The 57,671-nt window shown below is 69.7% G+C and carries 46 protein-coding genes, 2 tRNA genes and 1 pseudogene (2 of these 49 cut by a window edge); 4 read left to right on the forward strand and 45 right to left on the reverse strand.

Annotation, left to right across the window (positions count from 1 at the left end; all coding sequences use genetic code 11):
• From bshA to IPP98_08820, 12 genes are all read right to left on the reverse strand, one after another.
• On the reverse strand, nucleotides 1-885 hold the 5' portion of the coding sequence (bshA, locus tag IPP98_08765; protein MBL0179200.1) for an N-acetyl-alpha-D-glucosaminyl L-malate synthase BshA. The gene continues 246 nt to the left of window position 1, outside the view; the window shows 885 of its 1,131 coding nt (coding positions 1-885); it begins with the start codon at nucleotides 883-885; the stop codon falls past the left edge of the window.
• Nucleotides 882-1,808 (reverse strand): tRNA (adenosine(37)-N6)-dimethylallyltransferase MiaA, encoded by a 927-nt coding sequence (gene miaA, locus IPP98_08770; protein ID MBL0179201.1) that lies wholly within the window; start codon nucleotides 1,806-1,808, stop codon nucleotides 882-884. The genes bshA and miaA overlap by 4 nt, the downstream gene beginning before the upstream one ends.
• Entirely contained in the window at nucleotides 1,795-3,528 is a 1,734-nt protein-coding gene (gene mutL / locus IPP98_08775) for a DNA mismatch repair endonuclease MutL (GenBank protein ID MBL0179202.1), read from the reverse strand. The genes miaA and mutL overlap by 14 nt, the downstream gene beginning before the upstream one ends.
• A gap of 4 nt (nucleotides 3,529-3,532) precedes the next feature.
• Nucleotides 3,533-5,485 (reverse strand): BatD family protein, encoded by a 1,953-nt coding sequence (locus tag IPP98_08780; protein MBL0179203.1) that lies wholly within the window; start codon nucleotides 5,483-5,485, stop codon nucleotides 3,533-3,535.
• Nucleotides 5,482-7,089 (reverse strand): VWA domain-containing protein, encoded by a 1,608-nt coding sequence (locus IPP98_08785; protein ID MBL0179204.1) that lies wholly within the window; start codon nucleotides 7,087-7,089, stop codon nucleotides 5,482-5,484. Before IPP98_08785 ends, IPP98_08780 begins: the two co-directional genes overlap by 4 nt.
• Nucleotides 7,086-8,243, reverse strand: coding sequence for a VWA domain-containing protein (locus IPP98_08790; protein ID MBL0179205.1), 1,158 nt, complete (start codon nucleotides 8,241-8,243; stop codon nucleotides 7,086-7,088). The genes IPP98_08785 and IPP98_08790 overlap by 4 nt, the downstream gene beginning before the upstream one ends.
• A 508-nt stretch (nucleotides 8,244-8,751) precedes the next feature.
• Complete coding sequence (locus IPP98_08795; GenBank protein ID MBL0179206.1) at nucleotides 8,752-9,633, reverse strand: DUF58 domain-containing protein; 882 nt, start codon at nucleotides 9,631-9,633, stop codon at nucleotides 8,752-8,754.
• Between the two features lies 1 nt (nucleotide 9,634).
• Nucleotides 9,635-10,519 carry a MoxR family ATPase gene (locus tag IPP98_08800; protein ID MBL0179207.1) on the reverse strand — a complete coding sequence of 295 codons (885 nt, stop codon included), beginning with the start codon at nucleotides 10,517-10,519 and terminating at the stop codon, nucleotides 9,635-9,637.
• Between the two features lie 63 nt (nucleotides 10,520-10,582).
• Nucleotides 10,583-11,320 (reverse strand): rRNA pseudouridine synthase, encoded by a 738-nt coding sequence (locus tag IPP98_08805; GenBank protein ID MBL0179208.1) that lies wholly within the window; start codon nucleotides 11,318-11,320, stop codon nucleotides 10,583-10,585.
• Nucleotides 11,317-11,661, reverse strand: a complete 345-nt coding sequence (locus IPP98_08810; GenBank protein ID MBL0179209.1) for an SMC-Scp complex subunit ScpB — start codon at nucleotides 11,659-11,661, stop codon at nucleotides 11,317-11,319. Before IPP98_08810 ends, IPP98_08805 begins: the two co-directional genes overlap by 4 nt.
• A gap of 212 nt (nucleotides 11,662-11,873) precedes the next feature.
• Nucleotides 11,874-12,635 carry a segregation/condensation protein A gene (locus tag IPP98_08815; protein MBL0179210.1) on the reverse strand — a complete coding sequence of 254 codons (762 nt, stop codon included), beginning with the start codon at nucleotides 12,633-12,635 and terminating at the stop codon, nucleotides 11,874-11,876.
• Nucleotides 12,632-13,297, reverse strand: coding sequence for a site-2 protease family protein (locus IPP98_08820; GenBank protein ID MBL0179211.1), 666 nt, complete (start codon nucleotides 13,295-13,297; stop codon nucleotides 12,632-12,634). The genes IPP98_08815 and IPP98_08820 overlap by 4 nt, the downstream gene beginning before the upstream one ends.
• Before the next feature lie 205 nt (nucleotides 13,298-13,502).
• Here IPP98_08820 and rpsT point away from each other — a divergent pair, with 205 nt between their 5' ends.
• The gene (rpsT, locus tag IPP98_08825) at nucleotides 13,503-13,763 is read left to right on the forward strand and encodes a 30S ribosomal protein S20 (protein ID MBL0179212.1); all 261 of its coding nucleotides are present in this window, start codon (nucleotides 13,503-13,505) and stop codon (nucleotides 13,761-13,763) included.
• A 68-nt stretch (nucleotides 13,764-13,831) separates the two neighbouring features.
• Here rpsT and IPP98_08830 read toward each other — a convergent pair whose 3' ends face one another.
• The 15 genes from IPP98_08830 to IPP98_08900 form a co-directional block, all read right to left on the reverse strand.
• Nucleotides 13,832-14,896, reverse strand: a complete 1,065-nt coding sequence (locus tag IPP98_08830) for a carboxypeptidase regulatory-like domain-containing protein (protein MBL0179213.1) — start codon at nucleotides 14,894-14,896, stop codon at nucleotides 13,832-13,834.
• Between the two features lie 103 nt (nucleotides 14,897-14,999).
• Nucleotides 15,000-15,899 (reverse strand): hypothetical protein, encoded by a 900-nt coding sequence (locus tag IPP98_08835; protein ID MBL0179214.1) that lies wholly within the window; start codon nucleotides 15,897-15,899, stop codon nucleotides 15,000-15,002.
• Nucleotides 15,900-16,029: 130 nt separating this feature from the next.
• Nucleotides 16,030-17,316, reverse strand: coding sequence for a dihydroorotase (locus IPP98_08840; GenBank protein ID MBL0179215.1), 1,287 nt, complete (start codon nucleotides 17,314-17,316; stop codon nucleotides 16,030-16,032).
• On the reverse strand, nucleotides 17,313-18,272 hold the full coding sequence (locus IPP98_08845; protein MBL0179216.1) for an aspartate carbamoyltransferase catalytic subunit: 960 nt from the start codon (nucleotides 18,270-18,272) through the stop codon (nucleotides 17,313-17,315). The genes IPP98_08840 and IPP98_08845 overlap by 4 nt, the downstream gene beginning before the upstream one ends.
• Nucleotides 18,269-18,814, reverse strand: a complete 546-nt coding sequence (gene pyrR, locus IPP98_08850; protein ID MBL0179217.1) for a bifunctional pyr operon transcriptional regulator/uracil phosphoribosyltransferase PyrR — start codon at nucleotides 18,812-18,814, stop codon at nucleotides 18,269-18,271. The genes IPP98_08845 and pyrR overlap by 4 nt, the downstream gene beginning before the upstream one ends.
• Before the next feature lie 41 nt (nucleotides 18,815-18,855).
• Complete coding sequence (locus IPP98_08855) at nucleotides 18,856-20,229, reverse strand: beta-glucosidase (GenBank protein MBL0179218.1); 1,374 nt, start codon at nucleotides 20,227-20,229, stop codon at nucleotides 18,856-18,858.
• Nucleotides 20,230-20,264: 35 nt separating this feature from the next.
• Nucleotides 20,265-20,864 (reverse strand): class I SAM-dependent methyltransferase, encoded by a 600-nt coding sequence (locus tag IPP98_08860; protein MBL0179219.1) that lies wholly within the window; start codon nucleotides 20,862-20,864, stop codon nucleotides 20,265-20,267.
• Between the two features lie 2 nt (nucleotides 20,865-20,866).
• On the reverse strand, nucleotides 20,867-24,121 hold the full coding sequence (locus IPP98_08865) for a hypothetical protein (GenBank protein MBL0179220.1): 3,255 nt from the start codon (nucleotides 24,119-24,121) through the stop codon (nucleotides 20,867-20,869).
• A 134-nt stretch (nucleotides 24,122-24,255) separates the two neighbouring features.
• Nucleotides 24,256-25,563 carry an exo-alpha-sialidase gene (locus tag IPP98_08870; protein MBL0179221.1) on the reverse strand — a complete coding sequence of 436 codons (1,308 nt, stop codon included), beginning with the start codon at nucleotides 25,561-25,563 and terminating at the stop codon, nucleotides 24,256-24,258.
• Nucleotides 25,553-27,784 (reverse strand): TonB-dependent receptor, encoded by a 2,232-nt coding sequence (locus IPP98_08875; GenBank protein MBL0179222.1) that lies wholly within the window; start codon nucleotides 27,782-27,784, stop codon nucleotides 25,553-25,555. Before IPP98_08875 ends, IPP98_08870 begins: the two co-directional genes overlap by 11 nt.
• A gap of 209 nt (nucleotides 27,785-27,993) precedes the next feature.
• A complete protein-coding gene (locus IPP98_08880) occupies nucleotides 27,994-28,341 on the reverse strand; it encodes a hypothetical protein (protein ID MBL0179223.1) in 348 nt (115 codons plus the stop codon).
• Nucleotides 28,342-28,411: 70 nt separating this feature from the next.
• Nucleotides 28,412-29,086 carry a sulfoxide reductase heme-binding subunit YedZ gene (locus tag IPP98_08885; protein MBL0179224.1) on the reverse strand — a complete coding sequence of 225 codons (675 nt, stop codon included), beginning with the start codon at nucleotides 29,084-29,086 and terminating at the stop codon, nucleotides 28,412-28,414.
• Nucleotides 29,055-29,969 (reverse strand): protein-methionine-sulfoxide reductase catalytic subunit MsrP, encoded by a 915-nt coding sequence (gene msrP, locus IPP98_08890; GenBank protein ID MBL0179225.1) that lies wholly within the window; start codon nucleotides 29,967-29,969, stop codon nucleotides 29,055-29,057. Before msrP ends, IPP98_08885 begins: the two co-directional genes overlap by 32 nt.
• 64 nt (nucleotides 29,970-30,033) lie before the next feature.
• A tRNA-Ser gene (locus IPP98_08895) sits at nucleotides 30,034-30,122 on the reverse strand.
• 83 nt (nucleotides 30,123-30,205) lie between these two features.
• On the reverse strand, nucleotides 30,206-31,237 hold the full coding sequence (locus IPP98_08900; GenBank protein ID MBL0179226.1) for a multicopper oxidase domain-containing protein: 1,032 nt from the start codon (nucleotides 31,235-31,237) through the stop codon (nucleotides 30,206-30,208).
• A 126-nt stretch (nucleotides 31,238-31,363) separates the two neighbouring features.
• On the opposite strand from IPP98_08900, the gene IPP98_08905 reads away from it, so the two are divergent.
• From IPP98_08905 to IPP98_08915, 3 genes are all read left to right on the forward strand, one after another.
• The gene (locus tag IPP98_08905) at nucleotides 31,364-32,380 is read left to right on the forward strand and encodes a M28 family peptidase (protein MBL0179227.1); all 1,017 of its coding nucleotides are present in this window, start codon (nucleotides 31,364-31,366) and stop codon (nucleotides 32,378-32,380) included.
• A 64-nt stretch (nucleotides 32,381-32,444) separates the two neighbouring features.
• Nucleotides 32,445-33,767, forward strand: coding sequence for a hypothetical protein (locus IPP98_08910; GenBank protein ID MBL0179228.1), 1,323 nt, complete (start codon nucleotides 32,445-32,447; stop codon nucleotides 33,765-33,767).
• 132 nt (nucleotides 33,768-33,899) lie between these two features.
• Nucleotides 33,900-36,239, forward strand: a complete 2,340-nt coding sequence (locus IPP98_08915) for a DPP IV N-terminal domain-containing protein (GenBank protein ID MBL0179229.1) — start codon at nucleotides 33,900-33,902, stop codon at nucleotides 36,237-36,239.
• An 84-nt stretch (nucleotides 36,240-36,323) separates the two neighbouring features.
• On the opposite strand, the gene IPP98_08920 is transcribed toward IPP98_08915, so the two are convergent.
• The 18 genes and pseudogenes from IPP98_08920 to IPP98_09005 all read right to left on the reverse strand — a co-directional run.
• A complete protein-coding gene (locus tag IPP98_08920) occupies nucleotides 36,324-38,066 on the reverse strand; it encodes a peptidase M14 (protein MBL0179230.1) in 1,743 nt (580 codons plus the stop codon).
• 8 nt (nucleotides 38,067-38,074) lie between these two features.
• The gene (locus IPP98_08925) at nucleotides 38,075-39,760 is read right to left on the reverse strand and encodes a hypothetical protein (protein ID MBL0179231.1); all 1,686 of its coding nucleotides are present in this window, start codon (nucleotides 39,758-39,760) and stop codon (nucleotides 38,075-38,077) included.
• Between the two features lie 70 nt (nucleotides 39,761-39,830).
• Nucleotides 39,831-42,224 carry a transmembrane domain-containing protein gene (locus IPP98_08930; GenBank protein MBL0179232.1) on the reverse strand — a complete coding sequence of 798 codons (2,394 nt, stop codon included), beginning with the start codon at nucleotides 42,222-42,224 and terminating at the stop codon, nucleotides 39,831-39,833.
• Nucleotides 42,225-42,286: 62 nt separating this feature from the next.
• The gene (locus tag IPP98_08935) at nucleotides 42,287-43,093 is read right to left on the reverse strand and encodes an ABC transporter permease (protein ID MBL0179233.1); all 807 of its coding nucleotides are present in this window, start codon (nucleotides 43,091-43,093) and stop codon (nucleotides 42,287-42,289) included.
• Entirely contained in the window at nucleotides 43,086-44,024 is a 939-nt protein-coding gene (locus IPP98_08940; protein MBL0179234.1) for an ABC transporter ATP-binding protein, read from the reverse strand. Before IPP98_08940 ends, IPP98_08935 begins: the two co-directional genes overlap by 8 nt.
• Complete coding sequence (locus IPP98_08945; GenBank protein ID MBL0179235.1) at nucleotides 44,021-44,194, reverse strand: hypothetical protein; 174 nt, start codon at nucleotides 44,192-44,194, stop codon at nucleotides 44,021-44,023. Before IPP98_08945 ends, IPP98_08940 begins: the two co-directional genes overlap by 4 nt.
• A gap of 73 nt (nucleotides 44,195-44,267) precedes the next feature.
• Nucleotides 44,268-44,354, reverse strand: a tRNA-Ser gene (locus tag IPP98_08950).
• A gap of 83 nt (nucleotides 44,355-44,437) precedes the next feature.
• Nucleotides 44,438-44,896 (reverse strand): copper chaperone PCu(A)C, encoded by a 459-nt coding sequence (locus IPP98_08955; protein ID MBL0179236.1) that lies wholly within the window; start codon nucleotides 44,894-44,896, stop codon nucleotides 44,438-44,440.
• Nucleotides 44,893-46,521, reverse strand: a complete 1,629-nt coding sequence (locus IPP98_08960; protein ID MBL0179237.1) for a hypothetical protein — start codon at nucleotides 46,519-46,521, stop codon at nucleotides 44,893-44,895. The genes IPP98_08955 and IPP98_08960 overlap by 4 nt, the downstream gene beginning before the upstream one ends.
• On the reverse strand, nucleotides 46,518-47,744 hold the full coding sequence (locus tag IPP98_08965) for a response regulator (protein MBL0179238.1): 1,227 nt from the start codon (nucleotides 47,742-47,744) through the stop codon (nucleotides 46,518-46,520). The genes IPP98_08960 and IPP98_08965 overlap by 4 nt, the downstream gene beginning before the upstream one ends.
• A gap of 1,100 nt (nucleotides 47,745-48,844) precedes the next feature.
• Nucleotides 48,845-49,273: a nucleoside deaminase gene (locus IPP98_08970; GenBank protein ID MBL0179239.1), complete on the reverse strand. Its 429-nt coding sequence runs from the start codon at nucleotides 49,271-49,273 to the stop codon at nucleotides 48,845-48,847.
• Between the two features lie 31 nt (nucleotides 49,274-49,304).
• Nucleotides 49,305-51,916, reverse strand: a pseudogene (gene clpB / locus IPP98_08975) (ATP-dependent chaperone ClpB).
• 133 nt (nucleotides 51,917-52,049) lie between these two features.
• Complete coding sequence (locus IPP98_08980) at nucleotides 52,050-52,475, reverse strand: hypothetical protein (protein MBL0179240.1); 426 nt, start codon at nucleotides 52,473-52,475, stop codon at nucleotides 52,050-52,052.
• A 108-nt stretch (nucleotides 52,476-52,583) separates the two neighbouring features.
• Entirely contained in the window at nucleotides 52,584-53,333 is a 750-nt protein-coding gene (gene recO / locus IPP98_08985) for a DNA repair protein RecO (protein ID MBL0179241.1), read from the reverse strand.
• Between the two features lie 4 nt (nucleotides 53,334-53,337).
• On the reverse strand, nucleotides 53,338-54,411 hold the full coding sequence (locus IPP98_08990) for a hypothetical protein (GenBank protein MBL0179242.1): 1,074 nt from the start codon (nucleotides 54,409-54,411) through the stop codon (nucleotides 53,338-53,340).
• Between the two features lie 19 nt (nucleotides 54,412-54,430).
• Nucleotides 54,431-56,401 carry a TonB-dependent receptor gene (locus tag IPP98_08995; GenBank protein MBL0179243.1) on the reverse strand — a complete coding sequence of 657 codons (1,971 nt, stop codon included), beginning with the start codon at nucleotides 56,399-56,401 and terminating at the stop codon, nucleotides 54,431-54,433.
• The gene (locus IPP98_09000) at nucleotides 56,398-57,231 is read right to left on the reverse strand and encodes an ABC transporter ATP-binding protein (protein MBL0179244.1); all 834 of its coding nucleotides are present in this window, start codon (nucleotides 57,229-57,231) and stop codon (nucleotides 56,398-56,400) included. The genes IPP98_08995 and IPP98_09000 overlap by 4 nt, the downstream gene beginning before the upstream one ends.
• Nucleotides 57,228-57,671, reverse strand: the 3' portion of a protein-coding gene (locus IPP98_09005; GenBank protein ID MBL0179245.1) for an iron ABC transporter permease. 552 nt of this gene lie beyond the right edge of the window; 444 of the gene's 996 nt are visible here — the last part of the coding sequence; the start codon falls outside the window, past its right edge — the gene reads right to left on this strand; it ends in the stop codon at nucleotides 57,228-57,230. Before IPP98_09005 ends, IPP98_09000 begins: the two co-directional genes overlap by 4 nt.

Here is a 57,671-nt window from a genome sequence, read left to right on the forward strand (position 1 = left end):
GCAGGCCATCGCCTCGAGCGCGGCGAGGCCGAAGGACTCGGTCTGCGACGGCAGGAGAAAGAGGTCGGCGGCGGCCAGCAGCGGCGCGACGGTGTCGAGTCGACCGAGGAAGCGGACGTCGGCGGCGATGCCGAGTTCCCGCGCCTCGTGCTCGGCGTCGGCACGATCGGGACCATCACCCACCATGAGCAGCGTCGCCGGCATCGCCTTGCGCACCCGCGCGAAGATCCGGACGACGTCCTTGACCCGCTTCACTTCGCGGAAGTTGGAAACATGCAGCAGCAACCGTTCATCGCCCGGTGCCAGCGACTCGCGCGAGGCCGCGGCCTCGGGGCGGTACTCCAGCAGGTTGATGAAATTCGGGATGACATCGAGGTCGCACGAGACGCAGCCGAACGCGCGGTAGGTCTCGTCGCGCAGGAACTCCGAGACGGCGGTGACGCGATCGGAGCGCTCGATCGAGAACTTGGTGATGGCGTAAAAGGACGCCTCCTGCCCCACCAGCGTGATGTCGGTCCCGTGGAGCGTGGTGATCACCTTGAGGTCGCGTTCGCCGCGCAGCATCTCGCGGGCGAGAAAGGCGGTCGTGGCATGCGGGATCGCGTAGTGCACATGCAACAGGTCCAGGTTCTCCTGCAGGGCCACTTCATACTGGCGCGACGCGAGCGCCAGCGTGTAGGGGTAGTGCTCGAAGAGCGGATAGCGGCTCATCGCCGTATCGACTTCGTGGAAATAGGCGCGCTCGACGTACCCACGCAGCCGGAACGGCGAATCGTAGGTGATGAAGTGCACTTCGTGGCCGCGACGGGCCAGGTCGAGGCCGAGTTCGGTCGCCACGGCGCCGGAACCGCCGTAGGTCGGATAGCAGGTGATGCCGATCTTCATGCGGACTGCTGCTCCCACGCTGCCGCGATGGTGGCGGCGAGCTGCTCGGGGGGACGGGTGGCGTCCAGCACCAGGACGTCGCCGCGAAGTTGATGACGGAACCACGTTTCCTGCCGCTTGGCGTACTGGCGTGTCGCGGTGGCGATCGACGAAATCAGGAGGTCGCGTGGCAGGCGACCCTGCAGGACGGCCACGGCCTCCCGCACGCCGATGCCATCCATCCCGGGGCCCTCGATCGGCGCGCCATCGGCCAACGCCGCCGCGACCTCCTCGAGCAGACCCCGCTCCAGCATCGCCGTCGTGCGCGCCAGGATGCGCTGGTGGAGGAGATGGCGCGGGGCGGTGAGCCGCACCGTCCACGGCGTCACGACGCCCTGCGCCTTCGCCGCGGCCTGCCACCACGACAGCGGTTGCCCGGTGAGGAGGGCGATCTCGATCGCCCGGGCCGCGCGATGCCGCCCCCCTTCCCCACGATAGCCGCGATCGAGCCGCCCGGCCCAGCGCACCAGGGTGGCGTTGTCCATCCGATCGATCGCATGCGCGAGTGCCTCGCGGGCGCGCGGATCGATCGACGGTTCGGCGAAGAGCCCATCCACCAGCGCACGCACGTAGAGCCCGGTGCCGCCAACGACCACCGGGAGTTTGCCATGCTCCCGGACCGTCTCGATCGCCGTCGCCGCCTCGAGCGCAAAGCGTCCGGCACTGTACCGTTCACCGGGACGCACCACGTCGACCAGGTGGTGCGGGACGCGATCGCGTTCCTTGCGCGTGGCCTTCGCCGTGGCGATGTCGAGACCCCGATAGATCTGGCGCGAGTCGGCGGAGATGACCTCGAGCGGCCAGTGGGCGGCGAGCGCGAGGGCGATGGCCGTCTTGCCGACGCCCGTCGGCCCCACGAGAATCGGCGTCCTAGCGTCGACCAAAGCGTCGCTCCAATTCTTCGCGCGGCAGTTGCACGATCGTCGAGCGGCCGTGCACGTCGTGCGGCGGCAACTCGCAGGCGAAGAGGCGGATGAGCAGCTCGCGCATCGAGCGGTCGTCCAGCCGCTGCCCGGCCTTCACCGCGGCGCGGCAGGCGTAGGTGGCGGCAAAGCGCTCGAGGCGGTTGGCCCAGCCGCCGAAGCGACCGCGGGCCAGGTCGGCCACCATCTCCCGAAAGCAGGCCACCGCATCGAAGCGCGGGTGCGGGTTGGGCACGCCGTGCACGGCCACCGCGCGCCCACCGAAGGGCTCCACCTCGAAACCGATCCGGCGGAGCACGTCGTCGTGACTGGCGACCACGTCGAGTTCCTCATCCGTCAGTTCGATGGTGATCGGGAGCAGCAGTCGCTGCGAGGGCATCCCCGTCCCCTGCAACTGCTCCAGCACCTCTTCGTACAGGACCCGCTCGTGCGCCGAGTGCTGATCGACGATGACCAATCCCTCGGGTGACTCGTAGCAGAGGTAGGTATCGGCCAGTTGCAGCAACGGTGCGTGCCACCCGATCGTCTCGGCGTGTCGTGGCGAAGCCTCCACCGTGACATCATCGCCGGTGAGCGGCGCGAAGAGATCCGCCGGCGACGCGTCGAACGTCGGCACCCCCATGGGACGCGGTGCCGGGAGGGCACCAGGGAGGGGTGCCTCGCCGAGCTGCGCGGACGCTCCCAACGCCTGCAAGGCGTCGCGCACCGCCTCCTCGACCGCGCGTTCGACGCCGATCCGGTCGCGAAAGCGAACCTCCAGCTTGGCCGGATGGACGTTCACGTCCACTTCGGCGGGATCGACGCCGATGTCGAGGAAGAGCGAGGGCCGGTCGCCCGGATGAATCGCGGAGCGATAGCCGGCTTCTGCGGCGCGGACGAGGAAATGGTCGCGGAACGGTCGGCCGTTGACGAAAAGCTGGGTGCGTCTGCCGGTGGGCTGCGCATCGGCAGGCCGCTGCGTGAACCCCTCCACGCGCACACCACCAACGGCATAGCTGACCGGCAGCAGCGTCCGGGCCAGCTCCGCCCCCCACACCGCCGCCAGTCGCTCCTCGCGCGCCTGCGCCGCGGGGACGATCAACCGCGGCCGACCATCGAGCATCAATTCGAAGCCGACGTCGGGATGGGCCAGGGCCAGCGTCGCCACCGTATCCCAGACCGCCCGCGATTCACTCGCCGCGGAGCGGAGAAATTTCCGGCGCGCCGGGGTGTTGTAGAAGATCGTGCGGGCGGTCACGGTGGTGCCGCGCTGCCGGGGCTGCTCGCGGAGTTGGTCCACCCGACCACCGTTCACCGTGACCTCGACGCCATCACCATCCGCGGTCGCCGTGTGCAACGCAAATCGGCTGACGGACGCAATCGCGGGAATCGCCTCCCCGCGGAAGCCGAAGGTGGCAATGCCGACCAGATCCTCGGGGGAGCGAATCTTCGACGTGGCGTGGCGATCGAGGGCCAGGAGCGCATCGTCGCGCGACATGCCGGTGCCGTCGTCGGCCACTTCGATCACGGTCTTCCCGCCATTCTCGACCGCGACGCGAATGTGCCGCGCCTCGGCGTCGAGGGCGTTCTCGACCAGTTCCTTCACCACCGACGCGGGACGCTCCACCACCTCGCCGGCCGCGATCTGATTCGCGACGGCGTCGGGGAGGAGGGCGATGCGTCGCGTCGTGCCGATGCTCATCCCCTCAATCTAGCGTCGCCAGTGGCGCGATCGCCTCTTCGGGGAGCCACCCACGCCCTCCCTCCGGGGTCGCCACCAGCAGCCATTTCCCGTCACGCCGCTCCACCTCCACCAACGCCCAGGCCGAGGCCTGCGCGAGTACCGGGGCCGCCGGATGCGGGGAGACTCGCAGGGCGATCGCCTCGCGCACCAGCGCCACCGGTGCCACTTCCCGACGCCAGCGGAAAAGGCCCAGTGCGCCGCAGCCGAGGGCCATGAGCAGCACCACTCGGGCGGCCTGACGCCGGTGGCCGAACCGATGGAGGAGCCACGCCGTCCCCAGCCCAAGCACGGCGAGGAGCACGCACTCGTCTCGCGAAATCGGAATCGTGGGCACCAGCCTTTGCATGCTGGCGGGGAGCGTACTCGCGTCGCGCCACGCCTGTCGTGCCAGCCGATCGCGTGGGGCGAGCGAGAGGGCCCGCCACCAGGCGGCCACCGCGCCGACGTCATCGCCCGCCTGCCACCGCGCCGAGCCCAGGTCACGCCAGCTCCCGGCGGCGCGGGGATCGGCAATCGTTTGCGCCTCAAAGAGGCGTGCGGCACCGCGGAAGTCCCCTGCCCGGTACCGGCTGACTGGATCGGTGGCCTGCCCCGCGAGCGGGGCGGTGACGACGCAGCACAGCACCAACAGGGTGGTGGCGCGCCGAAGCCTGCTGAGCACCGCCGAGACGGCTGCCGGCGGCTCTGGCGTCGATCCCCCAACGGGCCCGTAGCGTCGCCGGCCCGTGGCCGCGAGCCAGCGACGCACCTGCTCGGCCTCGGGGCGCGGGACACCCCGATGGCGGAGCGCGGCGACGACGCGGTCCGAGCTCGCCTCGATCGGTGTCCCGAGCAGGCGATACAACTCGCGCTCCGGATCGCCGACCGGCTGCACGATGGCGATGGCGCGCCGCGGACGCCGTCGCCGCCACCAGAGGGCCAGGAGCACGCCCGGCGTGAGCAGCGCGACCCACATCGCAGTCGTGGTGCGCACGAGCCGCGTCGCCAGCGGGATCTCCTCCTGGCCCGTGACGGCGAGCGGCGTTCGGTCGCCAGTTCGGCCGGGGCTCGTGAAGACCGGCAGTGCAAATGCCGACGCCGCAACGACCCGAGCACTGACGGTGCTGGGGTCGAACGTCGGGTACCGCACCGCCGGCAGCGTGACGACCCCTTCACTGTCAGCGACGATCGTGAATCGGAATCGTTTCTCGCCGCCGCGATCACCGGCGATGATCGTGGTGGTCTCTTCGGTTCGCTCAGGATAGACGCGCAGGCCGCTGGGCCAGGCGATGCTCGGCGTCGGCCAGAGGGTGACGTTGCCGGTCCCGTTCGCGACGAGCTCCACCAGCGCCGGCGTGCCGGCATGCAGTCCCTCGGGCGGGCCGCGCCAGACCAGGCGCAGGTTCCGTGTCGTCGGCCCGCCGGCGACCATGGTGGCCACGGCCGCCGGAATCGGCCGCACCTGCAGCGTGGCAGTACGCGAGGTGAGGCTCTTGCGTTCTTCCGGCGCGAAATAGGACGCCGAGGCCGGTACGGCGTAGGAGAGCAAGGCCGGTGGCGAGACGATGCGCCCCGGGCCGAGCGGGAAAATCGTCTGGTGCATCACGAAGAGATCGTAGACTTCGCCGCGGGCGCGACGCGTCTCGACGAGGATCGGCAGGGACTGCGACTGCACGCTCCAGAGCCCACTGAGCGACGGACCGCGCAGCGTCGGCGGCCGGCGCAACCGATCACGCAGCTCGCGCGGGAACCACGCTGCCGTCACCAGCTCCACCTGCTCGCCCACCCACGCGGTGTCCTTCGAGAAGCGGACGGCGATCGACACGCCACCCGCGGCCGCCGGCAGCGGAAAGCGGCCAAGCATGTCGCGCGCACGCGGCGAGAGCGCCGTGGTATCCTGCGCGACGAGTGCGGCCAGGAGCGCGAGCGCGATCACCAGTCGGGTCCCAGCGGCGGTTGGCCGCGCCGTTGCCGCTTCGCCTGGGCCATGCGCGTCTCCCGCTCGGCGCGCTCCATCGCGGAGAGCACCTGCTCGGCGTCGGCCTTGCTCATGCCGCCAGGCGTGGGCGGCGCTTGTTGCGGTTGCTGGGGCTTCGGCGGTGGCTTCTTGGAGTCGCCCCCACCGCCGCTCTGGGGCGGTGGCGGCGGCGGCATCAAGCGCCGCGCCAGCTCGTAGTTGAACTTTGCATCGGCGTCACCGGGCGCGAGCTGCAAGGCGGACTGCAACTGCCGGCTCGCGGCGACGAGCAGTGAATCACGGCCCTTGGTCTCGCGGCGGGCACGCGTCAGGTACGCCGTTCCGAGGTTGTAGAGCGCCCGCCGTCGAAGATCGGGATCGAGCGAGAGCGAGGCTCGCTGCAACGCGTCTTGCGCCGCGACCATGTCGCCCGCCACGAGCGCCGCCGTGCCGGCATTGAACCACGCCGAGTCGGTCCCGAGTCGCTTTGCCTCGGCGGTGAATGCTTCGCGCGCCTTCGCCGTATCGCCACGCTGCAACAATCGACCACCTGCCGACGGGCGCTGGGCGCTTGCGCTGCCGACGGCCACGGCGAGCAGCACTCCGACGAGCGCCGCACTGCGCCGGGTCAACGTGTGCGCCAGGAGTCCCACCGCGGCGACCAGGGCGAAGAGCCACGCGCGCGGAATGAGGTCGTCGGCGCTGCGGTCCTCGGCGGGCGCGCGGGCGAGTCGATCGAGGACCCGACGCACCTCGCCCGACGGATCCGGGGCATCCGCCGGGACGACGATGCCGCGCGCGCCTGCCGCGGCCGCTTTCAACAGGTCATCGCGGCGCACCGTGATCACTTCCTGGCCGTCGGCATCCTTGTGCCAGGTCCCATCCGGATCGGGGATGCGTGCACCGGTCGAGCCTCCCACCGGCACCAGGACGAGCGTGATGCCGGCGCGTTGCAGCGATTCACCCACCGAGGTCAGTGCCTCGGCGCCCTCGAACGACTCGCCGTCGCTGAAGACCACCACCGCCTTGTCGCCTCCCTGGGTCGCGGCCTTCAAGACGTCGGCGGCCTGACTGATGGCGGCGCCGAGCCCCGAGCCCCCTTCGCTGGCAACTTCCGGATCGAGGGCATCCAGCTGGAGCGCGAGCGCACTCTGGTCGAGTGTCAGCGGCGACAGCAAATAGCCGCGCGCCGCAAAGGCGACCAGCGCGAGTCGGTCGCCTTCGAGGTCCTGGACCAATCGCCGAGCGATGCCCACCGCGCGCGTCAGCCGGTCGGGTTTGACGTCCTGCGCCAGCATCGAGCGCGAGATGTCCATCACGACCACCACGTTGAGTGCGCGCGATTCCGTGGCCTGCGAGGCCCGGCCCCATCGCGGCCCCGCGAGCCCGACGGCCGCCACCAAGGCGATCAATCCCAGCAGGAGCATCGAGTGGCGGCCCATCGCGGCGGCCTGACGGCCGAGTTGTGCCGACCATCCCGCCGCGGCGCGAAGCCGACGCCGTCGGGCCTGCCAAGCGGCCGCCGCCACCAGCAGCACGGCGAACGGCACCACCAACAACCACCTCGGCAGTTCGAATCTCACGGGACACGCACCGCGATGGTACCGCTCAACAGCAATTCGATCGCGAGGAAGGCAAGTCCGAGCGCCAGGAACGGTCGCGTGCGCTCGTCACGCCGGGTGTAGCGGACCACGTCGACGGGCGTCCGCTCGAGCTGGTCGATCTGCTTGAAGATGCGGCCCAGCGACGCGGCGTCCTTGGCGCGGAAGTACTGCCCACCGGTTTCCTTGGCGATCTCGGTGAGCAGCGCTTCGTCGATCTTGACCGGCAGCACTTCGTAGCGGAAACCGTTCAGGCCGCGCCCGGTGGGAATGCGGGCCTCGCCCTCGGTCCCGACGCCGACCGTGTAGACCTTGATGCCGAACGCCTGCGCGGTCTTCGCGGCGGTGCGGGGATCGATGATGCCACGATTGTTTTCGCCGTCGGTGAGGAGGAGGATCACCTTCTCCTTGCCGGGCAACTTGCGGAGTCGCGCCACCGCCGTCGCCAGGCCGGAGCCGATGGCGGTGCCATCCTCGAGCAGTCCGACCTCGAGGTTGCCGATCGCCTGCTCGAGTGTGGCGTAGTCGACCGTGACCGGCACCTGGGTGAGCGCCTCACCCGCGAAGGTCACCAGGCCGATGCGATCGGCGGAGCGCCCGCGCACGAATGCCGTCGCCTGACGCTTGGCCACTTCCAGTCGGTTCGCCGGCGCAAAATCCTCCGCGAGCATCGAACTGGAGACGTCGATCGCCAGCACGATGGCGAGCCCTTCCGCGTTGATGACGGTGCGATCGCCGCGGCGGTAGGGACCGGCCGCCGCGATCACCAGCGCAAGGCAGGCCAGGCTGCGGAAGAGTGGCGGCAGCCAGAGCCGCCACTTGCCGCGCGCCGGCACCAGGAACGGGGCCAGATCGGAGACGAGGGCGGCGGCAGGCCGCAGCCGAGTCCGTCGCCACCACCACCACGGCAGGGCAAGCAGCAGCAGGAGCACGAGCGGTCGGGTCACGCCGATCACGGGGCCTGCCCGATGAGCAGCGTCATCCCTGACGCGGCCAAGGCGTGCAGATCGCCATCCGCTTCGGGAGCGTAGCGCAGCGTCGCCACCGCAGCACACCACTCGGCCGCCTCGGGGCGATCGCGCAATGCCGCTTCGAGATGCAGCACGGCGAGTCGACTCTCCCCGGCAGCGATCCATCCGGCAAGCCGCGCCGCGTCGACGGGAGGCACGGTGGGCGCGGCCATCACCGGGGCCTTGGGGCCTCGACGACGACGGTGCCACCACGCCAGCAGTCCGACCACCAGCAGCAGTGGGATGGCAATGGCCCAGGGGAGGAAGGTGCGGTCGGCGCGGGCGACCCATGGGCGCGCCTGCTTGGGCGCCACCTGCGCCGCCGGTCGGCCCGTCGGCAGCACCGACGCGATGTTGAGTGGCACGCGCGCATCGGGCAGCGTGTCGATCCGGCCATCGAGCCGCACCACGATGGCGCCCGGGATGGTGAGGGTGTTCTGCCCGGGAGCCCACACTGTCACCCGATAGGCGATGCGCACCGAATCGCCTTCGCGCGTGACGCTGGCCGGACCGAGCAGCGTCGCCAGGGTCGTGTCCGTCGGCGCCTGCGGCTGGACGAGCGCGCCCGCGGGGACCGCGACCCGCTGCACGATGGTCGTGGTATCACCAACCGTGAGGCGACGTGGCTCCTGCCTCATCGCCGCCGTCCCTGCCGGCCGAAGGCGGCGCGCAGCACGGGCAGGTATTCGCCATCGGTCCGGATCACGACTTCGCGCACGCCGGCCGCCGAGAGGGCCGCACTGCGGCGCATCCGCTGCCGCTGCGCCATCGCCTCCGCCCGCTTCCGGGTGGTGGCGTCGCCGCTGTCGAAGAGGACCGTGCCGCCACGCTCGGCGCCGACGAGCTGCACCCAGCCCCCGGTCGGCAGCGCCGTCTCGCGAGCATCGTCGAGTGCGATCGCGGTGACCTCGTGGCGTGCCGAGAGTCCCTTGAGTGGCGCCTCCCAACCCGGCGCCAGGAAGTCGGACACAATCACGACCATGGCCCGGCGACGGAGCAGCGCGCCGGCAGCGCGGATGGCCCCGGCCAGATCCGTCTCGCCAGACTGGGTCTCGAGCGCGAAGAGTCGCTTCACAATTGCATACGCGTGTCGCCGACCACGCCCCGGCGGGATGACTGGCCCCACCGTGTCGCCGAAGGCGAGGAGGCCGACGCGATCCTGCTGCTGCGCCGCCACCAGCGCGAGCATCGCCGCGACTTCGACGGCCCGCGCCGACTTCGGCTCGGGGTCGCCGACCGCGGTCGATGCCGACCGGTCGACGACCAGCAGCAGCGTGAGTTCGCGCGTCTCGGTGTACAGCTTGACGTAGGGAAGCCCGGTTCGGGCGAGGAGGTTCCAATCGAGATGCCGGACGTCGTCGCCTTCGGCGTACGGACGCACATCGGTGAACTCCATCCCGGTCCCGCGGAACACGGAACGCACCTCCCCGCCGAGGAGGGCTTCCGTCGCACGCCGGCCCCGGAGGGCGAGCGTGCGGACCTGCTTCAGCAGCGCGGGCGGGAGGAATCCGGCCACGTCACGGCACCGGCACCGCGGCGAGGACCTGTCGGATCACCGCGTCGGTATCCACGCCCTCGGCCTCGGCATCAAAGGTGAGGACGATGCGATGCCGCATCACGTCGGGGGCGAGGGCCTGAATGTCCTCGGGCATCACGAAGTCGCGGCCGCGAAGGAACGCGTGGGCGCGCGCCGTCTGGGCCAGCGCGATCGAGGCGCGGGGTGACGCGCCGTAGGCGATCATCGGTGCCAGCGCTCCGAGACCGATCGTCGCCGGCTCGCGCGTCGCGCGCACCAGATCCACGATGTAGTCCGCCAGCCGGGCGTCGAGATGAATGTCCTCGATGGCATGCCGCGCGGCCATCACCTGGGCCGGCTCGGCCAGGCGCTGCACGTCGATCGCCCCCGAGGCGCTCATCCGCATCAACACCTCGCGCTCCTCGGTCCGCGACGGATAGCCGACGCGAATCTTGAGGAGGAAGCGGTCGAGCTGCGCTTCGGGCAGCGGGTAGGTCCCTTCGCTCTCGATCGGGTTCTGCGTGGCGAGGACGAGGAACGGCTCGGGCAGCGGGTAGGAGTTGCCGCCGATGGTGACCTGCCGCTCCTGCATCGCCTCGAGCAGGGCGGACTGGACCTTCGCGGGGGCACGGTTGATCTCGTCGGCCAGCACGATCTGCGCGAAGATCGGACCCTGGCGGACCGTGAAGGCCGAGCGCTGCGCCTCGTAAATCATCGTGCCGACGACGTCGGCGGGGAGCAGATCCGGCGTGAACTGGATCCGGGAGAACGACGAGTGGATCACGTCGGCCAGGGTGCGCACCGTCAGCGTCTTCGCGAGCCCGGGTACACCTTCGAGCAAGACGTGCCCGCCGGTCAGCAGTCCGATCAGGAGCCGCTCGACCATGAGATCCTGGCCGACGACCCGCTTCCGCACTTCGGCCAGGACGGCCTGTACCGGAAAGGTCACTCAGTCCTCCTCAGGGGTCATGCCGATCGCGCGGTAGATCCCGCGCTCCTCTGCCGGCGTCAGCGGGCGCCACTCGCCGGGGGCGAGGTCGCCAAGCCGGACCGGTCCGTAGGCCACGCGGGCCAGTCGATCAACCTTGCCGCCCATCGCCTCGACCCAGCGGCGGACGATCCGGTTGCGGCCCTCGCTGAGCGTCACCTCAAGGACGCTGCGCCCCTCCTTCCCTGCACGCACGCGTACGCGCGAGGGCTGCACGACGCGCTGGTCGACCGTGATGCGCTCGCTCGCCTTCTGTTCGAATTCGGCGGTGCCGAGGCCATGCACGAGGGCGATGTAGCTGCGCGGGACGCGGTACTTCGGGTGCGTCAGCCGATGGACCGCGTCGCCGTCGGTGGTCAACAGCAGCAACCCGGTCGTCGCGACGTCGAGTCGGCCGACGTAGGTCATGCCAGCGCTGTCCGGGAGCAGGTCGAAGACCGTCTTGCGTCCCTGCTCGTCATCGGCCGTCGTCACGACGCCGATCGGCTTGTGGAAGGCGATCCACCGCTTGACCGCGAGGGTGATCACGTTTCGGCCGACGGTGACCCGGTCCTTGCCAGGCGTCACCGAGCTGCCGAGCGACGCCGTCTTCCCGTTGACCTTGACCTTGCCGTCGGTGATCAGCACTTCGGCCTGGCGGCGCGAGGCGACGCCCGCCCGGGCCAGGTACCGCTGCAACCGCATCGGTTCCGTGCTCATCCCTCTTCCACGGACGCAAGGGCACCAGCCTCGTCAGGGGACGGCTCGGCGCGATGCGGCTGGAGGGCGATCGTCAGCTCCTCCGCGCGCGGGAGATCGGCGAGGTCGTTCAATCCGAGCAGCTCAAGGAAGAGCGGCGTGGTGCCGTACAGCAACGGCCGTCCGAGGCTCTCGCTGCGGCCGACGACCTCGATGAGGCCCCGCTCCTGCAGCGTGCGGAGGACGCCGCCGGCATTGACGCCGCGGATCTCCTCGATCTCGGCGCGCCCGACCGGCTGGCGGTAGGAGATCGTCGCGAGCGTTTCCAGCGTCGCCGCCGAGAGCCGCGGCTGCCGCTGCATCGCCTGCGCGCTCGACGGCCGCGGCGAAGGTGGCGCGCGTCAGGATCTGGTAGCCCCCGGCCAGCTCGACCACTTCGATGCTGTGGCCATCGAAGTCGTAGTGTTCGCGCAGCTGGTCCAGCGCCGTGCGGACCTCGGCGGCAGAGGACTCCGGCTCCAGTCCCTCGAGTTCATCGAGGGTCAGGGGTCGGTTCGCCGCGAAGAGCGCGGCCTCAAGCAGTTGCGACAGCGGGTTCAGCGAGCTCACGGGCCACCACCAACGGTGCGAAGGGAAGATCCTGACGCACGCGGAGCAGTCCGCGTTTCGCCAGTTCCAGGATTGCCAGCAGCGTGGAGAGCACCTCCACGATGGTCGGATGCGGGCCGAACGCCTCCCGCCAGTCGAACTCCTCACGATCGGCCAGCAGCAGCTCGATACGCACCACAGCCGACTCGACGTCGAGCGGCCGGGCCACGACGCTGTGCATCTGCGGCGTCGGAATCTGCATGATGACGCGCTCGACGGCGGTCAACAGGTCGAGCAGGTCGAGCGTGATCGGCAGCGGCGGCAACGAGGCCGGCGGCGGCGGGATGAAGCCGCGCGAGAAGCGCAACGCGCGCCGCTCGGCCTGCCGCGCCATCCAGAGCGCGATCTCCTTGATCTGCTGGTACTCGAGGAGGCGGCGCACCAGCTCGGCGCGCGGATCCTCCCATCCCTCTTCGTCGCCGTGGCGCGGCAACAGCAGCTGCGCCTTCAGGCGGATCAGCCGACCGGCCATCTCGAGGTAATCCGCCGCCTGATTCAAGCCGAGGGCGTGAATCACCTTCAGGAACTGGTCGGCGATCCGGGCGACGGGGATGTCGGCAATGTCGATCTGCTCCTCGCGCACCAGGTGCAGGAGGAGGTCGAGCGGGCCGGTGAAGCCGTCGAGGTCGACGACGAAGCCCGTGTCCGGGGCCGCGTCGTCAGCCAGCGAGCCGAGAGAGAGCGTCATCGCTGAAAGATGTTCCACCCCTCGCCGACGGCGAAGGGGACAGAAAAGTGAAGCAGCTGATAGTAGCCCCACGACGCCGGCTGCATGAGCCACGTGATCGCGCTGGGCAGCAGGAAGAGAAAGCCGAAGAGGATCAGGAAACCGAAGCGATCGAGCTGTCGGTATCGCGCGCCGAGAGCGGGCGGGAGGGCGTGGTAGAAGATGCGCGACCCATCAAGCGGCGGAATCGGAATCAGGTTGAAGACCGCCAGTATCAGGTTGAGCCGCATTCCCCAGGAGAGCATCCGCTGGGCCGCATCGACGGTGGACGTCCCCACCCCGCCGAGGAGGTCATGAATGACCCCGAGCGCGACAAACAGGAGGGCGCAGCCGAGGGCGATCACGAAGTTGGTGACGACGCCGGCGCTCGAGACGATCAGGTCGCCCCGGCGGTAGTTCCGGAAATTCCGCGGCGTGATCGGCACCGGCCGGGCGCCACCGAAGGTGAACTGCCCCGAGGAAAGGATCCAGAGCCCGATCGGCAGCAGGATCGTCATCACCGGGTCGATATGGGGGAGCGGATTGAAGGTCAGCCGCCCGAGCTTGTAGGCCGTGTCGTCGCCCTGCCGGAGCGCCGCCCAGCCGTGAGCCACCTCATGCGCCACGAGGGCGAAGAGGAGCATCGGAAGGGCGAGGAACAGGTCACCGAGCAGGGGGCAATCCTTGGGGAGAAGAGGGCGTAAGGTAGCGCGGGACGGGGGGTTGGGTCAAAGCGGGGTTGGCCGCTCCCCTTGCCTGCCCGAAGCCCCTCGGCTATTCTGCTAGGCTAGCCGGGCGACCACTGTGCCCGGGATCCAGGAACCGAGTTGCCATTTTCAGGGGAAGCCCGTGCCGCGCATCAAGTCCGCCAAGAAGCGCATGCGTCAGACGAAGGTCCGCACCGCCGCGAACAAGACCCAGCGGAGCGCCCTGCGCACGGCGGTCAAGAAGGTTCGCGCCGCGGCCACGCCGGCCGAAGCCGCCGAGGCGCTGAAGGGCGCCGAGTCCGCGCTCGACCGTGCGGGGCGGAAGAACCTGGTGCACCGGAACACCGCCGCTCGGACCAAGAGCCGGCTGGCCAAGGCCGCCAACAAGGTCGCCAAGGCCTAGTTCGCTCTGCCTCTGGTTGTGCAAACCCCCGCCTGGCATCGCGCCCGGCGGGGGTTCGTGTTGTGGCCCTACCGGTCGGGCCGAGCCGACACCACACGTCCCTCGAGCTCCGTGCCCCCGACCCGCTGCCGCCCCGACAAGGTGGGCGACCAGACCCGCCACCGGTTGACGTACCAGATCCCTCCCGGCTCGCGATCGAAGTCGAGGACCCCGCCAATGCCTCCGGGAGTGACCCCGGCAAGGGCCGCCGGCAGGTACGCGAAGCGGAATCGGAGCTGACGCGGCGCCAGGTCGGTCGCGTTGACCACGAGTTCCCCGGCAATATCTCCCACCTGGGAGCGCCGTCGGGGTGCGAAGCGCAGAATCAGGGAATCCGCCGACGGGGTGGGTCGGTCCATGGAGAAGCAGTGGGTCTCCAGGAACCACGGGGAGAAGAGCACCGTGGGATCCGGGCCGTACAGCGTCCAGCTCCCCTGGCCGTCTTCCCACCGCTCGACCGCGAAGCCAAGGCGCTTCAGCGAGTCGACGGAGAGACTGTGGACCGGCCAGTTGGTGATCGGCCGGTGCAGCGTGTCGGCGATGGTGTCGAGCGTGCGGGCCGGATTGGCGCGGCGCTGCCGCGCCGTGACGCCCCGAACCGTGCGCTCGATAACCTGGGTCTCGAAGGTAATTTCGCCGTGCGCGACCGCCTGCTCGACCACCGTGAGCGCGCCGCCGAAGGCCGTGAGCAGTTCGGCAAAGGCGGCGCGATCCGTGCCGGCGTTCACGCAACTGCCGCCTGCGAACTTGACCACATCCGGCAGCGTGAAGAGTTGTCGCTCGAGCGACAGGTCGGGGAGGGTGCGAACGGCAAGCTCGACGTCGACCGAGTCGCGAGTCCCCGGCCGGAAGCCGATCGCGCGCATCGTCAAACGGTAGCGTCCGCCGGTGGAGAGGGGCACGAGGAAGCCGCCGGTCGCCGACGTGACGACCCGCTTGGTGAGATAGCCATCGGCGTCGCGGACCTCGACGATCGCCCCGGACACCGGGCGACCAGTTCCTGCCTCGACGACCTTCCCCCGAATCGCCTGGGCAGGCAATCCGATCGCGGCGCCCATCAGGAGGGCGCCGAGCAGGGCGAGGCGCCGGCTCATCACCCCACGTTCAATTCCGCCCCGCACTTCTCGCAGTACCACTCGGAGGCGGTGTTCATCGCGCCGCACTCGCTGCAGCGCAGGGTCCGACCCGAGGTGACTGTCACCGGCTCGGGCGGCGGGCCGGAGACCACAATGTCCTCGTCGAACATCGGGCGGGGCGACACGGAGCGGGAGCGGGGGTGGGCGTCGGAACGGACCGCGCCGGCTCGGCCACGGGGGTGAAACGCGCGGGGATCTCGGCCGGCATCCCGAACGACGGGATGACCCGTTCCTGTTCCGGCGGCATCCCTGTGCCAGGCCGGAAGGAGAGCGGACCGCGGTCGGACGCGGGCGGCGCCTCCGGCATAACGGCTTCATCGACCAACTCGACGGCTTCCTCAGTCAACTCGCCCGGATCGTCGAAGATCGCCAGCAGCTGCTCATCGATCTGATCGTCGACCAACTCGACTTCGTCGAGGTTGACGACATCCTGCACGGCCTCCGGCGGGGTGGGGGCGGCTTCTCGAACCGGCTCGACCCCCATCGACGTGGCTGACGCGACGGCGCCACTCGCCTCGACGTGTCGGGCGGGCGCGATGATCAGCGAGAGGACCTCCTCGAGCCGACCGGCACGTTCGGCCACGGCGTCGAGTGCCTGTTCGTGCCGGGCGACGTCCGCGGCATGTCGATCGCGTTCGGTCTCGAAGAACCCCTGATCGTATTCGCCGACCAGGTGGCGAAGTTGAGCTTCCGCGAGCGCTTCGCTGGCGGCGTTGGCCCGCTCGGCATGCGCCTCCTGCTCGGCACGATCCTCGGCGAGCTTTGCGGCAATGGCGTCGCCGTGGCCCTGCAGCCGCTCGATCACGCCGTTCAGCCGGCCCTGGTAGTCCTGGCGCACGCGATCCCGGACGGCAGGCGGGACGCTGGACCCCGCCGCGTCGATCCGCGCGAGCCACCCCGTGACGGCATCGCGCTCGGCGAGGAGCACTTCAACATCGGCAAGGTTTGGCTGCTTCGTCATGGGGCGCCGGGGGTTGCAGGTGATTCGTGAAAACTAGTGCTGGCCCGGGATTCCGGAAACGGGACACTCGGTGGAAGTATCGACCGCTGCCGCCCGACCTCGAGGTCGTCCCGGCACTCGCTCGATGGCATCACTGCCCCGAAAACACGATCCGGCCACCGACCACCGTCCGCTTGACCACACCGGGCATCGTCTCGCCAGCCCACGGCGTGTTGCGCGACCGGGAGCGGATCCGCGCCGGATCGACGACCCACTCCGCAGACGGATCGAACGCCACGATGTCGGCGACGCCGCCAACGCGCAGCGTGCCCCCGGGAAGATGCCAGAGACGGGCGGGCGCGCAACTCATCCGCTCAATCAATGTCCCCAGCGACAGCACCCCGCCGTTGACCAACTCGCGGAGGCCGAGCGAGAGCGCGGTCTCGAGCCCGATGATCCCGTTGGGGGCGTCATCGAACTCGCGCTCCTTGGCATCGTAGGTGTGCGGCGCGTGGTCGGTCGCGATGCAATCGATGGTGCCGTCGGCGAGCGCGGCGCGAATGGCCGCGCGATCGGCATCCTCGCGGAGCGGCGGATTCATCTTCGCATTGGTGTCGTAGTCGCCGACGCGTTCATGGGTCAGCGTGTAGTGATGCGGCGCCGCTTCGGCGGTGACCGACAGTCCCTGCTCCTTGGCGCGGCGAATGAGATCGACCGACCCACGCGTGCTCATGTGGCAGAGGTGGACGTGCCCCCCCGTGAGCGCCGCGAGGATGCAATCGCGCGCCACGTGGATCTCCTCGGCCGCTGCGGGAATTCCCTTGAGGCCGAGGCGGGTGGAGATGATCCCCTCGTGCATCGCGCCACCGTGCGCCAGGGGCGTGTCCTCGCAGTGATCCGCCACCGGAATGCCGAAGGTGCGCGCGTACTCCAGGGCGGTGCGCATCAACTGCGACGACATCACCGGATGGCCGTCATCGCTGACAGCGACCGCGCCAGCCGCGACCATCTCCCCGAACTCCGCGAGGCGTTCACCCTTCTGCCCCACCGAGATGCAGCCGATCGGGAAGACGCGCGCCAGGCCGGCGGCCTCGCCGCGCGACTTCACGAAGCCGACGGCCGACTGGTTGTCGATCACCGGATCGGTATTGGGCATGGCGCAGATCCCGGTGAAGCCCCCCGCGACGGCGCTGGCGGCACCGGTCGCGATCGTCTCGCGATCCTCCTGCCCTGGCTCGCGCAGGTGCACGTGCACGTCGATCAGGCCAGGCGCGACCACCCAGCCGGCGGCGTCGATCACCTGTGCGCCGTCCGGGGTGCCGACGTCACGGCCGATGGCGGCAATGCGCCCGTCGAGGACCAGCAGGTGCGTGACCTCGTCGAGGCCCTGGGACGGATCCACGACGCGACCGCCGCGGAAGAGGATCGGAGCGGTCATGCGGCCTCGCCCCCGCCGGCGCCCCAATCAGGGGAGCCACCGGCGAGCAGATAGAGCACGGCCATCCGGACGGCGACGCCGTTGGTGACCTGCGGAAGGATGACGGAGTGGGCGCCGTCGGCGACGTCGGAGTCGATCTCGACGCCGCGATTCATCGGGCCCGGATGGAGGATCAGCAGGTCCTTCGGGGCCCGCGCCAGCTTCTCGCTGGTGACGCCGAAGACCCGATTGTATTCGCGCAGGGACGGGATGAAGCCGGAGGTCATCCGTTCCAGCTGCAGGCGCAGGACGTTCAGGGCGTCGGCCCACTCGATCGCCTCCTCGATGCGCCGGAAGACGCGCACGCCAAGCGCCTCCACGTCGCGCGGGAGGAGCGTCGCCGGTCCGCACACCGCGACCTCTGCGCCGAGGCGGGTGAGGCCCCAGATGTTGCTGCGCGCCACCCGCGAATGCAGGACGTCGCCGACAATGCAGACCTTGAGTCCCTCGATCCGGCCAAAGCGGTCGCGCAAGGTGAGCAGGTCAAGCAGTCCCTGCGTCGGATGCTCGTGCATGCCGTCGCCGGCGTTGATCACGTTCGACTCGATGCGGTCGCCGAGGAAGCGCGCGGCGCCGGAGCCGGGATGGCGGATCACGACCATGTCGATCCGCATCGCCTCGAGATTGCGCGCGGTGTCGACGAGCGTCTCGCCCTTGGAGACCGAGGAGCCGGACGCCGCCACGTTGACCGTGTCGGCGGAGAGCCGCTTCTCGGCGAACTCGAAGGAGATCCGCGTCCGCGTCGACGCCTCGAAGAAGAGGTTCACGATCGTCTTGCCGCGCAGCGCCGGCACCTTCTTGATCTGCCGCTCCGACACTTCCTTGAAGGGCTCGGCGGTGTCGAGGATGGCGGTGATCTGTTCGCGCGTCAGGTGCTCGAGCCCGACCAGGTCCTTCCCCAGCAGCGACGTCGTCATGCCGACCCTCCGCGCACGAGCTCGACCCCATCGCTGCCATCGCGCTCCTGCACCGAGACCTTCACGTGATCGTGGGCCGTCGTCGTCACCGTCACGCCCACCACGTCGGCGGCGATCGGCAACTCGCGTCCGCCGCGGTCGACCAGGACCGCGAGCAGGATGCGCCGCGGCCGACCGAAGTCGGCGATCTCGTCGAGGGCCGCCCGGATGGTGCGGCCGGTGTAGAGGACGTCGTCGACAATCACGACCGTGGCGCCATCGATGGCCTGCGGCAGTCGTGTCTCGTGCACCACCGGGCGCTGCCCGATGGCTTGCAGGTCGTCGCGATAGAGCGTGATGCCGAGCGAGCCGCGGAGCAGCGGTCGATGGAGCTGGGCTTCGAGGAGGGGGGCGAGACGCTCGGCGAGTTCGACGCCACGGCGTTGGATGCCGATGAGGGCCACGCTCGGGGCGTCGGCGGTCCGTTCGACCAGTTCCGAGGCCATCCGCGCGAGCACACGTCCCATGGCCGGGGCGTCGAGAAGGCGGGATGAGGTGGGCATCGGAGGCGGAAGATAATCCGCCTACCCGTCGCCGACCACGCTCACTCGGTCGCGAGGTCCCCGACCGGTGCCAGCGCCACCGCTCCCCGACTCCGGATGACCTCGCGATAGAAGTGGAACGACTGCTTCGGGGTCCGCGCGAGCGTGCCGAAGTCGATGTGCACCAGCCCGAAGCGGCGCGCCAGGCCATGGGCCCACTCGAAGTTGTCCAGCAGCGACCAGACGAAGTAGCCGCGCAGGTCTACCCCGGCCTCGAGGGCGGCATGGGCCGCCTGGAGGTGGCTCCGGAGGTAGGCGACGCGCTCGGGATCGGCCACCAGGCCGTCGACCGGGGGCGGGTCGTCGTAGGCCGCGCCGTTTTCGGTGACGACCAGCGGGATGTTGCCGTAGCGGTCGGTGAGTTCCAGCAGCGTCAGCGTGAGCCCCCTGGGGACCACCTCCCAGTCCATCGCGGTGTGCGGCGCGCTCTCGACGCGGACGCGCGCCTCCTCGACCGGCGGGTTGGCGGGATCGTGCCGGACCAGCACCCGCGTGTAGTAGTTGATGCCGACGAAATCGATCGGCTCGGCGATGCGCGCGAAGTCGCGCGGATCCGGATCGTGCCAGTGCTCCCCGAGCAGGGCGGGCAACGCGTCGGGGTAGCGACCGAGCAGGATCGGATCGAGAAACATCTGGTCGAAGTAGACGTTGCCGCGGTGGGCGGCGGCCATGTCCGCCAACATCGAACTGGCGGGCTCGCGCGGCTCGATGTTGACCACGATGCCGATCTCGTCGACTCCCTCGGTCCGGGCGGCCCGCACCGCCTGCCCGTGGGCCAGCAGCAGGTGATGCACCACGCGCGGCACGGCCGCGAGGTTCCGGTGGCCCGGCGCGCCGGTGCCCCGGAAATAGCCACGGTCGGCAATGATGCGCGGTTCGTTCAGGGTGGCCCAGGAGGCGACGCGATCGCCGAAATGCCGGAAGCAGAGCGTGGCATACTCGGTGAACCAATCCGGACTGTCTTCGTGCAGCCACCCGCCGTGGTCATCGAGGGCCGCGGGCAGGTCCCAGTGGTAGAGGGTAGCCCACGGGGCGATGCCGGCTTCGAGCATTGCGTCGAGCAGGCGGTCGTAGAACGCGAGGCCGGCCGCATTCACGCGACCGATCCCGTCGGGAAAGATCCGACCCCAGGCAATCGAGAAGCGATACGCCGGCAGCCCGAGCTGGCGCATCAAGGCGATGTCCTCGGGCCAGCGATGATAGTGATCGCACGCGAGGTCGCCCGTGGTGCCGTCAGCGATGGTGCCGGGAGTGTGCGCGAAGCGGTGCCAGATCGAAACGCCGGCGCCATCGGCGAGCGGATGTCCCTCGGTCTGGTAGGCCGACGTCGCGGCGCCCCAGACGAAGTTGGTCGGGAAAGTGGTCGATCGAGTCATCTGTCATGATAACCCGATGCGCTGCGATGCCGAGGCTAGCCGAGTCGCTCGAGCGCTGCGAGCTCCCGTCGTCGCGCGGTAGGGGCCCATGCGTGCATCCCGATCGGCATCAAGCCCGCCTCGCCGAAGAGACGTCGATAGGTGCTGGCGCGCCGCGGCTGGAAGCCGTGATGGTCCCCTTCGCTGGCGTCATCGCGCGTGAAGGTCGGCAGGAACGCCACGCCACCGATCAGCGGCACCATGGCCGCGAGGGACCGCCGCAGGACCGGCGTCGGGAGATAGTGGAGGACATCGGCCGCGACGACGAGATCGAAGGGGCCATCGAGGCCGAGCTGGTCGAGCGTCTCCAGCGTCCCGAGGCGCAGGTTGCGGCGGCGGCCGTGGCGGGCGACCGCCCACTCGCTGCTGTCGACACCGGCATAGCGCGCATGCGGCCGGAGGCGGTGCAGGAGCGGTTGCCACCGCCCCTCCCCCGCCCCCGCATCGAGCACCGACCGGATCGGTCGGCAGAGCAGTTGTTCGGACACCGCCACGGCAAAGGTCACCTGACGGGCCAGATCGGCCCGTGACCCGACGCTGTGCGCCGGGTCACGGTACCACCGATCGAAATACGCCTGGTCGTAGCGCTTCGGCACGACTACTTGCGCCGACCGCCACCACCCTCCTCGTGATCATCGTCGTCCTGGCCCTGCAGCTGGAACGGGTTGCCGCTGAACATGCTGGCGGTGCGCTCCACCCGAAGTACCTGCTTCGAGATGGTCCCACCCACGCGGACAATCACCAGATAGTCGCCCGGCTGGGCGGCGCCGCCACGGCCACCGAAGCCGCCACCGCCGCCTCCACCAAAGCCCTGTGCGGCACCCGGCAACGTGACCAAGCCGGCGACCGTGCGGGCCAGCGCGCTGTCCGCCCCGGCGGCCTGGGCCAGCAGACCGGCGGCACCACCTGCGCCACGTCCGCCGCCACCACCACCACCACCGCCGCCGCCCTCACCCGGACGCTCGACCCACGCTGGCGCCTGTCCGCCGCCCGCGGCACCACGGCCACCGCCGCCACCCTGACCGCGTCCACCGGCGCCCGGGAAAGCCCCCGCGGGATTCTCGATCAACTTGCGAACCCGCGCGAGCGCGGCGGTATCCGCCCCCGCCTTCTTGAGCGAATCGAACACCGTGTTCCGACGCTTGATCGTGAGCAGCGAGTCACGACGCTGCGACGGGGTCTGCGCTCGCGGCGCGGCCGGCGGCGGGGTGATCTGGAAGCCCCAGGTCACCCGGTGCAACCCGACGGCCCCCGGACCGGTGAGCCGACTGACCGTGTCGCCCGCCGCGTTGACGATCAGGATCGACGCGGACGAGGCCGCGCCGGCGGCCGAGACGCGGTAGCTGATCTCGGCCCCGTAGGCGGGTGAATTGGCCCGGAAGAGGGCCTGTCCGGTCGACTCGCCGTTCATCGGCGCCTGGGTGTATTGCACCGCCGTCTTCGGCTTGAACTGCGCGACGGCCAGCGCCATCACGCTGTCGCTCATCTGCGGGAGCGGCGTGACATCGACGATCCAGATGGAGCGGCCGTGAGTGCCGGCGATCAGCTCGCGATCGCGCGGATGGATCTTGAGATCATGCACCGGCACGGTCGGCAGGCCGTTCATGAACTTCTGCCAGGATCCGCCCTTGTTCAGCGACAGGTACGCCCCGACGTCGGTGCCGACATACAGCACGTTCGGATTCGCCGGGTCCTCGCGCACGACGTGCGCGAAGTCGACGCCGCCGGTCGGGAGGTTGGCGACGATCGACTTGAAGGTCTTGCCGTAGTCGCGGGTCATGTAGACGTACGGCGTGAAGTCGCCGGTGCGATGCCCGTCGAAGGTGATGTAGACCGTGTTCGTGTCGGCGTACGACGGCTCAATGCGCGAGACGTACGTCCCGGCCGGCACACCAGGGAAGCGGCCCGTGAGTTCCTCCCACGAGGCGCCGTCGTTTCGCGTGAGCCAGACGCGGCCGTCGTCGGTGCCGGCGTACAGCAGCCCCGGCCGGACATACGACTCGGCCAGCGAGACGATCGTCCCGAACGTCTCGGCGCCGGTGGCGTCGGTGGTGATGCCGCCCGTCGTGCGCGTCGACACGCGGATCTTCATCGTGTCGGCGTAGCTGAGGTCGGGCGAGATCGGATACATGTCGTCGCCGCGCTCGACCGACTTCATCACCCGGTTCGACCCGGCGTAGAAGGTCTTGCTGTTGTGCGGCGAGATGAAGAAGGGCGTGTTCCAGTTCCAGCGCAGCGTGAGCGCGGCCGAGTCCGCGGCGATCATCGCGGTGATCTCGGCGATCCGCTTCTTCGTGGCGGGGGTCGCTGCCGTCGGGCTCTCCTCGAGCACCGCGATCGTGTCACGCCACGCATTGGCGCGGGCACGCCACGTCGGCTTCGGGAGGTTCGAGCTTTCGCCGGTCAGCAGGTTGGTGCGGCTCATGGCGCCGCCCTGCGACTCACCGTAGATCACGTTCGGATCGGTCGGGTCCTGGGCCGTCACGAAGCCGTCGCCACCATTGAAGGTGAACCACATCGAGTTGGTGATCGGGCCCTGCTGGCGCCGGCTCGGGCCGCACCAGGCGCCGTTGTCCTGCAGGCCGCCGCAGACGTTGTACGGCGTCGCGAAGTCGAAGGACACGGCGTAGAACTGGCCGATGGCGAACGAGTTCGGGAACCACCAGTTGCCGCCCTTGTCGAAGGAGATCCCGATCCCGCCGTCGTTGCCGACGACCATCCGGTTCTCGTCGTTCGGATCGAGCCACATCGCGTGGTGGTCGACATGGAGACCGACCGTGGTCTGCCGGACCGTCTTGCCGCCGTCGGTCGAGAAGTTGACCGGCGTGGACGACCAGTAGACGCGATCCGGATTCTTCACATCGACGCGGACCTGCGAATAGTAGAACGGCCGCGTGTTGTTGTTGGCCATCTTGGTCCAAGTCGCGCCGCCATCGGCCGAGCGGTAGAGGCCCGACGGCGAAACCGCCGGCGTGCCGACTCCCGTCTTCCCCTTCGGATTCGCCACGGTGTCGGCCTCGACCAGCGCATACATGATCCTGGCATTGCTCGGCGCGATGGCCAGGCCGATGCGGCCCTTCATCGTCTCGGGGAAGCCGCCGCCCTTGACCTCGGTCCAGGTCTCGCCCGCATCGGTGCTCTTCCAGAGCGCGCTGCCGGGGCCGCCGCTCTTCAGGAAATAGGGGCCGCGCACGCGCTCGTAGCTGGAGGCGAAGAGGACGTTCGGGTTGGTCGGATCCATCGCAACATCGATGAAGCCGGCCTTGTCGCTGATGAACTTCACCAGGCGCCACGTCGCCCCGCCATCGGTCGTCTTGTAGAGGCCGCGCTCGGGGTTGCTGTTCCAGATGGCGCCCAGCGCGGCGACGTACACGATCTGCGGATTGGTCGGGTGCACGATGATGCGCGCGATCGTCTGCGTCTTCTCGAGCCCCATCAACTTCCAGGTGAGGCCACCGTCCATCGACTTGTAGATGCCCTGCCCCGGTGAGACGGAGTTGCGGGAGTCATCTTCGCCCGTCCCCGCCCAGATCTGCATCGTGTCGCTCGGCGCGATCGCGAGGTCGCCCATCGAGACGACGCGTTCGTTGGTGAAGAGCGGGCGGAAGGTCACGCCGCCATTCGTCGTCTTCCAGATGCCACCCGCCGCCGCCGCGACGAAGAAGGTGCGCGACGGTGACGGAATCCCCTCGACGTCGGTGACCCGGCCCTGCATGTTGGCCGGGCCGATCTCACGCCAGCGGAAGGCGTTGAGCGTGGCGGAGTCGAGGGGGGTCGAGAGCTGGGCAGACAAGGGGGCCACGGCGCCGAGGAGCAGGCACGTGGCGGCAGCGCGGACGTAGGCACGTCGCATCAGGCGGACTCGTTGCTGGAGGAAAAGCCGGGGGGACGCCGGTCACCCCCTTTACGGGGGAATCCTTCGAAAGGTTGACCTGCGAACCGCCGGATGGGAAGGGGTCGCCCGACCCACCGCCCATCCGACCCGATTCACGGAAGCGTCGCCTCCCGAAGGACGACCGTCCCGCGCCCGATCGCGCGAATTCCTCGATGCGCCATGTGGCCACCCTTGGCGGCCGGGGCCGCGGTCGCAGCCGCGGGGGCCGAGGGCAACTCCGTCCAGGCCACCACCACGCGCCCACCGTGGATGGCCATCACCGGATTCGCGACGGAACGGCCCGGCTGACTGAGTGGCTGGGCCGGCCCGAAGCTCGCGCCATCCGCTCCCGTCCGTCGGAGCAGGATGGTAGGCGAGGCGGTCGTGCCGTCGTCCCACACCGCCAGCACGCCGCCCGCCGGTTGAGCCGCCAGTTGGACGTGCGCGGGCCGGGACGTCTCGGCCACGCCGAGCGCCACGGGTGCCCCGAAGGTCTCGGCGCGGTCCGCAGAACGGGCGTACCAGACGCCTGCCGCGCCGCTCTTCCCGGTCCACCACGCGACATGCAGCTGGCCCGTCGCGTCGACCATGATCGAGGGGCCCGCCCGAGGGCAGCCATCGAACGACCAGCCGTCGGCATGGACGCGGCGCGGCGATGACCAGGTCGATCCCCCATCGTCGGACCGCGCGACCACGATGTCACGCATGTTGCCGTCATAGACATGCCGCCAGGCCAGATAGAGGGTCCCGTCCGGCGCACTTGCCAGCGCGGTCCGGCAGCACTCGCAGGTCTCGCCGCCGTCCACCAGAGTCTCGCGGGCCCACGTGGCGCCGTGATCGGTCGAGTGCGTGACCCACACGCCGGCCTCACCGGCCGCGCCGCCAAGCCAGGACAGCACCAGGCCACCCGAGGGCATCACGTGCAGCGCGTGGAAGGAGTGCGCGCCGAAGACGCCATCGTGACTGACGGTGATCGGCGCACTCCAGCGGGTTCCTCCGTCGACAGAGCGGATGTAGCGAATCGCCTCGAGTGGCTGCTTCGCGGCGGAGTCGTCCTTCACCACCACGTAGATGGCGTGCAGGGTCCCGTCGGCGCCGAACGCCAGCTTGGGCGGCGCCTCGCTGCGTCCCTCGATCGGACCGAGCGTGTCACGGATCTCCGTCGGTGCGCCATCGTCGAGGGCGACATAGAGCCGGCCATCGGTGCCGCCGGCTGGCGCGGACACCCACGCCGCGGCGCGGTGCCCTGACGGCGAGAAGGCCACCATCGGGCCGATGCCCACCGCGGTGGACGTGGTCACCTCGCGTGCCGCATCGAAGGCGAGCGGGGGCTCGCCTCCGACGCAACCCGCGAGCAGGACCGTCACGCCAATCGCGTGACGGATGGAGACCCAGCGGCTACCCGGCCGGTCAGAGGCCATACTGCAGGCTCCCCACCAGCGTGCGCTGCGGAAAGGGATGGAAGAGGAAGTACTTCCGGTTGTTGAGATTGTCGATGCCGAGTGCCGCGGTGAGATGCCCATCCAGCCGGTAGGTTGCCCGCGCATCGGCGACGAACCAGGAGGAGAAGCCCTGATAGGTGTTCGGGTTCACGTCCGCGTTGTCGAGCGTGGTGTAAATGTCGCCGCTGTACCGGCCCGCGAGCGACAGCGACAGGCGGTCCGTCGCCCGGTAGGTCGCGTTCGCGGTGGCGCGCCAATCCGGGAGGTTCGGCACGCGCTTCCCGATGGCCGTCCCCGCCGGTGCCGAGGCACTGGCCCGCCCAGAGAGTGCCAGCGTCTTGGCGTCGACGTAGGTGACGCTGGCGGAAAGGTCGAGCCGCGGCAGCAGCGCCGCCGCGCGGGTCACCGCCAGCTCCACGCCCCGCGCGCGGATGTGATCCACGTTGGAGAGGTACGAGTACAACGTGGCCGAGTTGGGCACCAGCGGCTGGAACTGGGCGATGATCGCGTCGTGGACGTCATCCTGGAAGAGTGCCAGCTGCACCAGGGTGCGATCGAACTGTCCTGCGATCCGCACTTCGGCGGAGAGGGCATCGTCCGGCTTCAGGTCGGGCGCCGGCGAGGTGAACGTCTGCCCCGTGGTCACCAACTGGTAGAGCTCGGTCGCGGTCGGAAAGCGGTACGCCTGCGCCAGGGACGCGGTCACCGACCACGGAGACTCTGGCGCCCAGCGCAGCGAGGCCTTGGGCGAGAAGCGCGCCTCGCTGACCTCTGCCTGCCGCACTGTCGTGGCGCCATTGGTGTTCACGCCATCATACGCACGCCACCCTTCGTAGCGACCACCCACGGTGAGCGCGAGCGTCGGCGTGAGGCGCACACGATCCTGGACCCACGCTGCCTGCGTCCGCGTCTTGCCATCGCCACGAGTCGCGAGCGAGGTCGCGGTCGTCGCGGTGCCAGTGGTCCAATCGGCAAGATTGTAGCTCGGGTTCACCAGGGCGTAGGCGTCGTAGTGCAGGCCAGCCGTGACCGTGTGACGTGCCTCGGCGCCGCCGCGTTGCCAGGCCCCCTTCAAGTCGAGCGTCGACCACCCGGTCCCGTCGAGGAGCGAGAGCCGGCCGGCGGCGCCGACCGAGGTGCCGTTGGCCGCTGCGGTCGACGGCGAGCGCTGCTGATCGGTGTCGAAGCGGTAGCGCGTCGCGACGACCTCGCCGTTCCACGCGCCGCGCGAGGTGGTGCGCACTGCCAGGCTGTGCGACGTGTGCCACTGACTCAGCCGATTGCTGCCGGTGGCAAAGCCGGACTGCCCCGCGTAGGTGGCCACGCCCGCCCCCGTGCGCAGGTACGACTCGGCGCCCGATTCCGAGCTGTTGTTCCAGATGCCGAAGGTGTACGCCGCCCGCAGGGTCGGCGTGAGATCATACGCCAGCTTCACCTTGCCGTTGGTCATGTCCGTCTGCAGCAAGCCGGTGGCGCCGAGAATGTTGGCCGTGCCGCCGAGCTTGTTGCGTTCCGCAATCCCGCCGGTGGTCCCGGCCGGAAACGAGCTGCTCGTCACATACGCGAGCGGTTGACTGTTGCTCCGCTGATAGTTGCCACTCGCCCAGAAGGCGAACCGGCCGTAGCGATTGCCGACGTTGGCAGCAGTCTGGAGCGTGCCGTAGTTGCGCGACGTGCCGTACAGGTCAAAGGACTGACTGGCGAAGGTCTGCGACAGCGACGCTTCCAACCGCTCGGGCAGCCGGGTGGAGATCTCGATCACGCCGCCGAGCGAGTTGCCGGCGTAGGCCGCCGAGTAGGGGCCCTGCATCACATCGACCCGCGCGATTTCCTGAGGGGAGATCAGCCCCCATCGCGGCGCACCGATGGTGTTGTTGTTCCCGATCAGCGCCGACAGCGGCACGCCATCGGCGAACACGAGGGAGCGCGCCGACGAGGAGACCCCCCACACCCGCGTCTGGACGGTGGCCTGGTTGTCGCCGTAGTTGCGCTTCCGAAGGAAGATGCTCGGGAGGTACTTGAGGACATCCTGCGCATCGAGGGCGTTGACGGTCCGCTCCGCTTGCGCCGCCGTGATGCTCGCGGTCGTCGGGAGCGTCAACTTCTGGAGCAGCGGAAGAGCGGCCGTATCGCCATCGGTGGTGCGGCGCTTGAACGCCACCCCGATGTCCGGGAGCCGTTGGACCGAGTCACGCTTCACCTGGGCCGTGAGCGGGAATGCGGTAACGAGGAGCAGTAGCGAACAGAGGGGAACCGCGGCCCGAAGGCGAGGGCGAGGGTGAAACACACCAGACATGGATGAACTCCACAGCGTAGATGGGCGGCCCGGGTGGGCCACGACATGTGCGCCGCCCTACCCTGGAGGGGCAGGCGGCGTGGACTGACACGGTGGGCGCCTGGGCGCCCGTGTCAGACGCTGGGAGGTGCGGTGGTTGGGGGGAGTCGGTCCACCGGCCGCGAGGGCACGGTGGATTCAATCGCTGGCCAGGCGGCACGCGCTGCCGGCTGCGCCACCATGGTGACGACGAGGATCTGCGCCTGCGGCGCGCCGACGAGCGCGGGTGTGTGGCAACTGCCGAGGCAATCGCATGTCCCGGCGGCGTGGTGGTGTGCGTCGGGGGGCGGCGTCGGCGCGGCCGGCGCCGCGTGCGACATCGCGTGCGAGTGACCTGCCATCTGGACCACTTCCACACCCTGCACCGCCGGCGGCGCCTGCGCCGTGACCGCTGCCGGACAAGGGTGGAGCAACGTCAGCAACTGCCCCCCCACACCGGGGAGAGCAGCAACAGGAGGGCCGAGAGTCCGCGGAGGGGTCTGCGCGTGGTGATCACGCCGGGGAAGTTAATTCCGTGTCGGTCGGTCGGGGATGGGGGGGCGTGCGTCGGCTGATCCGGGCCGCCAGCAGCGCGATCAACACGACCGCGAAGGCGATCGGCGTCGAGGTGTCCAGCTTCACGAGCCAGAGGTAGTGAAAGACCCCGAGGACCGCCGCGATGTAGACCGCCTTGTGCAGCGTGTTCCATCGCTTGCCGAGGCGACGGATGGCCCAGGCACTCGACGTCAGCGCCAGCGCGAGGAGGATCAGGAACGCCGAGAAGCCGACGGTGATGTACGGGCGCTTGAGGATGTCGTAGTAGATCTCGCCCCACAGCAGCGACTGGTCGAAGACCAGGTAGCACCCCATATGGGCCACGGCGTAGGCAAAGGCCCAGAGCCCGATCGGCTTGCGCAGCCGGACCAGGGGGTTGATCCCGGTGACCTTCCTCAGCGGCGTGATGCAGAGTGAGAGCAGCAGCAGCACGAGCGTGGTCGTACCCGTGAAATGCTCCAGCTTCTCGGCGGGGTTGGCGCCGAGATCGATCGCGGTGATGCCAAGCACGCCGAGTCCGAGGTAGATCCCGGGGCCGAGGCCACCGATGATCACGGCCGGGCGCACGACCCGGCCGATCCATTGCGAGGCTGTCATCCGGTCAGTAGAGCTTGCGGGGATCCATCCCGGCATACATCGACGCCACCTGATCGGCGTAACCGTTGAACGGCAGCGTCGGATGCTTCAGGAAGTCGCCGATCCGCCGCTCGCGCGCCTGACTCCAGCGCGGGTGGTCGACCGCGGGATTCACGTTGGCGAAGAAACCGTACTCGTCCGGTGCCAGCAGCTGCCAGCTGTTGCGGGGTTGCTGCTCGACGAAACGGATCTTGACGATCGACTTGCCGCCCTTGAAGCCGTACTTCCACGGCACCACGAGGCGGAGCGGCGCGCCGTTCTGGTTGAGCAGCGTCTTGCCGTAGATCCCGGTGGCGAGCAACGTGAGGGGGTGGCGCGCTTCGTCGAGGCGAAGCCCCTCGACGTACGGCCACGGCATGAGGTCACTCTTCTGCCCCGGCATCTGGATCGGGTCATAGAGCGTGTGGAACTCGATGTACTTGGCCTTGGGGCCCGGCTCGAGCTTGGCGATCAGGTCCTTCAGCTGAATGCCGTTCCAGGGGATCACCATCGACCACGCCTCGACGCAGCGATGGCGATAGGTCCGGTCGACGACGGGCAGCCCCTTGAGCAGGACGTCGAGATCGTAGGTTCCGGGCTTCTTGACGTCGCCCTCGACCCGCACCGACCAGGGCCGCGGCCGCAAAGTGTGCGCGTTCTCGGACGGATCGCCCTTGCCGGTCCCGAACTCGTAGAAATTGTTGTAGGTGGTGATGTCCTTGTAGGACGACGGCTTGAGGTCACCGCCCTGCTGCCAGCGCCGTCCGAGCGCGGCGAGGTGCCCCGGGGTGATCGCGACCGCAGCCAGCCCCACCGAGGCGAGCCACGCGCGGCGCGAGAGGTAGAGCGACTCGTCGGTGATCTCGGCGGTGCGGATGTCGGGGGGACGGCGGATCAGCACGGGCAGGGCTCCGGGGGGAGGGTTCACAGATCCTACGCCCGAGAGGCGACTTCGGTTCCCACAACGGACAGGGAGGGATTCGAACCCTCGAGACGGCGTAAACCGCCTAAACGCGTTCCAGGCGTTCCTCTTCAACCACTCGAGCACCTGTCCAGACGCAGTCAGTGGCCCTGCGCGGGGCGGAAAGTAGCCGGGGGACGGCACCGGAGCCAACCGGGCCGCCCCCGGGGCGGGCCCTAGTGGCCGCCAGCCGGCACTGGACCGGGGTTGCCGACGCGGAGCATCCCGACTGCTCCCTTGGTCGCATCGGCGAAGGCATGGCTCACGAACGGATAGATCCCCGGCTCGGTCAACCGCGCCTCGAAGATCACCCCACCACCAACCGGGACGTTGAAGGTCTGGACGCCTTCCAGCGGCGGGCCAAAACCGCCGACGCGCACCCGGTCAAAGATCCCGCCGACCAGGTGAAAGGCCGAGACCCGGTTCGGACCGGCGTTCACCACGTAGAAGCGCACCAACTCGCCCGGCGTGACGGCCAACGGATGGGCGGCGTACTGCCCGGCGACGCCGTTGAAGACGACGTGGTCGGGGGTCAGGTCGAGCAACTGCCCCCAGTCGAGCGCATGCAACGAGTCCGGCCCCGACGGAGGCGTGAGGTAGAACTCACTCTGCACGAGGACAAACTCGCGCGCGGCAGGCAGCGGCCGCACTGGGTCCACCACGATCGCGCCGTACATCCCGTTGGCGATGTGCGCCGCCACCGGCGCGGTGCCACAATGGTACATGAACGCGCCGGGCACGCGGGCCACGAACTGGAATGAGAGCGAATCGCCCGGATTCACATTCACGTAGGCACGGCTGGGTGCGATCTCCGCGGCGTGGAAGTCCATCGAATGCGGAATCGGGGCGCGGTTGACGATGGTGAAATCGACGGTGTCGCCAACGGTGACGCGAACGACCGGCCCCGGCACGACCGAATCGAAGCTCCAGCCGTCGTAGCGAACGCCGGGGGCGATCACGTGACGCACGTGCGAGGTGGTCATCCGGACCGCGTGTCGGCGCGCGGTGCTCCGCGGCGGCGCTTCGGCGGCACGGTGCAGCGGGACGGCCGGATCGTTCACCTTCGCTTCGCCGTGCGACATCGCTGCCGGGGACGCGCCGGTCGGCGCAGTGCGTGAATCCGTCGACGGAGTTTCGGCGGGTCGCTCAGCGGTCTTGCCGCCGCATGCAGCAAGGAGCAGAGCGAGCAGCAGTGTGCGTGAGGACATGGTGGGCTCAGGGTGGGGGGAGTGCGGAAGGTAACGCGCTGCATCGGCTGGCCCAATGGGCGCAAATGCGATACCCTTCCCCTCAGTCCAACGATGGACCCTTCTCCCTCCGTTCCCGGGACCCCAATGCGTCGCCGCTCCCGCTTCCTCCCCCTCGTGGCCTTCGTGGCCGCCTGTGCCGGCAACTCGGCCGCACCCAGCGCAGCCCAGACGCCGCGCAACCTTGCGGTGATTCCGCCGGCCCATCCCGGCTGCGCCCCCTTGCCGGCCCTCGACTCGATCGGCCTGCTGCGCGATGTCTTCCGGCTGGCCGCCGATTCGATGCGCGGCCGAGCACTGGGCTCCCTCGAAGGCGCAAAGGCCCGCGACTTTCTCGCCTCGCGCTTCGACGCCCTGGGGATCGCGACGCTGCCGCCGGGGAGGTTGCATCGCGTGCCCGTGATCGCGGCACCGAGGAACAACAACATCGACCACGCCTTCAACGTGGTCGGGGTCATCCGCGGCAGCGCCTTCCCCGAGGAATACATCGTCGTGACGGCGCATTACGATCACGTCGGTGTGGGTCGCGCGGTCGACAACGATTCGATCTACAACGGGGCGGACGACAACGCCTCGGGTGCAGCCGCACTCGTCGCGCTGGCCGCCCACTTCCGGAAGGTGCCGCCGCGACACACGATCGTGATCGCCGCGGTCGATGGCGAGGAGCGCGGGATGCCGGGCAGCCGCGGATTCGTCGATGCCCCGACCGTGCCGCTGGAGAAGATCCTCGTGAACGTGAACATGGACATGGTCGGGCGCAACGCGAAGGGGGAGGTCTACGCCTCCGGCCCGGGGAAGTACCCCCAGCTCCTCCCGCTCGTGCAGGCGACGGCGGCGTGTTCTCCGGTGACGACGCTGATCGGGCACGATACGCCGGCGGCAGGACCGGGGAACGACTGGACCAACCAGTCTGACCAGGGGTCGTTCCACCGGAAGGGGATTCCCTTTGTCTACTTCGGTGTCGAGGACCATCCCGACTACCACAAGCCGAGCGATACCCCCGAGCGACTGATGCCGGGCTTCTACGTCGGCGTGGTGCGGACCGTGGCGGACTTCATTCGACGTTTCGACGAGGCGCCGGTGGCGCGGGCCCCGACGCAGTGAGCTGATTCGGCTCCGGGTGGCGCATGAAGGGGGAGAGCCCTCTTCCCCATCCGGAGTCGATCCCATGCGTCGCATTCGCTTCTCCCTGGCCGCCATGCTGCTCGCCGCCCTGAGCGCGTGCGGTGGTGGCACCGAACCCACCACGCCACCCGCGACCACCGGCAGCCTCACCGTCCAGGTGCAGGGACTGACCGGCGGCGGCACTCCGTCCCTGCAGGTCACCGGGCCCAACGGATTCACCACCACCCTCACGTCGGCACAGACACTCACCGGCCTCGCACCGGGGAGCTACAGCGTCGCGGCGGCGCCCGTCGCGGGAACACTGTACGCCTTCGCCGGCCCCGCCACGCCGGCGAGCGTGCAGGTCAGCGTCGGTGGCAGCGCCAGCGTGACGGTCACCTACACGGCGTCGTCTGGTGCATTGAACCTCGTGATCGAGGGACAGCCTGCTGGTGTGCTGCCGTCGGTGCAGCTCGCCGGCCCCGGAGGCTTCACCCAGACGCTGACCGCGTCGACCACGCTCAGCAATCTGGCCCCGGGCAGCTACACGGTGACCGCGCCAATGGTCTCCGATGTGGGCATCGGGTACGTCGCGACGAGCGGCGCCACCGACGTGACCGCCGGCGCGACGGCGGCGCGGACCATCACCTACGCACTGGCCGTGAACGCCCGCAGCACCACGGAGCGTACCGACGACTCGGCGCTGCCGCAGGTCAAGTTCCTCTACGTCCTCCCTTCCGATGGGGCAGACCGCAACCTCGATACCGATCGCACCATTCACCGCACGGTCTCGTCGTGGCAGCGCTGGTTCGCGGGCCAGGCCGGTGGGCGGCGGTTCCGCTTCGACACGTTCCAGGGAGCGCTCGACATCGCCTTTGTTCGGCTGGCCCGCACCGAGGCACAGTACGCCGGCTACGGCATCACGATGCGCGACTCGCTGGAGAAGGACCTGGCCGCGCTCGGCTTCAACAGCGCCACCAAGGCGTACGCCGTGTACTTCGATGGCATCAACACCACCGCGTGTGGCAGCGCGCCGCGTCCACCGGCGCTGCCCGGGCGGATCGCCGGCCTCTACCTGAAGGGAACCCCGCCGGGGGCGCCCGGCTGCGCCACCAATGCCTTCGCGGCGTCGCCCACGTCGGCTCCGGGCTACCTCGAGTTCATCGCTGTGCACGAGATCCTGCACATTCTGGGAATCGTCGACGCCGCCGCGCCGAACCATGCCTTCGACGGCCACGTCGGCAATGACCCGCGCGATCTGATGTACGCCGGGGCTCAACCGTGGACACCTTCGCTGCTGGACGCCACCCGCACCAACTACTTCAACACGACCTCGCTCGGCGGCCTGATCAACCTGGCCCAGTCGCCCTATCTCGTCGTGCCCTGACCCGGGCACCGACATGCGTCCGGAGGGGGACGCCGACCTCGTCTCCCCCTCCGGACTTGTGTTGATCGCGACCGGGGAGGCAACTTCGGGGGTTCCCCGAACAGTGCTCCCCACCCCGCCCGAGGCGCCCGCATGCGCTCCTTCCGTTCCGTGATCTTCGCCGGCGGCCTGTTGCTGGCCGTCGCCCTCCCCATCGCCGCGCAGCAGGTCACCGCGGCCGATTACGCCCGTGCCGAACGCTTTCTGGCCGCCGCGACCACCCCGCTGGTGACCGGGGGTGCCGGCCGAGCCACCTGGCTGAGCGGTGACCGGTTCTGGTACCGCAAGGCGACCGGTACCAAGGGAGAGTTCTTCCTGGTGACCCCCGCCTCGAAGAAGGCGGTCCCGCTCTTCGACCATGCGGCCTTGGCCGCCCGGCTGAGCAGCGTCACCAAGACGACGATCTCGGCTGAGGCCCTGCCGTTCCAGACCCTCGACCTCTCGGCCGACGAGAAGACCGTCACGGTGGCGGCTGCCGGACGGCGTTGGGCGTGCGACCGCGCCGGGAAGGTCTGCACCGATGCGGGAGTTGCCACGGGCGGGGGCGCCGCGGGTGGCTTCGGCGGCCGCGGTGGCGGCGGTGGGCGCGGCGGCGCGGGCGGGCTGAGCGTCACCTCGCCCGACAGCAGCAAGGCGGTGTTCATCCGCGACTGGAACCTCTGGGTCCGCGACGTCGCCAGCGGCAAGGAGACGGCGCTCACGACCGATGGCAAGCCCAACTATGGCTACGCCACCGACAACGCCGGCTGGACCACCAGCGACCGGCCGGTCGTCCTTTGGTCCCCGGACTCCAAGAAGATCGCCACCTTCCAGCAGGACCAGCGCAAGGTCAGCGACATGTACCTGGTCAGCGTGGTGGCCGGCCCGCCGCAGCTCCGGGCGTGGAAATACCCGCTGCCGGGCGATAGCGTCGTGACGATGATCGAGCGGGTGGTGATCGACGTGCCGAGCGCCACCGTCACGCGGCTCAAGATGGCGCCGGACCAGCATCGTTCGACCCTCGGCGACAACATCTCGATGAACGACGTGAAGTTCTCGCCCAATGGCAGTGAACTGGCGTTTGCCTCCGTCTCGCGCGACCACAAGCAGGTGTGGGTACGGCTGGCCAACACGAGCACCGGCGAGGTCAAGGCCGTGATGCAGGAGACGTCGCCGACGCAGTTCGAGTCGCGGAGCGGCTGGCGCGTCTGGTGGACCACCCGCGAGATCCTCTGGTACTCGCAGCGCGAGGACTGGGGTCGCCTCTACCTGTACAACCTCGACAACGGCCAGCTGAAGCGGACCGCCACGAATTGCGCCTGCAACGTCTCGGCGATCGTCCGCGAGGATGAGCCGACGCGCACCATCTGGTTCACCGGGCTCGGGGGCGACCCGAAGGGCGACCCGTACTTCCGCCACCTCTATCGGGTGAACATCGACAAGGATCCGATCGTCGCGCTCACTCCGGAAGACTTCGAGCACGACGCGCAGCTCTCGCCGAGCGGCAAGTACGTCATCTCGACGCACTCCACTCCTGATACGCCTCCGGTGACGGTGCTGCGCGACGCCACGGGCAAGATCCTGCAGGAGCTCGGTCGTGTCGATGTCTCGAAGCTCACGGCCACCGGTTGGACCCCGCCGATGCGGATCACCATGAAGGGTCGCGACGGCACGACCGACATCTACGGCGTCCTCTTCCGGCCGAGCACCTTCGACCCGTCGAAGAAGTATCCGATCATCAACCAGATCTACCCCGGGCCGCAGACGGGCAGCATGGGGTCTCGTGCCTTCTCGCCCGCCCGCGGGGACGCCGGTGCGCTCGCCGAACTCGGCTTCATCGTGGTGCAGATCGACGGCATGGGCACGCCGAATCGGAAGAAGTCGTTCATGGATGCCTACTACGGCAAGATGGGCGACAACACCCTGCCCGATCAGGTGGCCGGGATGAAGGAGCTGGCCGCGCGTTTCCCGTGGATCGACCTCACGCGCGTCGGCATCTGGGGCCACTCGGGCGGCGGCTTCGCGACGGCCGATGCGATGTTCCGCTATCCGGACTTCTTCCATGTCGGCATCGCGGAGTCGGGCAACCACGACAACCGCGTCTACGAGGACGACTGGGGCGAGCGCTACCAGGGACTGCTGACGAAGAACCCCGACGGCACCGACAACTACACGGCCGAGGCCAATCAGACGCTGGTCAAGAACCTCAAGGGAAAGCTGCTGCTAGCCCACGGGACCAGCGACAACAACGTCCCGCCCAACAACACCTGGCTGGTCGTCGACGAATTGATCAAGGCGAACAAGGACTTCGACCTGCTGATGATCCCGAACGCGGGGCACGGCTACGGCGCGGCATCCAACTACATGATGCGGCGTCGATGGGACTACTTCGTCACCAACCTGCTCCACGCCACTCCGCCCCGCGAGTATCGGATCGGCGCGGGCGGGCGCTGACCGCTCGGCAGGACCGTCCCGCTGAGGGGCCAGGATACACTGATCCCCGGGAGCCGATGATCGGCTGCCCGGGGATCGGTGTATTCAGCGCAACGTGCGGCTGTGCGACCCACCCTTCTCCGCGTCGACGGTCACCGTGAACGGCCCGCTGCCGCGCACGATCCACTTGACCGTCACCACCGAGTTGCCCGGGATGTTGCTCAACTCGAGGCGAGCCGGCGACTTGGGCTGTTCGATCGAGGTACCGGTGTTGGGATTGATGACCCGGTAGCCCGTGAGCACCGTGCCACCTGTGAGCGTGACATAGTCGGGCCGCGAGATGCGGTTCTCGACGTCCTGCTGCGTGTGGGTTGGCACGAGGCGACGGTTTGCCACGATCGCCGTGACTTCCGTCAGCCCGTTCCCAAGCGCGCGCGTGGTGATGGTATCCACCTCGACCTGTGGCATCTGCCACGCCTGATAGAGCGAGAACGCCATGTTGCGATGCGCCTCGGCCTGCATCAGGAAGCCCGGTTCGGTTCGGCCGAAGTTCTTCTTCATGCCACCGATCTCGACCATGCCGTACTGCGGGTGGTTGAAGCTCTTCCAGGGGACGAAGGCATCGCCGAAGAGCAGCAGCCGGTCGAACTCGTAGTCGGTCCGGTCGTACCGGTTGCTGCTGGTCTCGGCCTTCTCGAAGAGCTTGAAGCTGGTCCAGAGTTCGTTGGAAAAGGTCACGACGCCCCGGGCCCCATAGAACCAGTCAAGCTCGCCGCCCCAGACGATGTAGAGATCCTTCCAGACGATCATGTAGCGATAGCCCGGGAGAATCCGCTCGCCGGTCCGGCCGATCTGGTCGAAGACTGCCACGTCCTGCGGGCGGAACTCGTCCTGCGGCGACCCCGGCCCGCGGAGGATCATCCCGCCGTTGTTGTGGTAGCTCTGCGCGCCGGCAATGTTCGGATGCGCCAGTGCGAAGTCGATCACGGCACGCGTTTCCGGGAGCGAGGTCGGATAGAAGTCCGCGCCGCCCTGCACGTACGGCGGCTGCCAACGCCACGGCCAGTTGCGGTTCGGGTCGTAGCCGCCGACCGCGTCTTCGTTGATCTGCCCATCACCGTCGTTGTCCAGCCCTTCGCCACCAAGCAGTTCCCACTGGCCGCGCTGCCCCGGGAGCACCGGGATCATGATGCGCGGGTCCTCCGGGCTCTCGATGAAGCGGCCGTTCGGGTTGCGCCGCCGCATCTGGGTGATGTGCCCATCGCCGTCGAGGTCGTCGAGCTGGTCCTCATCCACCTTGCCGTCGCCGTCGTTGTCCCGCGGCACCAACCCGGTGCGCGGCGACGAGGCGGTGTTGGCCTGCTTGATGAAATGTTCGCGACCGTCGGGATTGATGGTCGGGACGATGTACAGCGTCCGGGTCGCCAGCAGCGAATCGACCCAGGCGTTCTGCCCCTGCATCTCGCAGAGATACCAGGCCGTGTACAGCGAGAACTCGGTGCCCTGCACTTCGTTCGAGTGGATGTTGCCGTCGATGTACATCGCCGGCTTCTTGTCGGCGTCGCCCTTGGTGAAGTCGGTGACCGTCAGCAGCCACATCTCGCGGCCCTGGAAGCTCTTGCCGATCGAGGAGAGGCGGCAGGTGTTCGGGTGCGCCGCCTGCAGTCGGCGGCCGATCTCACCGATGGCGGCGTGGTCATAGAAGCGATCCCAGTTGAGGATCACCTTCGGTGCCTTGGGCGAACCGGCCGCAGCGAGTGAGCCGAGGGCGGTGGGAGCCTGCTGGGCGGGGGCCGGCGCGACGGCGGCGACGAGCAACGCCAGCGTGGCGAGGGAGCGCGTGAGCATCGTCGGCCTCACCGAAGGGAAATGGTCTGGGTGGCGCTGCCACTGACCGGCGACCCGGCCGTCAGCTGCAGCGTGGTGCCGCGCGGGGCGGCGATAGTCCACTCGAGCGTGGTGGTGCGCCCTGCGCCCTCGAGCACGCCGAGCAACTGCACCGCATTGCCGCTGAGAATGGTCATCCCCTGCCCCGTCAGGTCGACGCGCACACCGCGGGGATTGCGCATCCGCGCCCCGAGCGCCGTGGTGGTCGGGAGGGCGCCGTCGTTGGCGACCTCGACGGCGACGCGCCAGACGCCGTCCCCGACGGCCTCGACCCGCGCCGCGCGGAGTGCCACCCGGGGCAGCATCCCGGCCAGCTCGCGAACAAACCGTTCCTGCCGCGCCAGCGTCGAGTCGAGTTGGGCGCCGGCCGGCGGATTGAGCAGCGCGCCCGGCTTCCAGCCCCCCACTTCGACCACGCCACGCTCGCCGGCGAGGGTCACCGCCGTCCACGGGACATAGGCATTGATCCCCTGCGAATCGAACCAGCGCAGGGCGTTGCGATCTTCGCCATTGCCATCCGTCGAGGCGGCACGGGCCATGGTGTCCCGCGGCGCGTCGGGTACCCACCACCCGCGCGAGCCGACGGCCCACTTTCCGAAGACGTAGTAGAGCGAACTGAGCAGATCACCTGCGCTTGGTGCCGACGCCGGTCCCTTGGTGAGTCCGGTGCTCTTCTGGAAACGTCGTCCCATTTCGGTGAAGGTCGCCTGGTCGGCACGGAGAATGGAGTTCAGCTGTCCACCGGCGCTGGTCCCCTCGGGAGCGCGCACGCCGGCCTCGTTGGCGATGCCCATCGACGGGCGATTCTCCCACGGTCGCAGCAGGTTCTCCTGCGGGCCGAGCACATACACGGCGGCAATCTCCTGATGCGCGACCAGGAACTCGGCCAAGCCGCGGGCCTCGGGCGCCGACATGGAATACAACCCGGCGTTCGCACCGTGATGCAGGTAGTTGTACGGGAAGTTGCGGTTGATATCGGTCCCACCCGGCGCGTCCTCGTTGAAGCGGCCATCGCCATCATCATCCTTCCCCTCGATGCCCAGCAGGCGGAAGCGACCCACCTCGCCCTTTGCGGGATCGGCGCGTCGCATCAACAACGGCTGGGTCTCGTCTACCAGCCATTCGCCGTTGGGATCGGCCACGCGCATCACGGTGATCACGCCGTCACCATTCAGGTCGTCCGGCGCATCCTCATCGGTGCGCTGATCACGATCGTCATCGTACGCGAGTCCATTGCCGACCCGTTCGCCCATCGGGCGGGCAAACCCCGCCTCGGCTGCATCGGGATTGAGCCGCGGCACGAACCAGATCGTGGTGCGGTCGAGGAGGGCGGTGACGGCGGCGTCGCGACTATACGCGGCGAGGAGCCGCTCCGCCGTGGCGACGGCGATCTCCGACCCGACCAGGTGTGGGCCGTAGGCGTTCGCCACGACCAGCAGCGCGGGCCGCGTGGCGACGTCGGCACCGGCACCGATCCGCAGCGCCTGCACGGCGCGACCGCCCGGGGAGGTGGCGAGCACGGTCACCTCGGCACGGCCGCGGTGCGTCGCCACGAGGTTCTGGAGGGACGAGGAGAGCGCCTGATGCGTGCGCCATTGCGCAGGCATGGGGGCGACAAGCACGACGGCAAGGGCCGTCGCAAGGACTGCGCGCATGGACACCTCTGGGAGGCAGGGCACTGCGGGAGTGAACCCGCGAAGTCTAACCCGCGCCGCCCTGAGGTCGCTAGCCGATGACCTGCAGCGTGGTGCTGGTGCGACCCGCACGGATGAACAGCTTGGCGTGCAGCATCGCGGTGGTCGCGTCCCAGTAGTACCGCTCCCCCGTGCTGCTCACCACCTCGGCGAGCGACGCGGCGGCGGGCAGCGGGGTGCTGGTTCCGAAATCGCGCACCACCGTGAAGGGAATCCCCGCCTGGTACGGGATGGCCACCTGGATCCAGTCCCCCACATCGCCGCGCTGCAGCGTGAGCTTCACTCGCCGCGGGATCGCGGTCACCCACGCGAGGTCGAAACGCCGACCCATCGGCACCGACATCCGCACCGTCTTGAGATTGCCGGGGACGCCGACCAGCGAGACGGTGGCGGCATCGTCACGCCGCAGCGACATCGGCGCGACGGGCTCGTTGCCCTCGCTGTCGATGTTGAGGCCGAGAAAACGATTGGCGCACTGCCACGCGTTCCATTCGACGCGCTTGATGCAGCCGGGCGAGACGAGCAGCGGCACATCGGCAATCACGGTCATCCCCGGCGTGCCGGTGAGGCCGCCATCGACATCACGAAAGAGGGCGGCCTTGTCGCCATCCTTGTCGGCCTGGGCCGGCTCCAGGTACGCGCCGTTGGCATTCACCAGTCGCAGCGCCGTGCCGAAGTTGAGCTGCGAGATCGGGAAGCCGTTGCGGCGATTGTAGCCGAGTGCGCTCGCCGGTCGCGCCGGCGTGGTGACGAAGTTCGCGAAGGTGACGTTGGTCGCGCCGACGGTGCCGTCGTAGAACTCGTAGCCGCGGATCGGGAAGGTGGCATTCGGCGAGGGCGTCATGTTTCCGGTTTCGCCGACCACCAGCGAGTTCTCGAAGAAGGTCTCCGACGAGGCGAACGTCGCCCCGATCAGGTTGTCGGCCAGGACGGCGTTGTCGAGGCGCTGCGATGAGCCGCGCAGCCAGACCGCCCGCGAGGTGTGCTTCCACGCAGTGAAGTTCCGGAAGGTCGCAACGACCGGCGCGCCGTTGCTCACCGCACCGGCACGCGGATTGAACGATGTCGTCTCCGTCGTGCCATCCGGCTTCGGGCCATCGTCGACGTTGAGACCCGGGCGGCGGTTCGAGTGCGCCACGTTGTCGCTGAACTCGGCAAGCGGGGTGTTGCGGGGCCGATCGGGTTGCCCCGTGGAGAAGCCGGTTGGCGCCGCAGGCAGTGCATACCAGAAGCCGAAGCCGACCGAGCCGGCCGCGACGTTGCGCCGCACCGTGTTGTCGGGATTCGTCAGCCAGAAGGTGGCCGGGTTGGCATCCGACGCGAGAATGCGGACGTTCGCCGCCGGGGTGCGGGCTGAGAGTCCGAGGTTCCCCTCGATCGTGTTGCCGGTCTCGGCGCCGTCCTCGAGGAAGTAGCCGTGCCCGAGGTGGTCGTAACAGACGTTGCGCTGCGCCACCGCGCGATCGGTGCCGTGAATGGTCAGGCAGCGATTGAAGGTGTGCCAGATGGCCACGTCGCGGATGTACTGGCCGGTCACGTCACCCGCCATGTGCCAGTGCAGCGGATAGTGGCCCACCAGGCCGCTCTGCCCCATCGAAGTGAAGCTCGCGCCCTCGATGCGCGCCGTCCCGCCGGCGAAGACGATCACATGGCCACCGAAACCGTTGCTCGACGTCGAGTCTCCCTGCACGGTGATGTTGCGGGTCAGCAGCCCCACTTCGGCCCGCTCATCGACGCTGCGTCCGGCCACCTGCTGCACGGTGCCCCAGTGCTCGTTCCGGAGGGCCCGGTCGAGCGTCACACTCGTCGACGTGGCGGCCGTCACGACGGCCTCCTCGGCCTCGGCAGGATCGAAGTCGGTCGATGCGATCACGACTCGATCACCGATTCGCCAGTTGGTGGGCTCCAGAAGCGAAAGGGCCGTCGCGCCCGGTGGTGCCGTCGATGCCAATCGGGTCCAGCCAAGTCGCTTCTCGCCATGAATATCAAGCGTGCCGCCAGGAAAGACGGCCAGCACCTTGCTTCCCAGAGCGGTGACCACGCCGTCGGGGGCCCCCGTCAGCGTCAGTGTGAACCGCTTGGTGTAGGGCGCGGACTCGGTGCCGATCCGGAAGGTCCCCCGCACATGCACTTCATGCGCGGTGAGTTGAATGTCCTTCCCCGGAGCGACCACCAGCGCGCCAAGGATGGTCAGCCGGTTGAGGCGCGGGGGGGAGACGTCGAGTTCGACGGTATCGCCGACGGGAATCGTGACATCGGCACCGGCCACCGGCATGAGGCCAGGGTCCCAGGTCAGCGAATCGGACCAATGCCCACGGGCCGCGGCGGGCGGTGGCGGGGGCAGCACGGGAGTCGTCGGCGTTTCCGGTTCCGGCGCGCACGCGAGCAGCAACGCCGGCAAGACGAACCACGGGGCGAGGCGCACAGGGACTCCGACATGGTGGGGGTTGGTCGCAGTATCGGTTGACCGGCCCCGACGCGAGAGGGCTAGGCGATCACTCGTCGAATGAAGCCGCGCACCCCGAGTCGGGTGAGCCCCGCGCCGAGGAGCGCCAGCATCACCGCAGTGACCACCGGGGAGAGGTGCGGGACGTCCGGTGTCAGGGCGATCCGTAGCCCCTCGGTCATGTAGACCAGCGGATTGACCAGCACCATGGCCTGGAGCCAGGGGATCGCGTGGAGGGCGGCCCACGGGTAGTACACGCAGCCCAGGAAGGTCATTGGCGTCAGCACCACGGCGAACATCAATCCGATCTGCTGCGGGCGGATCGCGGTGCCCAGGAAGAGGCCGAGGGCGGCGGCGGTCCAGCTCGCCAGCAGCAGCATCGTGATCAGCATCGGCCAGCTCGCGACGCGCACATGCACTTCGGTGGCGGGGAGGATCAGCAGGATCGGGAAGATCGCGGCCCCCGCGAGGATGCCCTGGAAGGCGCCGAAGGCCACCTTTGCCAACGGCACCGTGCCGAGCGGAATCGGGGCCAGCACGCGGTCCTCGATCTCCCTGGTTGCGCCGAGTTCCACGCTCAATGGCAACGCCACTGCGGAGATCGCCGTGAACATCATCGCGACGGCCACCAGCCCGGGGACGAGCACGGTCGCGAACGACCCCGCCGCGGCAGCGGTCGGCATCGACTGCCCGCTCTTCGGCAACACGTAGGTGAAGACGAAGACCGTCAGGAGCGGATTCGCCACGACCCGGAGGATGAACGGGAAGAGCTCGCGCCGCAGCACGGCGAGGTCGCGCGACCAGAGGCCGAGGACCGACGCGAAGGTGCCGCCAGGCGCACTACTCACGGAGATCGCGTCCAGTCAGTCCGATGAAGACGGTCTCGAGCGACGGCTCGACCACCTTGAGGTCTGTCAGGCCGAAGGCCGCGACCGCGGCGACCACGCGAGGCACTCCCGCGCCGTCCGGCTCGACCAGAATCCGAAGCCCCGCGTCGGTGGGGTGGACTTCGCGCACCCCGGCCACCGCGGCCACCACGCGCTGTGCCTCGTCGCGCGATCCCGCAAAGTGGACATCGACCACGGCGTTGCCGCCAGCGTCCTGCTTCAACGAGGTTGGCGTCCCTTCGGCGAGGAGTCGACCATGGTCGACGACGGCGAGCCGATCGCAGAGCTGGTCGGCCTCCTCCATGTAGTGCGTGGTGAGCACCACCGTGATCCCTTCGGTGATCAGACCCCGCACCAGATCCCACAGGGCCAGGCGGCTCTGCGGATCAAGGCCGGCGGTGGGCTCGTCGAGGAAGAGGACACTGGGGCGGTGCGCGACCGCGCGGGCAAGCTGGACGCGCTGTGCGAGGCCACCGGAAAGTGTCATCGGCATGGCATCGGCACGATCGGCGATGCGAAAGCGCTCCAGCAGCTCGGTCGTCCGGCGCTTCGCCTCGGCATGCCCGACGCCGAAATAGCGGCAATGGAAGTAGATGTTCTGGGAGACACTGCAGGAGCGGTCCAGCGTCAGCGCCTGCGCGGCGACGCCGATGGCTCGGCGAACGGCCACGGCGTCATCGACGACCGAGAGGCCTGCGACGGTGGCGGTGCCGCCACTCGGGCGGACGCGGGTGGTGCAGATGCCGATGGTCGTGGTCTTGCCGGCGCCGTTGGGACCGAGGATGCCGTAGATCGAGCCCGTCGGGACCTCGAGGGTGATGCCGTCGAGGGCGGCGGTGCTGCTGCCGGCGTAGGTCTTCCGGAGGTCGACGAGGCGAACTGCGCTGGTCATCGCGCCGGGGGGCGGCGCAGCCCCCAGAGACCAGCCCCCACCATGCCGACCGCGACGAACAAGACTCCGGACGCGACCGGCGGGGCCGGCTGCGCGAGGTTGCAGAGGCCGGTCAGGATACAAGACTCTGGCAGCGACGCCTGGGCGGTCAGCAGGAGCGGGAGAAGCATGCCGAAGGATAGCACGGCGGAGGGAAAGCAGGAGGGGCGCCCCGATTGCTGGGGCGCCCCTCGAGCTGCTGCACGGACAGGGAGGGATTCGAACCCTCGAAACCGTTGCCGGTTTGCCGGTTTTCGAGACCGGTTCCTTCAACCACTCGGACACCTGTCCTGGATTCCGGTGCCGGAGGCACAGGAGCACGACAAAATGGCCGGGAGTGGGCCGCCGATCAAGAGGGGCGCCGCTCGGCCGCCTCAGGGGCTGAGCAGCCCCGAGGCATCGGAGTAGTTCCGCAGGGGCACGGAGAAGGCGACCCGCCCGCTCCGTGCCCACTGGAGCACGATCCGCACGGAATCGCCCGCGGCGTAGCCGTGCGTGGCCTCCGTGAGCATGATATGCGCACCACCCCCGCCGAGCACCACCGTGGCCCCCGCGGCCACCGGCAGCGCCGTCAGGTCCACCATGCGACCGTCGAGCGTCGTGTGCAGCGTGGCGAGACCGTCAGGGCTCTCGACGGCGATCAAGGTGTCGGCCGAGGTCGCCGTGGCGCGGAAACCAATGGTCGAGCTTCGACTTGACGCGAGCCCCCAGGCGACCCCGTCACGAATGGAGACATCCCCCACCGCGGCACTCGCCCCGGTGACCTCGGGGGCCCGCCGACAGCCGGGCAGAAGCACACTGGCCATCGCCACGACAATCCATCCAGCCTTCATGGGGTGCTCCGAACAATGGGGGCCATCAGGATCGACCCGTTGGTTGCCGTCATCCATGCCACGTCACCATCTCCCCGCCCCAGCAACCGCAGCATCTCGCGCTGTTGCGCCGGCGTCCACGCGCGGATTCGCGAAGCCGAGCCTGGCGGAATCTGGGCCACGATCCGTGCACCGAACAGCCACGCGTCGGAGACGACCGGGATCGCCGGCCCCACGACGACAATCGCCCGTCCCGCCAACCCACCGGGGACCGCGTCGACGCCGGCCTGGCGCAATCGTTCGAATCGCGCCGTGTCTTCCTTCGTGCGGGTCATCAGCTCCGGGACGTAGATCGCGCCGCGCAGCAGCGCGGACACCAGTCCAACCCAACCAAGCACCAGGACGACTTCCGACCGAAACCCCTGACCTGATGCGGCCATCCCCGGCGGCCGCCACCACCAGAGGCACCCGATCGACGCGAGCAGGACGAACGGCGCGATCAGACGCGGTTCGGCATGCACCACGATGAACTGGGCAATCCCGGCGAGGCCGAGCAGCACGAGGAGCACGGCCATCCGTTGCTCCCGCCAGCCCGTGGCGAGCAGCCCACGGCGCCAGCTGAGGATGGCCACCGGAAGCAGGACGAAGAGCAGCAGTTGCGGGGTCCAGAGCGAGACCACGGCCCAGCCTTGTCGACTCCAGTAGCCCACCAGGTCGAAGAGGTCCAGCGGCGCGCGATTGATGCTGCGGACCTCGGCCTGCCACGCGGTCGGGTCGGACCACGGTGCATACGTCCACTGCGTATTGCTGAAGTCCGCCACGGTGACCAGTTCGCCGTCGGCGAGACGGAGCCCACCGTAGCGCGCATGGGCGCCGGAGTGTTCGTCGGGCGTCCGAGAGTCGCACCGTTCGAGATACCAGCAGGCGTTGAACGCACCCGCGCTGCCGAGCGTTGGCCGACCCGACTTGAGCGAGAGCGGCACCACCCACAGCGCCATCACCGCCAGCGCCACACCACCTGCGCGGACAAGGGTGCGGCGCATCGCACGATCCCCGGCGATCGCCAGTAGCGCCGCAGTGACGAGCAGCCAGGGCCAACTACTGGTCTTGGTCAGGAAGATCACCCCGAACCACGCCCCCAGCGCATACCATCGGCTGCCCGCGCCACGGAGCAACTCACCGCCCAATACGAGGACCGCCCCAATCAGCAGCAGATCGGGCGTGACGGCGTCGAGTCGTGGGGTCCGCGCCGACGCCAGCAAGAAGGCGGCGAAGAGGGCGCGCGCGACGATCGGGTCGCCGTGCGCTCGGGCCGATCGCCAGAGCAGCGCCACGATGCCAAGCGCGATCCCGACATTCAGGAAATGCACCTGCACCAGGAGCGTTGTCCCGGTCGCGCCCGTCGCGGTGCCGAGCACCGCGAGGAGCAGCGGGTAGAGTGGACTCCAGTAGCCCTGGACGGCGCCGGACCAATCACCAGCCGAGAACCGGGCCGCGATGTCGAGGTAGGAGACGCCGTCGGGGTTGAGCGCCGTGCGACTGGTCCATCCGAGCACGATGCAGAGCGCCGCGCAGACGGCGGCGATCAGCGCGATCTCGAGTCGGGTCGCGGCCGACGACGTGGAGGCGACCCGTGGCACCGTCATCCGGCGGCCACCGCCGGCGGCGGCGATGCGTCGACCGAGAGCACGGCTTCGAGCAGTTGGCCACCTTCGGTGCGGACGAGCACACGAGCGGCGGCGTCCGTGTCAGACTCGGTGTTCTCTGTCGGGGCGTTGGCGCTGAAGGTCCAGCCCCGCTGCGAGAGGGCATGCGCCACTCGAGCCGCGGCTGGGGTAGCCACGGCATGGAGCAACTTGTCGGCGGCGCCTTCGTCGGCCCCATCGGGTGCGGCCAGGGCGGTCACGTCCGCGGCCGTCATGCGCAACACCAGCGCCACCGACTCACTGCCGCCCACGCGGGTCAGCGAGACGCGGACGCTCACGAGCTCGCCGGTGGGGCCGTCGCCTGTCTCGACGAGCGACGATTCCTGGCCCGTCAGGATGCCGAGCGACTGCCGACAGGCCACACCGAGGTCGGCGCCCACCGCCGCGAGATGCTTGGTGAGCTGTCCGCCGTCGTCGCGCAGCCCGGCGATCAACGACTCCAGCGACGCGAGCAGCTTCTGCGGCACGTGCGTCCGTTGGACGATCGCGTCGAAGGCGTCGCCACCTTCAGTCACGGCATGATCGGTCACCAGCACGACCTTGCTGGCCCCGCTGGCGCGGAGCGTCCGCGCGATGACCACTTCGGACGGCATGGCGAGGCCCTGGCCGAGGAGGACAAGCAGCGGCGGCGCGGCGATCGCGGACGCAAAGGCCGCGGCGACGGGGAGATCGTCGACGATGGCGAAACGGCTCCCCAGAGCGGCACGGACGACGGCACCATAGCCGGGCTCGCGATCGATCAGCATCAGCGAGTCGCGCGTCGTGCTCGCCGCCGTGGGCGCGGCGTGCCTCGCCTCGACGCGAGTGAGCAACTCATCGAATCGTTGGCCGGCGGTGGCGGGATCGAGCGGCTTGAGGAGGTAGTCCTCGATGCCGAGGTCGACCATGCGGAGCACCAGCGCCTTGTCGGAGATGGCCGACACGGCCACGACCGGCAGTTCCCGGTAGGCCGCCGAGCCGCGAAGCGCTTCGAGCAGGCCGAGCCCGTCGAGGTACGGCATGGTGACATCGGTGATCACGAGGTCGGGGCGTTCTGCCTCGACGGCTGCCAGCGCGGCGACGCCGTTGTCCGCTTCAGTGATCTCGACATGGGGATGGCGCGAGGCGAGGCGGACGACCAGCCGCCGCATCGTGGGATCATCATCAACGACCAGAACCTTCACGACGCCTCCGAGGGGAACGACCGCCGACATCGACCGCTCTTCAGGTTATCGGCGCGATGGCAGAGGGGGGGGGGGGGGGGGGGGGGGGGGGGGGGCCCGGGGGCGGCGGGGGGGGGGGGGGGGGGGGGGGGGGGGGGCGGGGGGGCCCCCGGGGGGGGGGCCCGGGGGGGGGGGGGGGGGGGGGGGGGGGGGGGGGGGGGGCGCCCCCCGCGCCGGGGGGGGCCGGCCCCCCGGGCCGGGGCCCGGCCCCGCCCCGCCCCGGCCGGGGGGCGGGGCGCGGGCCGGGGCGCGGGGGGGCCCCCCCCCCGGGGGGGGCGGGCGGGGGGGGGGGGCGCGGCCGCCGGGCGGGCCCGCCCCCGGGGCGGGGGGCCGGGGCGGGCCGCCCCGGGCCGGGGGCGGGCGCCCGGGGCGGCGGGGGGGCCCGGGGGGGGGGGCCCCGGGGGGGGGCGCGGGGGGGGCCGGGGGCGCCGGGGGGGCGGGGGGGGGGGGGGGGGGGGGGGGGGGGGGGGGGGGGGGGGGGGGGGGGGGGGGGGGGGGGGGGGGGGGGGGGGGGGGGGGGCGGGGGCCGCCGGGGGGCGGCGGGGGGGGGGGGGCGCGGCCCCCCGCCCGGCCCCCGCCGCGGGGGCCGGGGGGGGGGGGCGGGGGGGCCGGCGGGGGGGCGGCCCCCCCCGGGGGGGGGCCGGCCCGGGGCCGGGGCCGCCGGCCCCCCCGGGGGGGGGGGGGGGGGGCGGGGGGCGGGGGGGGGGGGGGGGCGGGGGGGGGGGGCGGGGGGGGGGCGGGGGCGGGGGGGGGGGGGGGGGGGGGGGGGGGGGGGGGGGGGGGCGGGGGCCCCGCCGGGCGCGCCGGGGGCGGGGGGGGGGGGGGGCGGCGGGGCCCGGGGGGCGGCGGGGGGGGGGCCCGGGGGCGGCCGCGGGGGCGGCGGGGGGGGGGGCCGGGGGGGCGCGGGGGGGCGGGGGCCCGGGCCGCGCGGGGGGGGGGCCCGGGGGGCCGGGGCGGGGCCCCCGGGGGGGGGGGGCCCGGGGGGGGGGGGGGGGGGGGGGGGCCGGCCGGGGGGGGGGGGGGGGGGGCCGCCCGGGGGGGGGGGGGGGGCGGCGCTTCACTCAGCGACGATCCTGGAAGAAGTGTCGAAGAATATCACCGCAGGCGTCGGCGAGCACCCCGCCCCGCACCTCGGGGTGATGGTTCAGCCGGGGATGTCGGAGCAGGTCGTGCACCGAGCCCGCCATCCCGGCCTTGTCGTCCCACGCACCAAAGACCACGCGACCGACCTTGGCGAGGATGATCGCCCCGGCGCACTGGGCACACGGCTCGAGGGTCACGTACAAGGTGGCATCGGGGAGTCGATCACTCCCCAATGCGCCGAGTGCCCCGCGAATGGCGAGGCACTCGGCGTGGGCCGTCGGATCGCCGGACGCCACCGTGAGGTTGTGAGCGACGGCGAGCACTCGGTCGCCCACGCAGACCGCCGCGCCGACGGGGACCTCGCCTGCCGCCGCGGCCGCCGCGGCCTGCGCAAGCGCCAGCCGCATTCCTGCGAGATCGGCGGCCGAGGGTGGTGCTTCACCCACCCGCGGCCGGAACCCGCTCGAAGGTGAGTTGCTCGCCCACGACCGTGACCCGGATGATGTCGCCCTCCTCGTAGGCGCCCGCCAGCAGCTCCATGGCGATCGGGTTCTGCAGTTCGCGCTGAATGACCCGCTTGAGTGGCCGCGCGCCGTAGAGAGGATCGTACCCCGCGTCCCCGATCCACGACATCGCTTCGGGGGTCACGTCGAGGACCATTCCCTTCGCCGCGATCAGCGCGCGCAGCTTGCCGAGTTGCAGCGCCACGATCTGATCCAGGTCCTCGCGCGTGAGCGGATGGAAGACGATCACGTCATCCACGCGGTTGAGGAATTCGGGACGGAAGTGCCCCCGCAACTCCTCGAGCACCTTCGACTCGATCTCGAGCCATTCGACCGGATCGGGCTCGCGCACGGCGGTGATGTAGCGACCGCCGAGATTGCTCGTCATGATGATGACGGTGTTCCGGAAATCCACCACCCGTCCCTGGGAGTCGGTCAGCCGGCCATCGTCCAGCACCTGCAGCAGCAGATTGAAGACGTCGGGATGCGCCTTCTCGATCTCATCGAACAGCAGGACGGAGTACGGCCGCCGCCGCACCGCCTCGGTCAGCTGGCCGCCCTCTTCGTAGCCGACGTACCCTGGGGGTGCCCCGATCATCCGCGAGACGGCGTGCTTCTCCATGTACTCCGACATGTCGAGCCGCACCATCGCGCGTTCGTCGTCGAAGAGGAACTCGGCAAGCGCCCGCGCCGTCTCCGTCTTGCCGACACCGGTCGGACCGAGGAAGATGAACGAGCCGGTCGGGCGCGCGGTGTCCTGCAGCCCCGCCCGGGCCCTCCGCACCGCATTCGATACCGCGGCAATCGCCTCGGGCTGTCCGACGACCCGCCGGGCCAGCTCGGCCTCGAGGCGGGTCAGCCGCGCCCGATCGGATTCCAGCATCTTGGTGACCGGAATCCCCGTCCACTTGGCGACGACCGACGCGATGTCCTCGGTGTCCACCTCCTCGCGGAGATAGCGCGCCCCCTGCTGGGCATCGCCGAGCTTCGCCTCCTCGACGGTGAGGGCTCGCTCCAGCTCAGGAATGCGGCCGTAGCGGAGCTCACCGGCCTTCTGGAGATCGCCACTGCGCGTGGCCTGATCCACCTCGGCGCGCAGTTGCTCCACTTCGGCCTTCTTCTTCTGGATCTTCTCGATGGCAGACTTTTCGGACTGCCACTGCGCCTTCATGCCGGCACTCTTCTCCCGCTGCTCGGCGATCTCCTGCTCGAGGATCGACCGACGCTCGATGGACGCCTTGTCCTTCTCGCGCAGCAGCGATTGCCGCTCGATCTCGAGCTGCAGCACGCGCCGCTCGACCTCGTCGATCTCCTGCGGCAGCGAGTCGATCTCCATGCGGAGCCGGGCGGCGGCCTCGTCGATCAGGTCGATCGCCTTGTCCGGCAGGAAGCGGTCGCCGATGTAGCGACTGGAGAGCGTCGCGGCGGCGATCAGCGCGTTGTCGGTGATCCGGACGCCGTGGTGAACCTCGTACTTCTCCTTGAGGCCGCGGAGGATGGCGATGGTGTCCTCGACGCTGGCTCGCCGACGAAGACCGGCTGGAAGCGGCGCTCGAGCGCGGCATCCTTCTCGACATGCAGACGGTACTCGTCCAGCGTCGTCGCACCGACCACGTGCAACTCGCCGCGCGCCAGCGCCGGCTTCAGCAGGTTGGAGGCGTCGACCGCACCCTCCGCCTTCCCCGCACCCACCAGGGTGTGCAGTTCGTCGATGAAGACGATGTAGCGTCCCTCGGCATCGGTCAGTTCCTTGACCACCGCCTTGAGGCGCTCCTCGAATTCGCCGCGGAACTTCGCGCCCGCAAGCAGCAGCCCGATGTCGAGCGCCACGACCTCGCGATTGCGGAGCGAGTCGGGGACGTCGCCATTCACGATCCGCTGCGCCAGCCCTTCGACAATCGCCGTCTTGCCCACGCCGGGCTCGCCAATGAGGACGGGGTTGTTCTTGGTCCGCCGGGAGAGCACCTGCATCACGCGGCGCACTTCCTCGTCACGACCGATCACGGGATCGAGTTTTCCGTCCCGTGCCGACTGGGTGAGGTTGCGGGTGAAGCGCTCGAGCGCCTGGTACTTCTCTTCCGGCGTCTGATCGGTCACGCGATGCGACCCGCGCAGCTGGGCGAGCGCGTCGCGCAACTGCTTGGCGGTCAGTCCGGCGTCCTCGAGGAGACGGCGTGCGGTGGTGCCCTTCTCCTCGGTCAGCGCCAGCAGCAGATGCTCGGTGGAGACGTAGTCGTCGCCGAACTCCTTGCTGAGCTTCTCGGCGCGATCGAAGATCTTCGACAGGCCACGATCGATGGTCGGCTGGGTGTCACCACCCTCCTGCTTCGGAAAGGTGGCGACCTCGGCTTCGACCAGATTGCTGAGGCGAGAGACGGTCACCCCGGCCTTGCGGAGGAGCGGCGGCACGATGCCGTCGTCCTGCGCCAGCAGCACGGCGAGCAGGTGCGCATCGTTCACCACCGGGTTGCCGCGCTTGCCGGCGTGCTCGATCGCGTCCCGCACCGCTTCCTGCGCCTTCACGGTCAATCGTTCTGGTCTCAGCATCGGACATCCCTCCTGGGCTCTCGTGGAAGATGGCAAGGGACGCGCCGCGCCGCACCTGCCGGAATGGCCGAACCGAGATCCCTCAAGGTATCGGTGTATGTCCAAAACGCCGCGAGGGACGCACGGGCGTCCCTCACGGTTGGGTCACGATCAGCTTTCTGGTGCGTGGAGCCCGGTCATCCACGGCAAGCTGGAGGTAGTAAATCCCGGGCGGCGCAACGCGCGTTCCGCCATCAATGGTGCCGTCCCACACGGCCACGTAGGTCCCGCATCGCAACGGACTGTTGTCGAGCGGAGTGGTTCGCCGTCCCCGCAACCGCAACGCGGCCACCGGATTGGCAAGCACATTGTAGACCTTCACGCTGACGCGTGGAATGTGATCCTTGCGGCAGACCTCCGCATCGATGGCAAACGGAACGAGCGCCGCCGGGAGGACGGGGTTGGGGCGCGGCTCCTCGAGCGAGATCACGGGCCGATCGGACGACCGTTGGGCAACGGCTGGCCTGGTCACCACCCCGAGGAGCACCGCCACGACCACCGACCAGAGCAGTCGGCGCATGGAAACTCCTTCAGGCAACAGACATTGGTGGGTTCGAACAGGCCTCCGTCGGGTGACGGTTCGGGAATGGAACAGGTGAATAGTGTCACCTTGGGGCCTCCCGGGCCACTACCCCGCGCGCCGCCAGGCCTCCAGGGCGGGAAGCTCCCCATCGGCCAGGTGGTGGCCCACCCAGCGGGCCAGCAGCCGCCGATGGGCGGCCGCGTGGGGGGCGTCAAGCACCGGAAGGTCGGCACCCGGGGTCAGCAGGGCGACCACCGCGGCCCGGTCCTCGGCGGCCAGGCGAGCGGCGCCCGTCCCACGGGCACAGGCCTCACACAGGAAGCCGCCATCCCCGAGGGAGAAGGCCACCGCCCCCGGAGGCAGGTCGGCGCCGTCCCGGGCGCAGTGTTCAAGGGCCGGCCCGAGCCCGAGATCCCCGATCAGCCGCCAGAGCGCCCGCAAACCAACGACCTCGACGGCGTCCAGGGGAGCGAGCTCGATCAGCGCCACCGCCTGCCGGATGTCCTCGTAGAGGGGGGGATTGCCGACCGGCGGCACGAAGCGCACTGCCAACTCGGCCAGCGCCGAGGCAGCGTGGAACCGGCGCATGTCGTTCGCCAGCCCGCCATGCCACCCCGTCAGGTCGAAGGCGACCATGGTGTGGAGGTCGCCACCCCGCGATTGGAGCAGATGGGCCTGGCCCTCGCTGAGGAGTTGCAGGGAGGCGCCGAATCGGCTCTTGGGGCGCAGCGCCCCTTTGGCGATCGCGCTGAGCATCCCGAGATCGCGCGTGAGGAGCCGAACGATGCGCGAGGTTTCCCCGTAGCGAATGGACCCGAGGACGATCGCGGGAGTGATGGTCGGGGAGCCCGCCACCGGCTCAGTTCTGCAGTGGGAAGAGGTCGGCCTGGATCTCGGTAATGGCCGCGGCCACCGGGCAGACGCCGGTCGCAATCGTCCGGCGCTCGACCAGGTCGGCGCCGAAGACGCGGATACGGCCCGCGCTGCCGCCAACAGTGCAACTCCCCGCCTCGACGACGTAACTCCGCCCCAGCCCATCGCTCGTCAGACCGCGCGGCTGCAGCAGGGGAATGCCCGACCCGGCCCCGCGCTCCAAGGCGCGGGTCCGGGTGTTGAAGATCATCAGCCCCTCGGCGGCGCTCGCAATCAACAGGCGGTCGCCACCGTCGGAGACCATGAAGGACGGCGACACGCCGAGTCCGCCGAACGAGGCGACCTCGCGCTGACGGACCGGATCAACGGCCGAGAGGCGACCCTCGACCGAGCCGCCGTTGCCGGCGTTCAGCACGTAGAGGAGGCCATCACTGGAGGTAACGGCCGAGACCGCGTTCCCCGGACCGATGAGCGGAATGGAGTCGAGCGGATTCTTGCCGCGCTCGAACGGGGCGATCCAGCTGGCGTTGTTGGCGCAGGTGGCCTGCACCGGGTAACAGCCGAGCCGGTTGCCGTTCACGAAGAAGACCCTGCCACGCGCCATCCCGAACGCCTGCGGCCCCTGCGTCAATCCATTGATCTGTTCCGCCGCCCCCGCCGTCGTGAATCGGGTGACGAGGTTCGCCACCGGGGAGGCCGCATAGCCATCCCCTTCGTCGGAGAAGGCGATCGACGCGATCGGCGAGTTGTCGCCAAGCGAGGTGACGATCTGGGCAACGACCTGGTGCGTGACGAGATCGACGATGAGAATCAGGCCGCCCGCGTTCATGCCGACGGCGGCCTTGGTCCCGCGCACCGCGAGAGTGGTCGGGGAGCCCGGGGTGGTGCCGAGAGGAATATTGACCGTGGTGGCCGTCGAATCGACGGCCACCAGCCTGAGGTTGCGCTCCTGCTGATCGAGCACCACCAGCACTTCGGTGGGGAGCGACGTCGGCCCCGTGGTCGCCGCGCACGCGCCGAGGCAACTTGCAAGCAACAGGGTGGCGGGCCGTAGGCGCATGGTCACATTCCTCATGTCATCAATAGCGGAGCTGGGCCCCCACGAAGAGGGTGCGCCCGCGTCCGGGAAAACCGACCACCTGATCGTAGTCCGCATCGAACAGGTTTTCGCCCCGGAAGGTAAGCGCGGCGCCGGGAGATCCTGCCGCTGCGCGCCGGACCGGGAGCTCGAGGGAGAGGTCCACGGTAATGTAGGAGGGTAATGCGGTTCGGGTCGCGGGGAAATCCCGGTAATCGACGTCGTCCCGCTCCCCGATGTAGTTCAGGCTGCCACCCAGGGTCGCCCCTGCCCGCTGCAGCGTCGCGGTGACCCCGCCACTCGACGGCGGGCGTCGGAGCAGCCGTGCGCCCTGCTGGAAGGTCAGGGAGGAAGCCGAACCACTATCGGTGACTTCCGTGGCGAGCCGCGTCCAGTGCCCGCGGAGGGTGAGCCCTCCCTCGGCCCGAATGACCATCGATGCCTCGATCCCGCGACTCCGGGCCGCACCGAGGTTCACATACGTCGGCTGCCCCGGTGCGGCGTCGACATACTGAATCAGCTGCCTGAAACGCTGGTCAAAGGCGGTGACCTCGAGGGTGGCGCGACGGGTCAGTTGCCGGGCCAGGGCGACTTCCGCATTTCGAGTCCGCTCGGGGGCGAGCCCCGGATTTCCTATTTCATAGGGATCGGCGGCGAACAGTTCGGCGAAGGTCGGCGCCTTGAAGGCCGTGCCCACCGCTCCCCAGACGCGGGTCCCGGGGCGGAGCTGGATTGAGGCACCGGCACGCCAGGTGGAGAAGCGGCCGAATGCGGAGTTGTCGTCGAGGCGCGACCCCAGGTGGAGCGAGACGTTCCGGTGCGGCGTCGCCAGCAGCTGGGCATACGCATGTCGGGTGTTGCGGTCGGCGGAGAAATCGGTGGCATCGTCGAACGCGCCGCCACCGTAGTTCTGCCTGGTCCGGCCGGTGGAGGTGATCTCCTCCCGTTCAACGCCGCCACCGATCGACAGCGTCGCCTGCGGCAGCCGACGCCAATCAAGCCGTGCGTCGATGCCTCGCCGCCACGTCACGGCGCTGCGATCGCTGTCGAAGCCATAGCCGAGGGTGTCGGTCGGCGTGTCGGAGCGGTTGGTGGCGCCGGCACGGAGGCGCGACGCGAATCCCTGCACGGTCCCCGTGAGGAGCCGGCCAAGCGGGCGGCTCGCCTCGGCACCGAGGGAAAGGCGTCGTTCAGTGGTGCGCTGATTCCGATCGACGGGGACCCCCGCAAAGTCGGTCGGGTACCCCGCCGAGACATCGCCGCCGCGGGCCGTCACGGCAATCGCACCACCGTTGGCCGCGCGCCAATCGAGGCGTGCGGAGCCGACGCGGTTGTCGTAGTGACTGTTGAACGGATAGATCCCGTCGCTCGCGAAGCGCGAGGCGGCAACCGAGAGCCCGGTCTGTGCACTGCCCCCGCTGACCCGCGCGTTCCAGTCCCGCGCGCCGAACGTCCCGCGGCGGACCCCGAGCGAGCCGCTGCGCTCTGCCGACCCGTGGCGCGTGAAGAGTTGGATGACCCCGCTCATCGCATCGGCACCATAGAGCACTGACACCGGGCCGCGCACGACCTCGATCCGGTCGAGATCGTCCGTCGTCAGGTCGCCGATGTTGAGCGACCCGCCCGGAAGGTTGAGTGGCACGCCATCGAGGAGCACCTTGACGTAGTCGCTCTCGCCGCCGCGCAGGAAGAGCGACGTGACCGCGCCGTACGAGCCGTTCTGCACGATCGCGACGCCGGGAACTTCACGCAGGGCGTCCTGCACCAGGCGCACGCCCCGCGCGCGCAAATCGTCACCACGCAGGACGGTCGTCGCCGCAGCGACCGGCGCCGCGGTCGGCAGCCGAGTCGCGGTGACAACCAGATCGGCCAGCGCGGCGGTGTCACGCACCACGCGCTGGGCACTCGCCGTCGACACGGCGACCAGACAGGCGAACAAGCCGGGGAACGCCCGGCACACCAGAGACTTCATGGAGCAGGATCCTCTCGCAAAGGGGGAAGCGCCCGGCCGCTCTCGGCGGCCTCGGCGCGTCGCAATGGGACGACTTGCGGGGCACCGTCACACCACGAGGTGACGGCGACCGGCCAGCCGAAGACGGCGGAGATCACATCCTCGCGCAGGACTTCGGGCGGCCGACCCTCGGCGACCGTGCGTCCACGGTCGAGGAGGATCAGGCGATCGGCGAAGCGGGCGGCAAGGTTGAGTTGGTGCGTGATGACGAGCACGCCGAGTCCTTCGGCGGCGAGTCGGCGCAACAGTTCGAATATTTCCATTTCGTGCCCGACATCGAGCGCGGCGGTCGGCTCGTCGAGCAACAGGAGTCGTGGCGAGGCGACCAGTGCGCGCGCCACGCGCACCCGTTGCCATTCGCCGCCGGAGAGCGTGTCGACCCGACGATCCTCCAGCCCCGCGACGTCGCAACGGCGAAGCGTGGCAGCGACGGCGGCGTGATCGGCCTCCGCCACCGACGCGACCGGGCCGAGCCGCGACCAGCGGCCGAGCAGCACCGACTCGAGCACGGTGAGCGGAAAGGTGGACTCCTCGCGCTGCGGCAACGCGCCGACCATGTCGGCGAGATCGCGGCGCGACCAGGTCGCGATCCTGCGGCCATCGAGCTCGACCATTCCCGCATGCAGCGGCAGCAGCCCCAGCAGGGCGCGCAGCAACGTCGACTTGCCACTCCCATTGGGCCCGACCACGCCGACGATCTCGCCGGGCTCGAGCGTCAGCGAGACCGCGTCGAGCGCCGCCGTCGTGACGCCGGGATATCGAACGGTGAGCGCATCCGCGTGGAGCTTCATGCCAGACTCCGTCGCAACAGCACCGCGAAGAGCGGGACCCCGACCAGGGCCGTGATCACCCCGACCGGCAACTCTGCCGGGCGCACGACCGTCCGTGCCACGGCATCGGCCAGCACGGTGAAGGCGCCGCCGGCGAGGAAGACGGCCGGCAACAGGCGCCGATGCAGCGGCCCGACCAGGCCGCGAAGCGCGTGCGGGACCACCAGCCCCACGAAGCCGATCGTCCCGGCGACACTCACCGTGGTCGCCGTCAGGATCGAGGTGGTGAGGATGACGAGACGCCTGGTACGATCGACATCGGCGCCCAGCATCGCCGCGGTGTCTTCGCCGAGGGCGAGCAGATCGAGCGCCCGGGCGAGCCACCAGAGCAGGCCGAGCAGCGGCGTCGCGATCACCACGAAGCGCAGCACCGCGTCCCACGACGCACCGGCAAAGCCACC

The sequence above is a fragment of the Gemmatimonadota bacterium genome (assembly GCA_016720805.1).
Taxonomy (GTDB): Bacteria; Gemmatimonadota; Gemmatimonadetes; order Gemmatimonadales; family GWC2-71-9; genus Palsa-1233.

Bases quoted from the DNA above. Each gene is read 5' to 3' on its own strand.
- IPP98_08840 (MBL0179215.1), bottom strand. From the start codon at position 17,316: ATGACCGCTCCGATCCTCTTCCGCGGCGGTCGCGTCGTGGATCCGTCC.
- IPP98_08955 (MBL0179236.1), bottom strand. From the start codon at position 44,896: ATGAAGGCTGGATGGATTGTCGTGGCGATGGCCAGTGTGCTTCTGCCC.
- IPP98_08810 (MBL0179209.1), bottom strand. From the start codon at position 11,661: ATGCAGCGGCAGCCGCGGCTCTCGGCGGCGACGCTGGAAACGCTCGCG.
- IPP98_09000 (MBL0179244.1), bottom strand. From the start codon at position 57,231: ATGAAGCTCCACGCGGATGCGCTCACCGTTCGATATCCCGGCGTCACG.
- IPP98_08990 (MBL0179242.1), bottom strand. From the start codon at position 54,411: ATGCGCCTACGGCCCGCCACCCTGTTGCTTGCAAGTTGCCTCGGCGCG.
- IPP98_08870 (MBL0179221.1), bottom strand. From the start codon at position 25,563: ATGGCCTCTGACCGGCCGGGTAGCCGCTGGGTCTCCATCCGTCACGCG.
- IPP98_08910 (MBL0179228.1), top strand. From the start codon at position 32,445: ATGCGTCGCATTCGCTTCTCCCTGGCCGCCATGCTGCTCGCCGCCCTG.
- IPP98_08900 (MBL0179226.1), bottom strand. From the start codon at position 31,237: ATGTCCTCACGCACACTGCTGCTCGCTCTGCTCCTTGCTGCATGCGGC.
- IPP98_08790 (MBL0179205.1), bottom strand. From the start codon at position 8,243: ATGGATCGCTGCCGGGGAGAGTCGACTCGCCGTGCTGCATCTCGAAGC.
- IPP98_08940 (MBL0179234.1), bottom strand. From the start codon at position 44,024: ATGACCAGCGCAGTTCGCCTCGTCGACCTCCGGAAGACCTACGCCGGC.
- pyrR (MBL0179217.1), bottom strand. From the start codon at position 18,814: ATGCCCACCTCATCCCGCCTTCTCGACGCCCCGGCCATGGGACGTGTG.
- IPP98_08805 (MBL0179208.1), bottom strand. From the start codon at position 11,320: ATGAGCACGGAACCGATGCGGTTGCAGCGGTACCTGGCCCGGGCGGGC.
- IPP98_08945 (MBL0179235.1), bottom strand. From the start codon at position 44,194: ATGCTTCTCCCGCTCCTGCTGACCGCCCAGGCGTCGCTGCCAGAGTCT.
- IPP98_08915 (MBL0179229.1), top strand. From the start codon at position 33,900: ATGCGCTCCTTCCGTTCCGTGATCTTCGCCGGCGGCCTGTTGCTGGCC.
- IPP98_08815 (MBL0179210.1), bottom strand. From the start codon at position 12,635: ATGACGCTCTCTCTCGGCTCGCTGGCTGACGACGCGGCCCCGGACACG.
- IPP98_08905 (MBL0179227.1), top strand. From the start codon at position 31,364: ATGCGTCGCCGCTCCCGCTTCCTCCCCCTCGTGGCCTTCGTGGCCGCC.
- IPP98_08980 (MBL0179240.1), bottom strand. From the start codon at position 52,475: ATGCGCCGACTGCTCTGGTCGGTGGTCGTGGCGGTGCTCCTCGGGGTG.
- mutL (MBL0179202.1), bottom strand. From the start codon at position 3,528: ATGAGCATCGGCACGACGCGACGCATCGCCCTCCTCCCCGACGCCGTC.
- IPP98_08960 (MBL0179237.1), bottom strand. From the start codon at position 46,521: ATGACGGTGCCACGGGTCGCCTCCACGTCGTCGGCCGCGACCCGACTC.
- IPP98_08925 (MBL0179231.1), bottom strand. From the start codon at position 39,760: ATGCGCGCAGTCCTTGCGACGGCCCTTGCCGTCGTGCTTGTCGCCCCC.
- IPP98_08835 (MBL0179214.1), bottom strand. From the start codon at position 15,899: ATGACGAAGCAGCCAAACCTTGCCGATGTTGAAGTGCTCCTCGCCGAG.
- IPP98_08830 (MBL0179213.1), bottom strand. From the start codon at position 14,896: ATGAGCCGGCGCCTCGCCCTGCTCGGCGCCCTCCTGATGGGCGCCGCG.
- IPP98_08855 (MBL0179218.1), bottom strand. From the start codon at position 20,229: ATGACTCGATCGACCACTTTCCCGACCAACTTCGTCTGGGGCGCCGCG.
- IPP98_08820 (MBL0179211.1), bottom strand. From the start codon at position 13,297: ATGCTCCTCTTCGCCCTCGTGGCGCATGAGGTGGCTCACGGCTGGGCG.
- IPP98_08970 (MBL0179239.1), bottom strand. From the start codon at position 49,273: ATGCGGCTGGCGCTTGCGCAGGCCGCGGCGGCCGCGGCGGCAGGCGAG.
- IPP98_08845 (MBL0179216.1), bottom strand. From the start codon at position 18,272: ATGACGACGTCGCTGCTGGGGAAGGACCTGGTCGGGCTCGAGCACCTG.
- IPP98_08800 (MBL0179207.1), bottom strand. From the start codon at position 10,519: ATGGTCGAGCGGCTCCTGATCGGACTGCTGACCGGCGGGCACGTCTTG.
- IPP98_08885 (MBL0179224.1), bottom strand. From the start codon at position 29,086: ATGCCGGGATGGATCCCCGCAAGCTCTACTGACCGGATGACAGCCTCG.
- IPP98_08995 (MBL0179243.1), bottom strand. From the start codon at position 56,401: ATGAAGTCTCTGGTGTGCCGGGCGTTCCCCGGCTTGTTCGCCTGTCTG.
- IPP98_08865 (MBL0179220.1), bottom strand. From the start codon at position 24,121: ATGCGACGTGCCTACGTCCGCGCTGCCGCCACGTGCCTGCTCCTCGGC.
- IPP98_08920 (MBL0179230.1), bottom strand. From the start codon at position 38,066: ATGCTCACGCGCTCCCTCGCCACGCTGGCGTTGCTCGTCGCCGCCGTC.